At 70.9% G+C, this 57,671-nt stretch carries 47 protein-coding genes (1 of these 47 running past the window's edge); 23 read left to right on the top strand and 24 right to left on the bottom strand.

The window, feature by feature from the left end:
* The 5 genes from ACYVIP_RS37565 to ACYVIP_RS37545 all read left to right on the top strand — a co-directional run.
* On the top strand, nt 1-4,058 hold the 3' portion of the coding sequence (locus ACYVIP_RS37565) for a type I polyketide synthase (protein WP_460405302.1). It extends 1,750 nt beyond the left edge of the window; 4,058 of the gene's 5,808 nt are visible here — the last part of the coding sequence; the start codon falls outside the window, past its left edge; the stop codon is at nt 4,056-4,058.
* A gap of 4 nt (nt 4,059-4,062) precedes the next feature.
* A complete protein-coding gene (locus ACYVIP_RS37560; RefSeq protein ID WP_460405300.1) occupies nt 4,063-4,542 on the top strand; it encodes an acyl-CoA thioesterase in 480 nt (159 codons plus the stop codon).
* A 104-nt stretch (nt 4,543-4,646) separates the two neighbouring features.
* Nucleotides 4,647-5,117 (top strand): flavin reductase family protein, encoded by a 471-nt coding sequence (locus ACYVIP_RS37555; protein WP_460405506.1) that lies wholly within the window; start codon nt 4,647-4,649, stop codon nt 5,115-5,117.
* Between the two features lie 18 nt (nt 5,118-5,135).
* Entirely contained in the window at nt 5,136-6,176 is a 1,041-nt protein-coding gene (locus ACYVIP_RS37550; protein WP_460405298.1) for an NAD-dependent epimerase/dehydratase family protein, read from the top strand.
* A 2-nt stretch (nt 6,177-6,178) separates the two neighbouring features.
* On the top strand, nt 6,179-6,895 hold the full coding sequence (locus tag ACYVIP_RS37545) for a maleylpyruvate isomerase family mycothiol-dependent enzyme (protein ID WP_460405296.1): 717 nt from the start codon (nt 6,179-6,181) through the stop codon (nt 6,893-6,895).
* On the opposite strand, the gene ACYVIP_RS37540 is transcribed toward ACYVIP_RS37545, so the two are convergent.
* On the bottom strand, nt 6,858-7,601 hold the full coding sequence (locus ACYVIP_RS37540) for a TetR/AcrR family transcriptional regulator (protein WP_460405294.1): 744 nt from the start codon (nt 7,599-7,601) through the stop codon (nt 6,858-6,860). The genes ACYVIP_RS37545 and ACYVIP_RS37540 overlap by 38 nt on opposite strands.
* A 92-nt stretch (nt 7,602-7,693) precedes the next feature.
* On the opposite strand from ACYVIP_RS37540, the gene ACYVIP_RS37535 reads away from it, so the two are divergent.
* The 4 genes from ACYVIP_RS37535 (at nt 7,694) to aroF (ending at nt 10,361) form a co-directional block, all read left to right on the top strand.
* Entirely contained in the window at nt 7,694-8,023 is a 330-nt protein-coding gene (locus ACYVIP_RS37535) for a DUF6235 family protein (protein ID WP_460405292.1), read from the top strand.
* Nucleotides 8,024-8,111: 88 nt separating this feature from the next.
* The gene (locus ACYVIP_RS37530) at nt 8,112-8,903 is read left to right on the top strand and encodes a TIGR03084 family metal-binding protein (RefSeq protein ID WP_460405290.1); all 792 of its coding nucleotides are present in this window, start codon (nt 8,112-8,114) and stop codon (nt 8,901-8,903) included.
* Between the two features lie 17 nt (nt 8,904-8,920).
* Nucleotides 8,921-9,283, top strand: coding sequence for a chorismate mutase (gene aroH, locus ACYVIP_RS37525; protein ID WP_460405288.1), 363 nt, complete (start codon nt 8,921-8,923; stop codon nt 9,281-9,283).
* A 37-nt stretch (nt 9,284-9,320) separates the two neighbouring features.
* Nucleotides 9,321-10,361, top strand: a complete 1,041-nt coding sequence (gene aroF / locus ACYVIP_RS37520) for a 3-deoxy-7-phosphoheptulonate synthase (protein WP_460405286.1) — start codon at nt 9,321-9,323, stop codon at nt 10,359-10,361.
* 17 nt (nt 10,362-10,378) lie between these two features.
* Here aroF and ACYVIP_RS37515 read toward each other — a convergent pair whose 3' ends face one another.
* The 5 genes from ACYVIP_RS37515 to ACYVIP_RS37495 form a co-directional block, all read right to left on the bottom strand.
* Entirely contained in the window at nt 10,379-13,753 is a 3,375-nt protein-coding gene (locus ACYVIP_RS37515; protein ID WP_460405284.1) for a glycosyl hydrolase family 95 catalytic domain-containing protein, read from the bottom strand.
* Between the two features lie 55 nt (nt 13,754-13,808).
* The gene (locus ACYVIP_RS37510) at nt 13,809-14,780 is read right to left on the bottom strand and encodes a substrate-binding domain-containing protein (protein ID WP_460405282.1); all 972 of its coding nucleotides are present in this window, start codon (nt 14,778-14,780) and stop codon (nt 13,809-13,811) included.
* Between the two features lie 3 nt (nt 14,781-14,783).
* Nucleotides 14,784-15,806: an ABC transporter permease gene (locus ACYVIP_RS37505; protein WP_460405280.1), complete on the bottom strand. Its 1,023-nt coding sequence runs from the start codon at nt 15,804-15,806 to the stop codon at nt 14,784-14,786.
* Nucleotides 15,803-17,419, bottom strand: a complete 1,617-nt coding sequence (locus ACYVIP_RS37500) for a sugar ABC transporter ATP-binding protein (protein WP_460405278.1) — start codon at nt 17,417-17,419, stop codon at nt 15,803-15,805. The genes ACYVIP_RS37505 and ACYVIP_RS37500 overlap by 4 nt, the downstream gene beginning before the upstream one ends.
* A 242-nt stretch (nt 17,420-17,661) precedes the next feature.
* Nucleotides 17,662-19,671 (bottom strand): hypothetical protein, encoded by a 2,010-nt coding sequence (locus ACYVIP_RS37495; protein WP_460405276.1) that lies wholly within the window; start codon nt 19,669-19,671, stop codon nt 17,662-17,664.
* Nucleotides 19,672-19,836: 165 nt separating this feature from the next.
* Here ACYVIP_RS37495 and ACYVIP_RS37490 point away from each other — a divergent pair, with 165 nt between their 5' ends.
* Both ACYVIP_RS37490 and ACYVIP_RS37485 read left to right on the top strand, forming a co-directional pair.
* Nucleotides 19,837-20,445 carry a TetR family transcriptional regulator gene (locus tag ACYVIP_RS37490; protein WP_460405274.1) on the top strand — a complete coding sequence of 203 codons (609 nt, stop codon included), beginning with the start codon at nt 19,837-19,839 and terminating at the stop codon, nt 20,443-20,445.
* Between the two features lies 1 nt (nt 20,446).
* Nucleotides 20,447-21,403 (top strand): hypothetical protein, encoded by a 957-nt coding sequence (locus ACYVIP_RS37485; protein WP_460405272.1) that lies wholly within the window; start codon nt 20,447-20,449, stop codon nt 21,401-21,403.
* 54 nt (nt 21,404-21,457) lie between these two features.
* Here ACYVIP_RS37485 and ACYVIP_RS37480 read toward each other — a convergent pair whose 3' ends face one another.
* Nucleotides 21,458-21,814 (bottom strand): hypothetical protein, encoded by a 357-nt coding sequence (locus ACYVIP_RS37480; RefSeq protein WP_460405270.1) that lies wholly within the window; start codon nt 21,812-21,814, stop codon nt 21,458-21,460.
* Between the two features lie 231 nt (nt 21,815-22,045).
* On the opposite strand from ACYVIP_RS37480, the gene ACYVIP_RS37475 reads away from it, so the two are divergent.
* The gene (locus tag ACYVIP_RS37475) at nt 22,046-23,029 is read left to right on the top strand and encodes an AraC family transcriptional regulator (RefSeq protein WP_460405268.1); all 984 of its coding nucleotides are present in this window, start codon (nt 22,046-22,048) and stop codon (nt 23,027-23,029) included.
* Between the two features lie 562 nt (nt 23,030-23,591).
* Here ACYVIP_RS37475 and ACYVIP_RS37470 read toward each other — a convergent pair.
* Nucleotides 23,592-23,762, bottom strand: a complete 171-nt coding sequence (locus tag ACYVIP_RS37470; protein ID WP_460405266.1) for a DUF397 domain-containing protein — start codon at nt 23,760-23,762, stop codon at nt 23,592-23,594.
* Complete coding sequence (locus tag ACYVIP_RS37465) at nt 23,762-24,631, bottom strand: helix-turn-helix domain-containing protein (RefSeq protein ID WP_460405264.1); 870 nt, start codon at nt 24,629-24,631, stop codon at nt 23,762-23,764. Before ACYVIP_RS37465 ends, ACYVIP_RS37470 begins: the two co-directional genes overlap by 1 nt.
* Before the next feature lie 239 nt (nt 24,632-24,870).
* Between ACYVIP_RS37465 and ACYVIP_RS37460 the strand changes: the two genes are divergently transcribed.
* The 3 genes from ACYVIP_RS37460 (at nt 24,871) to ACYVIP_RS37450 (ending at nt 26,289) form a co-directional block, all read left to right on the top strand.
* Complete coding sequence (locus ACYVIP_RS37460; protein WP_460405262.1) at nt 24,871-25,158, top strand: hypothetical protein; 288 nt, start codon at nt 24,871-24,873, stop codon at nt 25,156-25,158.
* On the top strand, nt 25,155-25,421 hold the full coding sequence (locus tag ACYVIP_RS37455) for a hypothetical protein (RefSeq protein ID WP_460405260.1): 267 nt from the start codon (nt 25,155-25,157) through the stop codon (nt 25,419-25,421). The genes ACYVIP_RS37460 and ACYVIP_RS37455 overlap by 4 nt, the downstream gene beginning before the upstream one ends.
* Before the next feature lie 307 nt (nt 25,422-25,728).
* On the top strand, nt 25,729-26,289 hold the full coding sequence (locus ACYVIP_RS37450; protein ID WP_460405258.1) for an HD domain-containing protein: 561 nt from the start codon (nt 25,729-25,731) through the stop codon (nt 26,287-26,289).
* 19 nt (nt 26,290-26,308) lie between these two features.
* On the opposite strand, the gene ACYVIP_RS37445 is transcribed toward ACYVIP_RS37450, so the two are convergent.
* Entirely contained in the window at nt 26,309-28,795 is a 2,487-nt protein-coding gene (locus ACYVIP_RS37445; RefSeq protein WP_460405256.1) for a DNA gyrase/topoisomerase IV subunit A, read from the bottom strand.
* Between the two features lie 13 nt (nt 28,796-28,808).
* Nucleotides 28,809-30,860 carry a DNA gyrase/topoisomerase IV subunit B gene (locus ACYVIP_RS37440; protein WP_460405254.1) on the bottom strand — a complete coding sequence of 684 codons (2,052 nt, stop codon included), beginning with the start codon at nt 30,858-30,860 and terminating at the stop codon, nt 28,809-28,811.
* 309 nt (nt 30,861-31,169) lie between these two features.
* Between ACYVIP_RS37440 and ACYVIP_RS37435 the strand changes: the two genes are divergently transcribed.
* Complete coding sequence (locus tag ACYVIP_RS37435) at nt 31,170-31,859, top strand: haloacid dehalogenase type II (protein WP_460405252.1); 690 nt, start codon at nt 31,170-31,172, stop codon at nt 31,857-31,859.
* Here ACYVIP_RS37435 and ACYVIP_RS37430 read toward each other — a convergent pair.
* From ACYVIP_RS37430 to ACYVIP_RS37420, 3 genes are all read right to left on the bottom strand, one after another.
* Complete coding sequence (locus tag ACYVIP_RS37430) at nt 31,846-32,682, bottom strand: hypothetical protein (RefSeq protein ID WP_460405250.1); 837 nt, start codon at nt 32,680-32,682, stop codon at nt 31,846-31,848. The two genes, ACYVIP_RS37435 and ACYVIP_RS37430, sit on opposite strands and share 14 nt — an antisense overlap.
* Nucleotides 32,683-33,009: 327 nt before the next feature.
* Nucleotides 33,010-33,840 (bottom strand): alpha/beta fold hydrolase, encoded by an 831-nt coding sequence (locus tag ACYVIP_RS37425; RefSeq protein WP_460405248.1) that lies wholly within the window; start codon nt 33,838-33,840, stop codon nt 33,010-33,012.
* Entirely contained in the window at nt 33,837-35,321 is a 1,485-nt protein-coding gene (locus tag ACYVIP_RS37420; RefSeq protein WP_460405246.1) for a flavin-containing monooxygenase, read from the bottom strand. The genes ACYVIP_RS37425 and ACYVIP_RS37420 overlap by 4 nt, the downstream gene beginning before the upstream one ends.
* 107 nt (nt 35,322-35,428) lie before the next feature.
* Here ACYVIP_RS37420 and ACYVIP_RS37415 point away from each other — a divergent pair, with 107 nt between their 5' ends.
* A complete protein-coding gene (locus ACYVIP_RS37415; protein WP_460405244.1) occupies nt 35,429-36,079 on the top strand; it encodes a TetR/AcrR family transcriptional regulator in 651 nt (216 codons plus the stop codon).
* Here the strand turns inward: ACYVIP_RS37415 and ACYVIP_RS37410 are convergent.
* The 5 genes from ACYVIP_RS37410 to ACYVIP_RS37390 all read right to left on the bottom strand — a co-directional run bounded on the left by ACYVIP_RS37410 (nt 36,076) and on the right by ACYVIP_RS37390 (nt 42,906).
* Nucleotides 36,076-36,360, bottom strand: coding sequence for a hypothetical protein (locus ACYVIP_RS37410; protein ID WP_460405242.1), 285 nt, complete (start codon nt 36,358-36,360; stop codon nt 36,076-36,078). The two genes, ACYVIP_RS37415 and ACYVIP_RS37410, sit on opposite strands and share 4 nt — an antisense overlap.
* A gap of 74 nt (nt 36,361-36,434) precedes the next feature.
* The gene (locus ACYVIP_RS37405; protein WP_460405240.1) at nt 36,435-37,385 is read right to left on the bottom strand and encodes a hypothetical protein; all 951 of its coding nucleotides are present in this window, start codon (nt 37,383-37,385) and stop codon (nt 36,435-36,437) included.
* A 123-nt stretch (nt 37,386-37,508) separates the two neighbouring features.
* Nucleotides 37,509-39,944 (bottom strand): AAA family ATPase, encoded by a 2,436-nt coding sequence (locus ACYVIP_RS37400; RefSeq protein WP_460405238.1) that lies wholly within the window; start codon nt 39,942-39,944, stop codon nt 37,509-37,511.
* The gene (locus ACYVIP_RS37395) at nt 39,944-41,101 is read right to left on the bottom strand and encodes an exonuclease SbcCD subunit D (protein WP_460405236.1); all 1,158 of its coding nucleotides are present in this window, start codon (nt 41,099-41,101) and stop codon (nt 39,944-39,946) included. Before ACYVIP_RS37395 ends, ACYVIP_RS37400 begins: the two co-directional genes overlap by 1 nt.
* An 8-nt stretch (nt 41,102-41,109) precedes the next feature.
* Entirely contained in the window at nt 41,110-42,906 is a 1,797-nt protein-coding gene (locus tag ACYVIP_RS37390; protein ID WP_460405234.1) for an ATP-binding protein, read from the bottom strand.
* Between the two features lie 454 nt (nt 42,907-43,360).
* On the opposite strand from ACYVIP_RS37390, the gene ACYVIP_RS37385 reads away from it, so the two are divergent.
* On the top strand, nt 43,361-44,005 hold the full coding sequence (locus ACYVIP_RS37385) for a response regulator transcription factor (protein ID WP_460405232.1): 645 nt from the start codon (nt 43,361-43,363) through the stop codon (nt 44,003-44,005).
* Nucleotides 44,006-44,017: 12 nt separating this feature from the next.
* On the opposite strand, the gene ACYVIP_RS37380 is transcribed toward ACYVIP_RS37385, so the two are convergent.
* The 4 genes from ACYVIP_RS37380 to lanKC all read right to left on the bottom strand — a co-directional run bounded on the left by ACYVIP_RS37380 (nt 44,018) and on the right by lanKC (nt 50,380).
* A complete protein-coding gene (locus tag ACYVIP_RS37380; protein ID WP_460405230.1) occupies nt 44,018-45,643 on the bottom strand; it encodes an ATP-binding cassette domain-containing protein in 1,626 nt (541 codons plus the stop codon).
* A 191-nt stretch (nt 45,644-45,834) separates the two neighbouring features.
* Complete coding sequence (locus ACYVIP_RS37375; RefSeq protein WP_460405228.1) at nt 45,835-47,481, bottom strand: ABC transporter ATP-binding protein; 1,647 nt, start codon at nt 47,479-47,481, stop codon at nt 45,835-45,837.
* A 119-nt stretch (nt 47,482-47,600) separates the two neighbouring features.
* Nucleotides 47,601-47,747, bottom strand: a complete 147-nt coding sequence (locus tag ACYVIP_RS37370) for a SapB/AmfS family lanthipeptide (RefSeq protein WP_460405226.1) — start codon at nt 47,745-47,747, stop codon at nt 47,601-47,603.
* Nucleotides 47,748-47,776: 29 nt separating this feature from the next.
* Nucleotides 47,777-50,380, bottom strand: a complete 2,604-nt coding sequence (gene lanKC / locus ACYVIP_RS37365; protein WP_460405224.1) for a class III lanthionine synthetase LanKC — start codon at nt 50,378-50,380, stop codon at nt 47,777-47,779.
* Between the two features lie 178 nt (nt 50,381-50,558).
* Here lanKC and ACYVIP_RS37360 point away from each other — a divergent pair, with 178 nt between their 5' ends.
* Nucleotides 50,559-50,831 carry a DUF2277 family protein gene (locus tag ACYVIP_RS37360; RefSeq protein ID WP_460405222.1) on the top strand — a complete coding sequence of 91 codons (273 nt, stop codon included), beginning with the start codon at nt 50,559-50,561 and terminating at the stop codon, nt 50,829-50,831.
* 4 nt (nt 50,832-50,835) lie between these two features.
* On the opposite strand, the gene ACYVIP_RS37355 is transcribed toward ACYVIP_RS37360, so the two are convergent.
* Nucleotides 50,836-51,891: a carboxylate-amine ligase gene (locus ACYVIP_RS37355; protein ID WP_460405219.1), complete on the bottom strand. Its 1,056-nt coding sequence runs from the start codon at nt 51,889-51,891 to the stop codon at nt 50,836-50,838.
* 183 nt (nt 51,892-52,074) lie between these two features.
* On the opposite strand from ACYVIP_RS37355, the gene ACYVIP_RS37350 reads away from it, so the two are divergent.
* From ACYVIP_RS37350 to glgX, 4 genes are all read left to right on the top strand, one after another.
* Entirely contained in the window at nt 52,075-52,878 is an 804-nt protein-coding gene (locus tag ACYVIP_RS37350) for an SGNH/GDSL hydrolase family protein (RefSeq protein ID WP_460405217.1), read from the top strand.
* Between the two features lie 261 nt (nt 52,879-53,139).
* Nucleotides 53,140-53,505: a hypothetical protein gene (locus ACYVIP_RS37345; RefSeq protein ID WP_460405215.1), complete on the top strand. Its 366-nt coding sequence runs from the start codon at nt 53,140-53,142 to the stop codon at nt 53,503-53,505.
* 11 nt (nt 53,506-53,516) lie between these two features.
* Nucleotides 53,517-55,460 (top strand): 4-alpha-glucanotransferase, encoded by a 1,944-nt coding sequence (gene malQ / locus ACYVIP_RS37340; RefSeq protein ID WP_460405213.1) that lies wholly within the window; start codon nt 53,517-53,519, stop codon nt 55,458-55,460.
* A 97-nt stretch (nt 55,461-55,557) separates the two neighbouring features.
* The coding region (glgX, locus tag ACYVIP_RS37335) for a glycogen debranching protein GlgX (RefSeq protein ID WP_460405211.1) at nt 55,558-57,671 on the top strand (2,114 nt) is incomplete at its 3' end.

Raw genomic sequence — 57,671 nt, 5'->3', positions numbered from 1 at the left:
CCTACCTGTTCCCCGGTCAGGGATCCGGGCGGGACGCGGTCGGCGCGATCCGGCGCCGGTTCGTCGCCGCCGAGAACGTCTTCGGCAACGAGGCCGTGCCGACCACCGGCGATCACGTGGCCACCGAGGTCGCGCAGCCGCGCATCGTGGCCGGCTCGGTTGCCGGGCTGCGGGTGCTGCACACGCTGGGCATCGACGCGGACATCGTCGTCGGGCACAGTCTCGGTGAGCTCACCGCGCTGTCCTGGGCGGGCGCGATCGAGGGCGGCGCGCTGCTGCGTCTGGCCGCGGTGCGCGGCCAGGTGATGGCCAGGGCGAGCCAGACCGGTGGCGCGATGGCCGGCGTGGCCGCCGACCCGGTGACCGTCGAGGCGCTGACCGGCGAGCGGAACGTGGTGATCGCCGGCTACAACGGCCCGGCACAGACCGTCATCGCCGGCCCGGCCGACGAGGTGGACGAGGTGTGCGCGCTGGCCAGGTCCCGCGGCCTGACCGCCACCAGGCTCAACGTGTCGCACGCGTTCCACTCGCCACTCGTACAACCGGCGGCCGACGCCATGGCCGAGCGGCTGGCCGAGTTCGACCTCGGCACGCCGACCAGGCCCGTGGTCTCCACGGTGACCGGCGAGCCGCTCGACCCGGCGACCGACCTGCGCGCGTTGCTGGTCGAGCAGGTCGTGCGGCCGGTGCGCTTCCAGCAGGCGGCGGCGACCGCGGTCGCCGGCGCGGACCTGGTGGTCGAGGTCGGTCCCGGCCGGGTGCTCTCCGGGCTGGTCGCCCAGGCGGTGCCCGATGCCAGGGTGCTCGCGCTGGACACCGACAGCTCCTCGCTGGTCCCGCTGCTCGCGGTGGCCGGCGCGGCCTACACGGCCGGGGTGGCGCTGGACCCGACGGTGCTGTTCGCCGACCGGGTGGTGCGGCCGATCACCGAGGACACCGCGCTGAACTTCCTGGCCAGTCCCTGCGAGACCGCCCCGGAGATCGCCGCCGGGCTCGCGGTGGACGCCGCCCAGGAGGCGGCGGCACCGCAGGCGGCGACGGCGGCCGACGGTGAGTCGACCGCGACCCTGGACGTGCTGCGCAGGCTGGCGGCCGAGCGGGTGGAGCTGCCGTTGGAGACCATCACCGCGCAGACCCATCCGCTCGACGACCTGCACCTCAGCTCGATCACCGTCGGGCAGATCGTCAACGAGGCCACCCGCGAGCTCGGCCGTCCGGCGCTGGCCGCGACGGCGAACTTCGCCACCGTGACCCTCGGCGAGCTGGCCGACATGATCGACCAGTTGGACCAGACCGCGCAGGACGGCGCGACCGGGCCGAACCAGATCCCCGGCTTCGCGCCGTGGGTCCGCCCGTTCTCGGTGGACTACCTGCCGGCCACCCGCGCGTCGTTGCCGATCGGGCTCGGCTCGGGCGGCACCTGGTCGCTGCACACCCCGCCCGGCCACCCGCTGGCCGAGCGGCTGCGGGCCGCACTGGTCGACGCGGGCGTCGGCGACGGCGTGCTGCTGTGCCTGCCGGCCAGCGGTGAGTCCTTCGTGGACCTGTTCCTGCGTGCCGGCCAGCAGGCGGTGTCCACACCGGACACCCGGTTCGTCGTGGTACAGCAGGATCTCGGCGCGTCCGGGCTGGCCAGGACACTGCACCTGGAGCACCCATCGGTGCGCACCACGGTGATCACCCTGGCCGACACCACCCCCACCGGCCCGGCCGAGATCGAGGCCGCGGTCTCCAGGGTGGTCGGCGATGTCGCGGCGACCGCCGGCTTCGCCGAGGTCCGCTACACCGCCGAGGGCACCAGGACGGTGCCGGTACTGCGGTCGCTGCCCGAGATCGCGGCGTCCGGCGCGACCCCGTTGGCGGCCGGCGACGTCCTGCTGGTCACCGGTGGCGCCAAGGGCATCACCGCGGAGTGCGCGCTGGCCATGGCGCAGGACTCCGGCGCGAAGCTCGCGCTGCTCGGCCGGGCCGACCCGGCGGTCGACGAGGAGGTGGCGGCCAACCTGTCGCGGATGGTCGCGGCCGGTATCGAGGTGCGCTACGAACGCGCCGACGTCACCTCTCCTGAGCAGGTCGCCGCCGCGGTGGCCCGGTTCGAGGCCGAGCTCGGCCAGGTGACCGCGGTGCTGCACGGCGCCGGCCGCAACGAGCCGAGCGCGTTGACCGGCCTGACCGCACAACGGTTCCAGGAGACCCTGGCGCCCAAGGTGGCCGGCCTGCGGGCGGTGCTCGACGCGGTGGCCGCCGACCGGCTCAAGCTGCTGGTCACCTTCGGCAGCATCATCGGCCGGGCCGGGCTGCGGGGCGAGGCGCACTACTCGACCGCCAACGACTGGATGTCCGAACTGACCGTCCGATTCGGACAGGAGCACCCGAACGCCAGGGTGCTCGCGCTGGAGTGGTCGGTCTGGTCGGGTGCCGGCATGGGCGAGAAGCTGGGCGTGGTCGAGGCGCTCATGCGCGACGGCATCACCCCGATCTCGCTGGACAACGGGCTCGCGGTGCTGCGCAGGGTGCTCGCCGACCCGTCGGCCGGGCCGGTGCTCGTGGTGAGCGGCCGGGCCGCCGGGTTGCCCACCATCAACTTCGAGGCCGAGGAGCTGCCGCTGACCCGGTTCATCGACCGGGTGCGGGTGCACTACCCGGGCATCGAGCTGGTCACCGAGGCCGACCTGACCGCGGGCAGCGACCCGTACCTTGCCGACCATCTGCTCGAGGGCGACCTGCTGTTCCCGGCGGTGATCGGGATGGAGGCGATGACCCAGGTGGCCACCGCGCTCACCGGCCGGCCGAGCGCGCCGCTGTTGGAGGACGTGGAGTTCCTCCGGCCGATCGTGGTGCGTCCCGGTGGCTCGACCACCATCCGCATGGTCGCGCTCAGCCGGGACGCCGGCACGGTCTCGGTCGCCATCCGCAGCGAGGAGACCTCGTTCAGCACCGACCACTTCCGTGCCCAGCTGCGCTTCCCCCGCCCGGAGCTGCCCGCGCCATCGGGCGGCATCGACACCGGGCTGCCGGCGGTGCCGGTCGACCCGGTGGCCGAGCTGTACGGCGGCGTGTTGTTCCAGGGCAAGCGGTTCCAGCGGTTGCTGTCCTACCGCAAGGCGGCCGCGCGGCACGCGGTGGCCGAACTGTCCACCACCACGCCGGCACCGTGGTTCGCCACGTTCCTCTCCCAGGAGCGCGTGCTCGCCGACCCGGGAACCCGGGACGCGGTGATGCACTCGATCCAGTGCTGTGTGCCGGACGCGACGCTGCTGCCGCAGGGCATCGAGAAGCTGTACCTGGCCAACCGGGCCGACCAGGACACCGAGGTCGTGGTGATGGACGCCAGGGAACGCCTGCAGGACGGCGACACCTACGTCTACGACGTCGACGTGCTGACCACCGACGGCACCCTGGTGGAGCGGTGGGAGGGCCTGGCGCTGCGCGCGGTGCGCAAACGCGGCGGCGCCGGACCGTGGGCGCCACCGTTACTCGGCTCCTATCTCGAGCGGGCCACCGAACGGGTGCTCGGCGGCAGCCGGACCATCGTGGTGGAACCGAATCCGGCCAACGGGTTGTTCGAGTCGGCCGACCGGCGGGCGCAGACCGCGCTCGCGGCGGGCCGGGCACTCGGCCGGGTGGCCACGATCCGGTACCGGCCCGACGGCCGGCCCGAGATCGACGGCGACGAGACGCTGTCGGCCTCCCACGGCGCCGGCGTGACGGTCGTGGCCACCGGGTTCGGCACGCTGGCCTGTGACATCGAGGTGGTCGCCGAGCGCGACCGTGCCGACTGGACGGTCCTGCTCGGCGAGCAGCAGGGCGCGGTGTGCGACCTGGTCGCCGCCGAGGCGAACGAGTCGGCATCGGTTGCCGCGACCCGGATCTGGAGTGCGCTGGAGTGCCTGCGCAAGGCCGGGGTCACCTCGCAGGCGCTCACGCTCGACCGGATCGACGACGAGGGCTGGGTGCTGCTGTCGGACGGCGATGCCCGCATCGCCACCTGGGTCACCACGCTCAACGACATAGCCGACCCGGTGGTCTTCGCCGTCCTGTCGGGAGAGGAGAGCTGAGTCAATGGCCGGATACTACGAGATCCGCCACACGGTGGGGTTCGAGGAGACCAACCTCGTCGGCAACGTCTACTACGTGAACTACCTGCGCTGGCAGGGACGCTGCCGGGAGATGTTCCTCAAGGAGAAGGCCCCCCAGGTGCTGGTGGAGCTCCAGCAGGACCTCAAGCTGTTCACGCTCAAGGTGGAGTGCGAGTTCTTCGCCGAGATCACCGCCTTCGACGAGCTGTCGGTCCGCATGCAGCTCGAGGAGCTGACCCAGACCCAGATCCAGTTCAGCTTCGACTACGTCAAACTGGTGGAGGGAGTGGACTTCCTGGTCGCCAGGGGCCGGCAGCGGATCGCGTGCATGCGTGGGCCCAACAACGACACCGTGCCGGCCAGGGTGCCGGCGACGCTACGCACGGCGCTGGCGCCCTACGCCAGTGTCCCCAACGTCGCGCCGGTGGCACCCGAACCGGCTGATGTCAGGGATCCACGGTGACCCGGGGGCGGGCGGACTGGCCAGGTGCGCCCGACACGCAGCCGGTCGCGGTGCTGCGCCCCGGCAGTGAGCAGGAGACCTCGGGGCGCGCGCTGCGGGACGTGATGGGCCAGTTCGCCACCGGGATCACCGTGCTCACCGCGCGCGGTGAGAGCGCACACGGGATGACGGCCAACGCCGTCACCTCGGTGTCGCTGGACCCGCCGATGGTGCTGTGCTGTGTCGCGCGGACCGCGCGGATGCACGACGCGATCGTCGAGTCGCGGCACTTCGGCGTCTCGGTGCTGAGCACCGAGCAGGAGAGCGTCGCGCGGTACTTCGCCAGCAAGGGCAGGCCGGCGGGGATGGCGCAGTTCGAGCGGGTGGACTGGTTTCCCGGCCGGCACACGGGCGTGCCGTTGCTGGTCGGGTCGCTTGCCTGGCTGGAGTGTGACGTCGCGCAGGTCTACGAGGGCGGCGACCACTCGATCTTCCTCGGCACGGTGCGCAGCGCCAGCCGGGGCGGCGGCCGGCCGCTGTTGTTCCTCGGTGGCGGTTTCCACCATCACGGCGCGTCCGTTGCGCGCAGTGCCTGAACCGGCGGGAGGTTTCCGATGCCAGCGCGTCTGGTGTGCGTGACCGGTGGCACCGGGTTGGTCGGTGCGCACTCGGTCGCGGCGATCCTGCGCGCCGGCAACCGGGTCCGGCTGCTCGCCCGTGATCCCTCCACTGTGGACACGGCGTTGACACCGCTCGGAGTGCTGCCGGGCGAGGTCGAGGTGGTCGTCGGCGATGTGCTCGACGAGGCAGCGGTGGCCAGGGCGGTCGCCGGCACCGACGTGGTGCTGCACGCCGCCTCGGTGTACTCGTTCGACCCGAGGGCGCGCGCGGAGTTACGCCGTACCAACGAGGTGGGCACCGAGGTGGTGCTCGCCGCGGCCGGCGCGGCCGGGGTCGCCCGGACGGTGTACGTGTCCAGTGTGGCCGCGTTGTTCCCGTCGCCGCGCGTACCGCTGGACGTCGACTCGCCGGTGGGCCGGGCAAGACAGCCCTACCTGGCGAGCAAGGCGGCGGCCGAGCGGGTCGCCCGCCGCCACCAGGCGGCCGGCGCGCCGGTGGCGATCAGCTACCCGCCGGCGCTGCTCGGCCCGCACGACCCCAAGTTCGGCGACCAGACCCGCAGGCTGCGGGACGCGGCGCGCGGCCTGATGCCGATCTGGCCGACCGGCGGGTTCCCGCTCGGTGACGTCCGGGACACCGCTGCGCTGCACGCCGCGCTGGTCGCCGGGGACGGCGCCGGCCGCTACTTCGGGCCAGGCCACTATCTGTCCACTCGGGACTATCTGGCGACGCTGCGCGAGGTCACCGGCAGGCGGATTCCGGCGATCCGCCTGCCGGCCAGCGCGATGACGCCGGTCGGCCTGCTCGCCGGTCTGGCACAAAGGTTCTGGCCATGGCACATCCCGGCCGAGTACGGCGCGATCTACACCTGCGCGTGCGCGACCAGGGTGGCCGCGCACGCGCCGACAGGTGGGATCGCCGCCCGCGCGAGCACCGAGACCTTCGCCGACACGGTCGCCTGGCTGCACGCGACCGGCAGGCTGGCCGGCCAACCGGCCATCCGGATTCATTCCACAGTAGACGGCCGGGAGTGAGCATGGACACGAGCCTGTACGAAGCGGGCAGGCCAACGCTGCGCGGCACGCGCGTGCCCAACCACGAGGCGTACCGCCAGGTACGCAAGAACGTGCTCGAGGTGCTGCCGGCGGCGTGGGAGCAGGCGAACCCGGTCGTGCCGTCCTGTCCGGAGTGGACCGTCCGGGACCTGGTCGCCCACCTGGTCGGCTCGGCCGCGCTGGCCATCGGCAGGCTGTCCGGCTGGCCGTCGACCCATCCCTCGTCCTCTGCCGACATGGGCGTGCCCGAGCTGCTGAGCATGTGGGACCAGCTCGGCGGCGAGGTCGAGCTGCTGCTCGCCGAGCGGGCAGGCCGGTCGGGCAACCTGCTGGTGACCGACGCGTTCACCCACGAGCTCGACCTGCGCTACGCGGTCGGGGCTCCGCTGCCCGACGAGCACCCGGCGTTCGCGAGCGCGTTCCAGGTGCTCGCGAACGGCTTCTCCGCCGCCGTGACCGCACACAACCTGCCGGCGCTGCGGCTGTCCACGGGCAGTACACAGTGGACATTGGGCGAGGGCGAGCCGGCGGCCACGGTCACCGCGGACCGGATCGACCTCTACCGGTCGATCGCCGGACGGCGCAGCCACGCCCAGATCACCGAGCTGGACTGGGATCGCGACTCCCACCGGTGGCTGCCGGCGTTCACCTGGGGCCCGTTCAGCCCACCCGACTCCCCGGTGGAGTCGGCGGGCTGACCCGCTCGGCATCAGTCGCCTCCTGATCGTCGCCGTCGACCGTCCCGGTCGCGGCGACGATCTCGTCCGGGAACCGCCTGGCCGACTCGCGCACCGACCCACCCGCCGCCTCGGCGGTGTCCCCCTCGCCGACCATCAGCGTCACCAGCTGGGTCTCGAAGCAGCGGTCCGCGTCGCAGGGGTCGATCAGGTAGTCGCCGATCTGCAGCGTGGCCAGCCCGTGCATGCCCAGCCACATGTGGTGGGCCACCAGCACCGCGTCGGTCGAGGTGAACCGGCCGGCCTCGATGCAGCGCGCGGCGGACTCCACCACGCCGGCCAGCGTGAACCGGCCGTACTGGCGATCCTCGTCGGACAGCTCGAACCCGGCCAGGGACAGCCCGCCGAACATGACCGAGTACAGGTGTGGCTCGGTGGCCGCGGTGTGCCGGTAGGCCCGGCCGAACAGCGCGAGGTCCGCGACCGGGTCGTCGGTCGTGCCGACCCGCTGGAAGTGGCGCTGTAGCCGCCCGAAGCCCTCGTGCACCATCTCCCGCACCAGGCCGCTCATGCTGCCGAAATGGGTGTAGACGGCCATCGTCGACGTGCCGGCCTCCGTGGCGATTCGCCGGGTCGACATCGCCTCCGGTCCCTCCCGCGCCAGCAGGCGCGCCGCGATCTGGACCAACTCCGAACGTGCTGCGGGGTCTTTTCGCCGTGGACTCACCTTGACAGTGTTACATAACGCCCCTATCTTTAAAAGTACAACAGCGTTATGGAACGGGTCCTCCCCAGGCCCACGAGAGATAGGCGCTAGTCATGAACGAGTCCACCGAGCTCGGCAGCACGGTTCCCCGTTCGAAGTTCCGCATGGACACGGGCATCGAGGTGCTCGCCGAGTGGGCGGAGACCGCCCGCCAGTCCGACCTGAACGCCATCTACAAGGCGCTGTTCGCGATGCTCGACGGCTCACTGTTTCGCACCTACCGGATCGTGGACGACTTCCAGCGGCCCAACGAGCTGTACGTCATCGTCCGGGACAACCTGGTGATGAAGATCCGGATCAACTGCTTCGACTCGTTCGGCATCGTGGGCATCGGCCCGCGCGACGAGTTCACCCGCCGGCACGGCACCTGGCACGCCCCCTAGGCCAGAGACCAGCATGTGCGGATAAGACACCGTCCTCTCGCCCGGTCATCCTTACAGGGAGCCGAATTCCGGGCGAGAGGACAGACGCGTGACTGAGCGGGACGTGATCGCCGACCTGACCGCCGAGGCAGCCGCGGTCGACCAACTCGTCGCCGGCATCGACGCCGACGGCTGGACCCGACCGACACCCGCTCCCGGATGGACGGTCGCCGACCAGGTCGCCCACCTGATCTTCATCTTCCGCCTCGCGGGCACCGCGGCCGCCAAGCCGGACGTGTTCACCGCGATGACCGCGGGCGCGACGGAGAACTTCGAGGGCGCGGTGAACGGCGCGCTGCGCGAGTTCGCCGGCGACTCCCCCGAGGCGCTGCTCGGCAAGTGGCGCGGCACCAGGGACTGGGCGATCGGCGCGCTGGCCGAGGTGCCGCCCAACCAGGTCGTGCCGTGGCTGGTGCGCCCGCTGCCGCCGGCCGTGCTGGCCTGCGCGGGCATCATGGAGAGCTTCGCCCACGGGCAGGACATCGCCGACGCGCTTGGCGTGCGCCGCGAGCCGACCGACCGGCTGTGGCACCTCGCCTGGTTCGCCACCCTCACCTGGGACTTCGGTTACCAGGCACGGGGTCTCACCGCGCCCGCGGTCCAGTTCCGCTACGAGCTGACCGCGCCGGCTGGCGAGGAGTGGGCCTTCGGCCCGGCCGACGCCGAGCAGCGGATCACCGGCCCGGCCGAGGACTTCTGCCTGCTGGCCACCCGCCGCCGCCACCGCGACGACCTCGACGTCAAGGCCGTCGGCGAGGACGCGGACGCCTGGCTGGACATCGCCCAGGCCTACCGCGGACCGGCCGGCGAAGGTCGCCGCCCCGGCCAGTTCTCCGCCTGAGACCGGGACTCGAGGCGATGGCGGTCCGGGCCGTGCGCGGCGCGATCCAGGTCGACCGGGACGAACCCGGCCTGATCACCACCGGAACCCGTGAGCTGCTCACGGAGATGTTGCGCCGCAACGACATCGACACCGAGGACCTGATCAGTCTGGTGTTCACCATGACCCCGGACATGTGCGGCGGCTTCCCCGCGGAGGCCGCCCGCGACCTCGGCCTCACCGACGTACCCCTGTTGTGTGCCACCGAGATCGGCGTTCCCAACGCGATGAACCGGGTGATCCGGTTGCTCGCACACATCCAGAGCGACCGGCCGCGATCGGCGATCCGCCACGTGTACCTGCGTGGCGCCGTCGGCCTGCGACCCGACCTCGCCGCCTGAGGCGCGTGCGCCGGCAGGCTGACCGAGAGGAGGACCGATGGTCATCGTGATGACGGCGGAAGCCACCCAGTCGGACATCGATGCCGTCGTCGTCCGGGTGGAGACCGCGGGCGGCCAGGCGTTCGTGAGCCGTGGTGTCAGCCGGGTGATCGTCGGTCTGGTCGGCGACGTGGACGCGTTTGCCACGCTGAACCTGTCCACCATGAGCGGCGTCGGCCAGGTCACCCGGGTGTCCACCGGCTACAAGCTGGTGAGCCGCGAACAACACGCCGACCGGTCGGTCGTGCGGGTACGCGGGGTGCCGATCGGACCGGACAACCTCACGCTGATCGCCGGCCCGTGCGCGGTGGAGACCCCGGAGCAAACCCTTGCCGCGGCCATAATGGCGCAGCGCGCGGGCGCGACCCTGCTGCGGGGCGGCGCGTTCAAGCCACGCACCTCGCCGTACGCGTTCCAGGGGTTGGGTGAGCTGGGTCTGCGGATCCTGGCCGACGTGCGCACCGAGACCGGGCTGCCGATCGTGACCGAGGTGCTCACCGCGCACGAGGTGGACATGGTCGCCGACTACGCGGACATGCTCCAGATCGGCACCCGCAACATGCAGAACTTCGCGCTGCTGCAGGCGGTCGGCACGGCCGGCAAGCCGGTCATGCTCAAGCGCGGGATGAACGCCACCATCGAGGAATGGCTGATGGCCGCGGAGTACATCGCCCAGCGCGGCAACCTGAGCATCGTGTTGTGCGAGCGCGGAATCCGCACGTTCGAGACCGCCACCCGCAACACGCTGGACGTGTCCGCGGTGCCGATCGTGCAGCGGCTGTCCCACCTGCCGGTGATCGTCGACCCGTCGCACTCCGGCGGGCGCCGGGACCTGGTGTTGCCGTTGAGCAGGGCCGGCATCGTGGCCGGCGCCGACGGTGTGATCGTCGACGTGCACCCCCAGCCCGACGTCGCGTTGTGCGACGGGCCGCAGGCGCTGGTCGAGGAGGACCTGCAGGAGTTGGCCACCACTGTCACCGACCTGGCAGGCTACATGGGACGGCAGGGCCCAGCCCGCCACCTGCGCAGGGCGAGCTGAGCCACGGACTTTCACCGTCAACCGAAGGCGTGCGCCCGCCAGTCGGCCACCTGCGTCGCGTCCAGGGCCACCGGCAGGATCGCCACGCGGTCGACCGCGCCGGTCAGCCGCTGCCCCCCGCCCTGGTCCGCGCCGAACCGCAGTTCCCTGGTGGCGCACCCGTTGATGCCCTCGTCGGGCACCCTGGCGGTAGCGGCCGCGACGCCGTCGAGGTACACGGTCAGCGCGCCCGCGGCGGTCATCGTGACCACCACGTCGACCCAACGCCCGGCCGGCACCCGCGCCGTGGTGGTCGTGCCGGTGCCGGCGCCGATGAACCGGATCTCGTTGGTGGGCGTCAGGTCGATCAGCACGCCGTCGGTGCCCGGGTCGCCGCTCGGTTGCCAGTCGAACAGCCTGCGGTAGCCGTCGCCGGACACCAGCACCTCGGCGGCGAAGGTGGCCTGGCGTAGGAAACCGAGGGAGGTCGGCGCGGTGTGCAGGTAGCTCTGCCCGTCGAGCAGCAGGCCGCTACCCGACGGCGCGGTGTCCTCGTAGGCCGCGCTTCCCCACACGGTCGCGTCCCGGTTGTTCGCCGACACATCCTCCACTGTGGACCCGGTGGCCGGGTCCCAGGCCACCAGCGGACCGTCGCCTGCTGGCGTGCACGGTGGCAGCGGCTCGATCGACACCCCGGTGCGGCCGGTATGTCGCCAGCCTGCGCCGGTCAACTCCGCCCGCAGGCCGGCGAACTCGGCCTCGCCCGCGGTCGGGGTGACGGTGAAGGTGTACTTTCTGGACTGTCCACTTCGGAGAGACGGCACCTGGTGGACCGCGGGCCGCGCGGTCCAGCCGGCCGGCACGTGCATCGCCAGCTCACCGCCGGGCAGCCGCCCGTGCAGCGCCGAGACCGTCACCTCGGCCGGGAACGCCGTATCGGCCACCACCAACTCCGGTGCGCTGACCCCGACCGAGGCCTGCGCGCGCACCACATAGGTCTGGCCGCGTTTGGCGTCGATGGTGATCTGCTCGCCGTCGCGCTTGACCCGGACCGGTTTGCCGCGCGCGTCGAGCACCTCGTACCGGCCGGCGAACAGGTCCGAGGACACCGTGAGCGGACCCGACCGGCCGGCGGCCAGCGCGATCCTGGTCGGGGTGCCGCCCGCCCAGTCGACGTCCACGGTCACGTCGCCGCGGGCCCGCAGGCCCTCGACCGAGCCGTCGGCCCAAAGGTCGGGCAGCGCCGGCAGCACGTCCACCACGCCACTGTGGCTCTGCAGCAGCATCTCCGCCACGCCCGCGGTCGCGCCGAAGTTGCCGTCGATCTGGAACGGCGGGTGGGTGTCCCACAGGTTGTCCAATGTGGACGTCTTGAGCAGCTCGGAGAGCATCAGGTGGGAGTGGTTGCCGTCCAGCAGCCGCGCCCAGAAGTTGATCTTCCAGGCCTTGCTCCACCCGGTGCCGCCGTCGCCCCGCGCCGTCAGCGAGGTCCTGGCCGCCTCGACCAGCGCCGGGTCATCGGCCGGGGTGATCTGGCGGCCGGGGTGCAGCGCGAACAGGTGCGAGACGTGCCGGTGGTCGTTGTTCTGGTCGTCCCAGTCTGCCTTCCACTCCTGCAGCTGGCCCCACGAGCCGACCCGGATACCGGGGTCCAGCCGGTCCAACGTGGACTGTGCCTGGTCGGCGAAGGCGCCTTCCCCCAGTGTCCTGGCCGCCTCGACGGTGTTGGTCAGCAGGTCGAACACGATCTGCTGGGACATCGACGCGCCGGCGGAGAACGGGCCCTGCTCCGGCGAGTAGCTCGGGGTGACCACGAGCTTGCCGTCCCGGGGGTCGGCCACCAGCTCGTCCATCCAGAACTCCGACAGCGACCGGAGCATCGGGAACGCCCGCTCGGCGAGGAACCGCCGGTCGCCGGTGAACAGGTAGTGCTCGTAGTAGTGCTGGGCGAGCCAGGCGCCGGACTCGGGGAACCAGAACGCGGTCGCCCAGTCGTGCACGCCGGTGAAGCCGAACGGGTTGGTCTCGTTGTGCACCACCCAGCCCCGGTTGCCGAACATCTCCCGCGCGGTGACCTCGCCCGCGGGCACCATCGAGTCGACGTAGTCGAACAGCGGCGCGGTGGTCTCCGACAGGTTCGTGGTCTCCGCCGGCCAGTAGTTCATCTGCAGGTTGATGTTCACGTGGTAGTCGGCACTCCACGGCGGGGAGGTCGAGTTGTTCCACACGCCCTGCAGGTTGGCCGGCAGCGAGCCCGGCCGGGACGACCCGATCAACAGGTAGCGCCCGTACTGGAAGTACAGCGCCTCCAACGCCTTGCGGTGCGCGGCCGGGGTGGCCGGGTCGCGGTAGGCAGCCAGCAGGTCGTCGGTCGGGAGGTTCGGCATCTGCTGGCCGATGTCCAGGTTCACCCGGTCGAACAGTTCCCGGTAGTCGGCCAGGTGGGCCGCGCGCAGGTCGGCGAAACCCGTTGCCGCGGCCCGATCCACCCGCTGGGTGACCCCGGCGTGTGGGTCGGTGCCGGTGCGGTAGGCCGGGTGGGTGAGGGCGTAGTCGGTACCCGCGGCCAGCACCAGGGTCACCGCGTCGGCGCCGCGCACGGTCACCGAGCCGTCGGCGTTGTCGGTGCGGGTGCCGCCGTCGTTGAGCACCCGAAGCTGCGACTCGAACCGCAACCCGTTGTCGTGCAGGGCACCCGCGAAGGTGATCCGCCCGCCGGCCGCGGTCGCCGTCCTGGATCGGTTGTCCGGCGCGGAGATCGCGGTGGTGAAGCCGACCGCGCCCGGCCGGTCGGCCGACAGCCTGGCCACGAGCACGCCGTCGGCGGCCGAGGCGAAGTACTCCCGGGAGTGGCGCACACCGCCGGCGGTGTAGCCGACGCCCGCGGTGGCCTCGGCGATGTTCAGGTCGCGCCGGTAGTCGGTGACCGTGCCCGGGTCCTCGGTCTGGGTGAGCCGGAGGTCGCCGAAGATCTGATAGGCGCCGAAGCCGGTCTTGGGCTGGCCGAGCTGGTCGGCGACCCACTCCGGGTCGACCTGCTGCTCGGCCGCGATCCGGTCCTGCACGGTCGTGATGGCCGCCGGCCGCGGCTCGCGCCAGTTGCCGAAATCGTAGCCCGGCGAGCCGGGACCGCCGGTCCACAGGGTTTTCTCGTTGAACTGCAACAACTCCGTCGCGACGCCGCCGAAGACATTGGCCCCCATGGCGCCGTTGCCGATCGGCAGCGACTCGGACTCCCAGTCGGTGGCCGGCTCGTCGTACCACAGCGTCAGCCCGGCGTCCCGACCATTGTGACCACCACCGGCCGCCGTCGCGGTGGTGGTCACCACCGCGGTCCCGCCGAGCGCGGTGGCCGCCACCACCACGCCCGCCAACAGTCTGACCGTGCGCACCCGAAAGCGTCCGCTGCTCATCACGACTCCTTCGTCATGCATGGCAAGGCAATATGGGGTTGGGCGGTGGTTCTGGTCACTCGTAGAGGACGGCGGTGATCTCCTCGTCGTCCAGGTTCGTCTTGTCATACCAACGGAAGCCGGTGTCGATGGACTTCGGCTGCTCCTCGCCGTTGATCGCCTTCACCGCCGCGATCACCAGCTCCCGGCCCATGTTCACCGGGTCCTGGGTGACCGCGCCGGCCATCGCGCCGTCCCGGATCGCGTCCACCTGGGCCGTGCCGGAGTCGAAGCCGACCAGCCGCAGGCCAGTCTTGGCGCTCTCCTCCACACCCTTGATGACACCGATCGCGGAGCCCTCGTTGGAGGCGTAGATGCCGGCGAGGTCGGGGTTCGCGGAGATGATCGACTTGGTGATGTTGGCCGACTCCAGCTGGTCGCCCGCGCCGTACTGCGGTTCGAGCACCTCGATGTCCGGGGCGTTCTGCGCCATCCACTCCATGAAGCCGTCCCGCCGGTCGATGCCCGAGCGGCTGGTCTGGTCGTGTACGACCATCGCGACCTTGCCCTTGTTGCCGACCAGTTCGGCCATGTGTTTGGCCGCCTCGGCCGCGGCCGCCTTGTTGTCGGTGGACACCGTGGTCACCGGCACGTCACTGTCCACACCGGAGTCGAAGGCGATCACCGGGATGTCCTGGGACTTGGCCTGCTGTAACAGCGGCTCGGCCGCCTGGCTGTCCAGCGCGGCGAACCCGACCGCGTCCGGCGACTTGGCCAGGTCGTTGGTGAGCATGTTGACCTGCTCCTCGACGTCGGCCTCGGTCGGCGGGCCGACGAAGGTGACCCGCACGCCCTGCCGCTGCGCCTCCTCCTCGGCGCCCTGCTTCACCGCCTGCCAGAACTGGTGTTGGAAGCCCTTGGACACAATGGCGATGTACGGCTGGTCGCCGCCGTCCCCGCCTGCGCCGCCGCCCTCCTCACCGCACGCGGTGAGCGACAGCGCCATGGCGACGCCGGCCAGTACGGCACCGGCCTTGTGCATCTTCATTGATCAGGCCTCTCTTTTCCGGAGTATGTCGGTGTACACGGCCACGAGGATCACGCAGCCGAGGATGACGCTCTGCCATTCCTGGGGAATGGACATGATCTGCAGGCCGTTGTTCAACGTGGAGATGATCAGCGCGCCGATCAGCGTGCCGACGATCGAGCCCCGCCCACCGGACAGCGAGGTGCCGCCGATGACCACCGCGGCGATCGCCTGCAGCTCGTAGCCCATGCCGGTGGCCGGCTGGGCCGACCCGAGCCTGGCCGAGATCATGATGCCGGCCAGGCCGATGAACAGGCCGGCGAACGTGTAGACCAGGATCTTCCACTTCCGCACGTCGATGCCCGACAGCGCGGTGGCCTCCTCGTTGCTGCCGATGGAGTAGGTGTAGCGGCCGAGCACGGTCTTGCCGAGCAGTACCGCGGCGATGATCGCGACCACGATCAGCACCAGCACCGCGTTGGGGAACTCGACCCCGGGGATGAGGTTGCCGGTGGAGATCTTGGCGTAGGCCGGTTCGTCGGAGAAGTAGATCGGCGCGCTGTTCGACAGCACCAGCGCGAGTCCTTCGGCCACCAGCATCATCGCCAGCGTCGCGATGAACGGCGGGATCCGCAGTAACGCGATCGCCAGGCCGTTGACCAGGCCCATCAACCCTCCGAAGAGGACGGTCGCGACCAGGCCGATGCCCAGCGGCAGGTCGAGCTTGACGATGAACACCCCGGACATCACCGCGCACAGCGCCATCCCGGTGCCGATCGACAGGTCGATCCCGCCGGTGATGATCACGAACGTGGTGCCGATCGCCAACGTGCCGATCACCACGGTGGAGAACAGGATGACCACGAACCGGTCATAGGTGAAGAAGTACGGGCTGGCGAAGGAGAAGAACGCGAAGATCACGATCAAACTGGCGAACGCAAGCAATTGCTGAACGCTGCGCCGCCACCACGTGTTCAACCCCGGGGGTTGCGCCGACTGCACACTCACCGCCGGCTCGACGACCTCTTGGGTGCGGTTGCTTGTCATGCCTGTGGGTCCTCTTTCGCTGCTACCGCGCCCGGTTCTGTCGGGGTCAGGCCGAGTTCTTCGGCGTCCGCTGGGTTTTCGTCGGGGCGCAGGGTGGCGAAGTGCATGATGCTCTCCTGGGTCGCCTCGGCGGCGTCCAGGACGCTGGTCACCCTGCCCTCGCTCATCACCACCACCCGGTGGGACATGCGCAGGATCTCGGGGAGCTCCGAGGAGATCATGATGATGGACTTGCCCTGGTCGGCGAGTTCGTTCAGCAGTTGGTAGATCTCCTCCTTCGCGCCGACGTCGATGCCTCTCGTCGGTTCGTCGAAGATCAGCACCTCGCAGTCCCTGGCCAGCCACTTGGCGATGACGACCTTCTGCTGGTTGCCACCGGAGAGGAACTTGGTGGTCTGGTCCACCGACGGGGTCTTGATCCGCAGGGAGCCGACCAGGGAGCCGGCGGTGGTGCGCACCGCGCGGTCGTTGACGAACCCGCCGCTGGTGAACCTGGTGCGCAGCGCCCCGAGGGTCACGTTGGTCTTGACGTCCTTGTCCAGCAACAGGCCGTAGCGTTTGCGGTCCTCGGACAGGTAGCCGATGCCGTGGCTGACCGCGTCCGCCGGGTTGGTGACCCGGATCGGCTTGCCGCGCAACGTGAGCACGCCACCGGTGATCGGGTCGGCGCCGACGATGGCCCGCGCGGTCTCCGTGCGCCCGGCGCCCATCAACCCGGCGAAGCCGAGGATCTCGCCGGCACGCAGCTCGAAGCTGACGTCCTTGAGCTGGGTCGTGTTCCTGGTCGCCCTGGTGGACAGGCCGTCGACCGCCAGCAGCACCTCGCGGTCGGCCCGCACCCCCTGCGGGCCCGCGTTCTCCGCCAGGGTGCGGCCGACCATCATCGAGATGATCTCCGGCGTGGTGGTCGACGCGACGTCCACGGTGTCCACGTAGTTGCCGTCCCGGATGACCGTGACCCGGTCGGCGATCCGCCTGATCTCCTCCATCCGGTGGGAGATGTAGATCGCCCCGGTGTCCGGCCGCACGAAACGTCGGATCAGTTCGTGAAGGGTGGCGACTTCGGCGTCGTTGAGCGCCGCGGTCGGCTCGTCCATGATCAGCACTTTGGGGTCGTAGGACAGCGCCTTGGCGATCTCGACCATCTGCTGGTTGGCCACGGTCAGCCTGCCGACCGCCGCGTTCGGGTCCAGCGGCAGGTGCAACCGCTCGAGTAACTCGGTGGCGTCGCGGACCAGGCGGCGCTCGTCGAGCAGCAGGCGCCCCCGGCGGGGCTCGCGGCCGAGGTAGATGTTCTGCGCCACGGTCAGGTGCGGCACCAGGTTGAACTCCTGGTGGATGACGCTGATGCCCAGCGCGGTCGCGTGCTTGGGGCCGGTGGCCCGCAGCGGCTCGCCGGCCAACGCGAAGGTGCCGGCGTCGGGCGTGTAGATGCCGCTGAGCAGCTTCATCAGGGTGGACTTGCCGGCGCCGTTCTCGCCGACGAGCGCGAGCACCTCCCCCGATCGCAGGTCAAGGCGCATGTCCTCGAGCGCCCGCACGCCGGGGAAACTCTTGTGTACGCCGGCCACCTCGAGCAGCGGCACCCGGTGTTGTTCCTCGGTCTCGGTCACTGCCCCGCCTCTCTGCCGACGGGCGCACGGTATCGCCAGGCACCGACCACGGGCGAGGCGCGGACGGGCACGCGCGAGGCGAGCCGGAACGCAGCGATGCGAGCCACGTCGGGGAGGTTAGACATCCGATGTATTAACCGTCAAGGTTGTTCCAGGGTCCGACAGCACACTGACAACACACTGCAACGTACTGCGCCCACGCGATCACGCCAACCAGGTATTCGTCAGATGTCTTCCGCTACTCAGTACGCCTCCGCGCGCGCCCAGGTTCGCAGGTAGGTTTCCGCGCCCCTGGTCAGGTCCGCCATGATCGCGTCCGCGTCGGCGCCCGCGGCGATGCGCAGGTCGGCCAGCCAGTCCGGGAGCAGGCCGTAGTGCGCCATGCCGTCGACGTTGAGGTCGTAGGTCCGCTCACCGGTCTGCTGCCGGTCGACCGTCGACCCGCCGTCGAAGGTCGGGAACGGGTACTCCAGCGGGTGGGCGGCCGCGTTCGCCCGTGGCCCTGGCTGGTGGCCGAAGCCGCCGGTGTCGAACCCCGCGCCGGTGCCGAAGTCGGCGTCCTGCCCGGCCGCGGCGCGCACCGTGCGCCATTCCTGGACGAACTGGTCGGTGCCGTGCCCGTACGGTCCGGCGATGCCGCCGAGCGCGAGCACCCGCGGGTAGTAGCTCGGGTCCAACCACGAGTGGCTGGACACCACACCCGGATAGTCGTTGTCCTCCAACAGGTCCAGCGCCTGGTCCATCGACCTGACGCCCATGTGGTCGATGTCGATCAGCATGCCGCGATCCATCATCCCGGACATCGCGTAGCGCCCGAGATCGGTCAGCCCGTTGATGTTGCAGTGCGGCGCGCTCGGATAGACCGGCAGCGTCACCCCGGGAGGCAGCAACGCCGACAGCGGCCCGGCGAGGATGTCGCTCTCGATCGAGATCGGGTTGTCGTGCGCCGGCCCGGCGCAGGTCTCCGCCTGCCAGAACCGGCCGGTGGAGTAGAAGTTGGCCGCGTTGACCACCACGCCGGCCGTGCCGCCGTCGAACCGCACGCCACACAGGGCGTTGTCGAACTTGTGGCAGACGAACATCCGCCGCACGCCGAGGCCGTACAGCTCGTCCAGCCCGGCGTCGATGTCCGCGCGGTCGCACTGCGGCACGCCGTGGGTGACGCCGCAGCCGAACGGCTGGGACACCTCGACGCCGAGCACCACCGCGAGCTTGCCCTGCTCGATCACCGACCGGGCCTGCGCCGGGTCGCGCACGATCCGGAACCAGCCCTTGCCGGGGCCGCCGCTCTGGTCGTCGATGAACGCCTCCAGCTCCTGGATGCGTTGTGCCTGCAGGCGAATCGAGGACATGTCGTCGCACGGGTTGCGCTTGAGCGGGTAGATCTCGCACAGGGCGGCGTTGTTCACGAACAGGTTGGTGTAGATCCGCAGGCCGCCCCGCCAGGCGCGTTCCAGCCAACGGTAGTAGGAGGCCTCGTGGGTCCAGGAGTTGTGCTTCGGCCAGTCCTTGAAGGTCGGCCAGCCGGTGGTGTCGTGGGTGAGGTTCGGGTAGCCGCCGCCGGCCAGGTTCTCCCACCACGCGCCCAGCCCGTTCGGCTCGTGGTCGGGGCAGTCGACCAGGGCGTCGGTGATCCCGTACCGGCTCCACGGCTGTCCACAGTGGATCTCGCCGCCGATGAACTCGAACGCGGTCAGGTGGTTGTGCAGATCGACGATGCCGCGCACCTCACCGTCGGGCGTGGTGCCCGACAACGGGGTGCCGTCGACGTTCAGCAGCGCCTCCGGTGCCGGCGCGCAGCCCGAGGCCGGCACCAGCGCGAACCGCGTGCCCGACGAGCGCAACGCCAGCGTGCGCAGCAGCGGGTCGACGGCGAGTTCGCGCCCGTCGGCGACCGCGGTGATCGTGACCTCGGTGCCGTCGCCGGTCACCCGCCAGTCGGTGCGCGGCCCGGCCGCGCGGGCGGCGAGCACGCCCAGCGTGCCGAGCCCGGAGCCGAGGAAGTCGGCGCCGGTGCCGTAGAGCAGGTAGGTCTGCTCGCCGGTGGTCTGCAGGCGGAACGGCTGGCTCGGTTGGTCGCCGGTGGCCTGGTAGCCGCCGAGGGCGTTACGCACCACGAACTTGCCCGACGGCGCGCGCACGGCGACACACTCGCCGTCGGCCGCGGTCACCTCCGGTGCGGCCGCGGCGGCGGGACTCGTACCCGCCACCAACGCCACGACGACCAGACCCACGAACCGGCTGCGCCTCATAGCTACTCCCGGGTAAAGGTGAGTTCTCATCACCTTGGCCGGGCCGAGGCGGCGACGCAAGGGGTCGCGGTGTCCGCTCCAGTCGTCCTCACCGATGGTCTGTGGCCGAACCCAAATTTCCAGACCGAGTCTGATTTCAGACCGAGTCTGATATCGTCCCGGGTCATGGCCGGACTACGGGAACGCAAGCGGGAGCAGACGCGGTGCCGGATCGCCTCCGTGGCGATGGCGTTGTTCGCCGAACGCGGCTTCGACGCGGTGACGGTCAACGAGATCGCCGAGGCCGCCGAGGTCGCCAAGGCCACGCTCTTCACCTACTTCCCCAGCAAGGAGTCCCTCGTACTCGACGGGGTCGGCGCGGACGACCTGGCCGGCATCGTCGCCCGCCGGGCGCCCGGTCAGTCACCGCTGCACGCCCTGCGCGCCCACCAGCTGGCCATCGCCGCCGGTGAGCTGGAGTCGCTGGACCGCGACGAGCTGGTCACCCGGATGCGGGTGATCTTCGACAGCCCCACGCTCAGCGCCGGCGCGAACGCCCTGCTCTACCGCCAACGCCAGGCACTGGCGGCCGAACTGGCCACGACACACGGGGAACCGGTCGCCACGCTGATGGCCGCGCAGCTCGCCGCGACCATGCTCACCCTGCAGGAGAGCTTCTTCCAGTCGCTGGTCGACGGGATGTCACCGACGGCCGCCGCCCGCGCCATGGCCGAGCGCACCGAGCTGGCCTTCGACCTGCTGGCACACGGCTTCACCCACCTGGAAGGACGCTGACATGCGCGCCAGAGGCATCAACTACGACACCGGGTTCCTCCCCGGCGACCACATCACCCGCACGGACTTCACTCCCGAGGTCGTCCGGCGCGACCTGGCGGTGATCGCCGGCGAGCTGCACTGCGACGCCGTCCGGATCTCCGGCCGGGAACCCGACCGGCTCGAGGTCGCCGCCCGGCTGGCCGCCGAGGCGGGCCTCGAGGTGTGGTTCGCGCCGTTCCCGGTCGACCTGCCCACCGACCAGCTACTGCCCTACTTCGCCGACTGCGCCCGGCGCGCGCAGACCCTCCGGGACACCGGCGCCGAGGTGATCTTCGTGGCCGGCTGCGAGCTGACCGCGTTCTGCGGCGGCTTCATCCCCGGCAACACCTACGGCGACCGGTTGCGGACCATGGCCACCGCCGACCTGGAGTGGTGGACCTCCCTCGGCCCCGTCCAGGAACGGCTCAACGCGTTCCTGACCAGCGTCGCCACGGAGGTCCGTGTCCACTTCGGCGGCCGGATCACCTACGCCGCCGCCCCGTGGGAGTTCGTGGACTGGGGTCCGTTCGACCTGGTCGGGGTGGACGCCTACCGCGCCGCCTACAACGCCGACACCTTCCGCGACGAGATCCGGGGACACCTCGCCCACGGCAAACCCGTCGCGGTGACCGAGTACGGCACCTGCCCCTACCGCGGCGCGGCCGACCGCGGCGGCATGGCCTGGGACGTACCGCCGGACGCGATCCCCGACGAGGACGAGCAGGTGCGCCACCTCAACGATCTGCTCGACATCTTCGAGCAGGAGGGCGTGGACACCGCGCTGTGGTTCACCTTCGCCGGGTTCACCCGCCTCGACGACCGCGCCGACCTCGGCTCCTACGGGGTGGTGCGCATGCTGGACCAGACCACCTGGGAGCCGAGGAAAGCCTTCCACGCCATGGCGACCAGGCACCAGCGCACCGCCCGGCCGAACTGACCAACCAACTGGCGGGCGGCCCGGGAAGTCTCCCCGGGCCGCCGCTCCTGCCAGCTATCCGATCAGTCGGGTGCACCGCTGGGCGACGTACCCGACACCGCCTTCCCACTCGATCTGCGTCCACTGGTCGCTGCCACCACACGCGTCATACTCCTCACCCGTGATGTTCCTGATCCTGCACGGGTACTGAGCACCTTCCTTCGCGACGCCGAGGTGGCCGTCGGTCGTGTTGGGCCTGGCCCTGACATTGATATCGCCGATGGGTTCGACGAGTTTGCCAGGACAACCGGCCAGGACAGTCATTTCCTCGGCGGCCGCCGAGGGACTGGCCAAGCCGACCGACGACACCGCCATCATCGCGCCGGCCACCATCGCCACAGCTGCGACTCCTTTGATGATCGCCTTGAACATTTCGGTTCCTCTCTTTCTCCGCACTGCTCAGCGCCATTTTCAGCAACCGCGTCGCCAGACTCCTGGAATGCGGCCGGGAAGTCGTTGGCGGGGAGTCCCCGATTTCTTGACGGTAAGTCCACGCCACCGCCGGGCAACCGGATTTCACCGAACCGCGGGCGGCGGCACGGGCGGGGATTCTTCGGTAGCCTGGATCGCACGGGGAACACTGGCGGATTCACTGGGGAAGCCATGATCGATTTCGTCGTGAGCAACGAGGACGTGGCCGTCGCGGATCGAGCGGCTCACTTACGTGAGCTGATGTCCCAGACGCGGGCGCCGATGGACATCGGCACCACCGAGCCCACCGAACTCGCGCTGTACCAGCGAGATCTCCACCTGGACCAGATCCGGATGTGGTCGATGGAGTTCGACCCGGTCACCTTCTTCCGCACCCGGGAGCAGGTCAGGCAGTCCGATCCCGAGACCTACAACATCTGCCTGCTGCGCAACGGCGAGATGACCTACGCCGCCGACCGCCAGGAAGTGGCCCACAGCCCCGGCGACCTGTTGGTGCACGACCTGTCCCGGCCGTTCGGCCTCCGCGCGGACAGCACGGACGGCCAGGTGAACTGCGTCGGCCTGGAGATCCCCAAGGCGATGGTCGCCCTGCCCCGAAACCAGGCCGACCACGTGGCCGGCAGGCGAATCCCCGCGCGCGACGGGATCGGCGCGCTGCTGGCCGGCTTCCTCACCCGGCTGACCACCGACACCATCGCCTACCGGCCGGCCGACGCCCCACGCCTGGCCATCGTGGTCGCCGATCTGGTGTCCGCGCTGTTCGCCCACATCGCCGACAGCGACGCGCCCCTGCCGCCGGCCGAGTCCCACCGACAGCTCCTCACCATGCGGATCAAGGCGTACATCCGCAACCACCTCGGCGACCCGACGCTGACCCGGGAGACGATCGCCGCCGCCCACCACATCTCGACCAGCTACCTGCACCGCCTGTTCCAGGACGACGGCATCGGCGTGATGGCCTGGATCCGCCAGCAGCGCCTCGAACACGCGCGCCGCGACCTCGCCGACCCCGAATGGAACACCGCGCCCATCCACCAGATCGCCACCAGGTGGGGTTTCACCCATCACGCCGATTTCACCCGCGCCTTCCGCAACGCCCACCAGATACCACCCCGCGAGTACCGCCGAATGGCACAACTCACCGCTGAACGCTGAGTCCCGGGCCCATTCGGACGCAGCACTGCGTCGCCAATTCCGATCGTCTGTCTATTGTGGACCAGTAATATCCCCTGGCGCTCGGAACAGCAGAACCGGCCCCCTCGGCTGGCGCGACGGCCGGAGCACGGTGCCGGTGCTCGCGCCCATCAGGAACATCGAGCAGGTCTGGCACATCGAGGGCGGCGGCAACGACACCCCTCATCGTCCGGCGCGCCGACGGCACGCTGTGGGGTTGGGGCCAGCAACTGTGGTTCCGCCTCAACGAAAGCACCGATCTCAACGAGATCCACCGCACCCCGGTGCCCGTACACGGGCTGACCGACGTCGTGGCACTGGACGGCACCCACACGACCATCATCGCGGCGCGCGCGGACGGCACGGGTGGCGATGGGGTCACGTCGGCGAGGACGGTCAGCGGGACACCGTGCCGCCCCAACGCGCTGACCTGTCCAACGTCATCGCGTTGCACGGCAACATGTTCCTGACCGGTCCATAGGAGACACCCCACATTCGGTGCCGCGTAAGCCTTTCACGCGGCACCGAATGCGATCTCAGCCGGCTATCGACTCTTGAGCCAAGATAAGAGCGAGCGGACATCGGCCGCCACGATCCCGGCGTTCGGAGCCTTGCTGTCCCGCACCGCGCCGAGCGTGTTCGCCAGTTCGACACAGTCGCCGCCCTGCCCGCCGGACGCCGTCGCCTTACGCCACCGCAGATCACTGTGGATCATCAGTCGACCCCCTTCTGGATACCTGGGTGCAACTCCGTGATCAGGGTATCCAGCAACGCGGTTGAGCTGTCCTCGGAGAGGGCCAGCTCACTCAACTGGCCCCATACCCAGTCATAGCGTTCGATGTCGTCCGGATAGACGGCCCCAGCGTCGACCTCAACGAAGATAGTCGGTTCGACCGGCTCAGCGAAGCGCAAGATCACAAACGATGTCATGGCTGAATGTGCACCAGCTGAGAACGGGAGCACCTGAACCTGGATCGTCGGTGACTCGGCAAGTTCGCGAACATGCTCCAACTGGTCACGCATCACCCGGACACCGCCGACCTGCCGGCGCAGGGCACCTTCGTTGATGATCGCGCGCAGCCGGGTGTGCCCGCCGTCGAGTACCTGTTGACGGAACCGGCGAAATTCCACAGCACGAGTCAACTCGTCGTCCGAGACGTCCGGTCGATTGGCCGCGGTGACGGCTCGGCAGTAGGCGGGCGTTTGCAGCAAGCCAGGAATGTGCTCGGCCTGATAGGTCTGGATCACCTCAGCCGTCGCCTCCTCCTCAGCGAACCGGGCGAACCAACCAGGCGCAACGTCCGACAGGACCGACTCCACCCGGTCTCGGCTGTCTGTGGCCAGCTGAATCAACTCGTCCCGCTCTGGCGCCTTGATCGCATAGGCCTCGAGCAGGGCAAGCACCGTACCGATGGTCACCGTCTGCTTGCCGGCCTCGTAACGGCTGGTCGTCGCCTTGCTGACGCCAGAAGTCCGAACGACGTCCTCCAGGGACATGCCAAGCGCCGTGCGGAGATCCTTCAGTCGCCGACCCAACCTACGACGAAGAACAAAGCCTGATGACCTGGACGACGGATCGGTCACAGCCACCTCTCTCTGACGTACGCGGTCACCCGGTCGGTCGTCTAGTCATGTAACGTTTCTTCATGTAACGTTACATGAGCCGGTGGTTCACTACCGGCGACCGCCCCGCCAGAGCACTCCCGGGTGCCTGACGGGTGAGCCCCACAGAGTATCGGGCGCCGCCGAGGGCGATTTAGCAGCGCTATCCGGTCCACCGTTCCCCACCGGTTGAACCGACTGCCAACGTTCTGGAGAAGATCGTGTCCGCTATTCCATTCGCATTGGTCAGCATCGACGATCACAGCAAGATTTTCGCCTTCGGGCTCGATATTGACCTGCCCGCTGGTCGCGAGGTCATAACTTTTCGTCGGGAGTCCGACGGACGGGCCATGTTCGGAGTTCATCCGTCCGTGGAAACAGCACGTCGGCGGTTCAGCACGGTCACACCGCTGAAACTCGTGTGGGAACCAGGCTGCCGATGCTGCGTCTGCCTCACCGGCGAGGATTGCGACGAGGACGGCGCGTGCTCGAACCAGGTGACTCGATGAGCCAGGATGCGGAGACAGTGCCGACGCATCTGCGGCACGCCTGGGAAGAAGCGTACTCAAACTACATCTCGGCGGCGAGCCACGATGCCGCCACACCAACGCGGAACTACACCTCGCTGGCAGCGTGTTCCGCGCGGGTCGCGCTGACCTGGCGACGGATGGCCGAGGTGCCCGGACTGGGTTGGTGTGTGCTGGCCGCGTTCGTGGCCGCCGCGGAAGCGTTCGAGAACCAAGCCCGAGAACTGAATGATCATCGAATCTGAGCCCAAAAACCAACTGGTTCGATTGCGAAAAGGCTGCTATGTGACTGGCCACCGGTACGACTATTCGTGTCAGCCGGCACCGCCTCGCGTCGTACACCTCGTTGATCACACAGCTGATCTGGACTCGCAGGACGGCGTGACAGTGCATTATGGCCTGCATTTCGCACCGCACACGTTGGAGATCGCGGCGGGTCCGGAACTCAGGCCACACGAGCTGTGTCGGCGACGGTCTCGTTACTCGTCACGCACGTACCCTTGTCGCGACCCGCGCCACGCGGCGCCGACCGCCACAGTGAGGACCTCGACGTTGGCAGATCAGGCCGCCGAACTCGCCGCCTTCGGCTTCGAGCTGGGAGTGCTCAAACGCATCCGGCGCGCCGGCTGGTGGCACGCGGGCGTCCGCGACCCGGAATCCGTTGCCGAGCACACCATGCGGGTCGCCCAGTTGGCCGCGATCCTCGCCGCCGAAGAAGGCGCGGACCCCGCGCGGGCAGCCATGCTCGCACTGTGGCATGACACGCAGGAGACCAGGACAGGCGACCTGCCACACACGGTCAGCGGCTACCTGACCAAACCCGACCCCCGCCAGATCACCGCTGACCAGACCGCCCGCCTGCCAGCGTCCACACGCGACACAATCCGCGCGGCGGTCGCCGAGTACGAAGCCCGACGGTCACCGGAAGCGTTGTGCGCCAAGGACGCCGACCAGCTGGAGATGCTGCTGCAGGCACTGGAGTACCGCGACATCGGCATCAGCAGAGTCGATGGCTGGCTCGACTCCGCCCGCGCCGGCCTCACCACCGAGACCGCCCGCGGGATCGCCGACGCCGCGCTGACCATCTCCCCGCTCGCCTGGCGGGACCGCTGACGACGCGCTGAAGGACGCCTCAGCCGCGCTCCACCAGTCGGCCGACCATGTCCGGGCCGGGATGGGCCGTTCCGGAACCGTCCCGACGCAGGTCCGGCTCCGGCAGCTCCACCGAGGAGCCGTTCTTCGCCACCCCCGCCGGCCGGGGACCGATCCAGCCGAGCACCAACCTGGTCTCCCCCTTGAGGAAGCGGTGTGTCCGCACGCCACCGGTCGCCCGCCCCTTGGCCGGGTACTTCGCGAACGGCGTCACCTTCACGCTCTGCCCGGTCGCCGTGACCACCATCGGCTCGCCGTGCTCGTCGTCGTCGGTGCGGATCGCGGCGAAGAACACCGCCTCCGAACCCGCCGTCAGGTTGATGCCCGCCATGCCGCCGCCCTTCAACCCCTGCGACCGCACCAACGACGCCGGGAACCGCAGCAGCGACGAGTCCGAGGACAGGAACACACACGTCTCCGTGCCGTCGGTCAGCCAGGTCGCCCCGACCACCTCGTCGCCGTCGCGCAGCCCGATCACCTCGAACTCGTCGGAGCGCACCGGCCAGTCGGCCGAACACACCTTGACCACGCCGGACCGGGTGCCGAGCGCCAGACCAGGCGACCCCTCGGCGCGCTCGCCGAGCGGGGCGATGCCCATCACCCGCTCGCCCTTCTCCAACGGCACCAGCTCGCTGGCCGCCATCCCGCCGCCGACCGACACCGTGCCGGCGTGCTCTGGCAGCACCGGCAGCGGCAACACGTCGGTCTTGAAGGCCCGGCCCCGGCTGGTGACCACCAGGATCTGCCCGCGCGCGGTGGTATGGACCAATGCGGCCACCGCGTCGTGCCGGGCGCGGCCGCTGCGCCTGCGCGCCTCGGTCGCCTCCTCCGACTCGGCCGCGGTGCGCGCGACCAGGCCGGTCGCGGACAGGATGACCTGGCACGGGTCGTCGGCCACCTCGAGCGGGCCCGCCGGCTTGGACGCGGCGAGCACCTCCTTGAGATCGCCGTCGATCAGCGCGGTCCGGCGCTCGCCGGCGAGGTCCTTGGCGACCTTGGCCAGCTCAGTGGACACGACCTTGCGCAGCACCGCCTCGTCGTCGAGGATCTTGGACAGCTCGGCGATCTCGGCGCGCAGCCGCTCCTGCTCGCTCTCCAACTCCAACCGGTCGTACTTGGTCAGCCGGCGCAGCGGGGTGTCCAGGATGTAGGTCGCCTGGATCTCGGAGAGCTTGAACCGCTTCATCAGGCCCTCTTTGGCCTCGGCGGCGTTCTCGCTGGTGCGGATGAGCCGGATCACCTTGTCGATGTCCAGCAGGGCGATCAGCAGACCCTCGACCAGGTGCAGCCGCTCCTCGCGCTTGCGGCGGCGGTAGCGGGTGCGCCGGGTGACCACCTCGTAGCGGTGGCGCAGGAAGACCTCGAGTAACGCCTTGAGCCCGAGCGTGCGCGGCTGGCCGTCGACGAGCACCAGGTTGTTGATACCGAAGGACTGCTCCATCGGCGTGAGCCGGTAGAGGTCGGCCAGCAGCGCCTGCGGGTTGACCCCCACCTTGCACTCGATGACCAGCCGGGTGCCGTTCTCCCCGTCGGTGAGGTCCTTGACGTCGGCGATCCCGGTGAGGCGCTTGGACTTGGTGACCTCGTCGGTGATCTTCTCGATGATCTTCTCCGGGCCGACGGCGTAGGGCAGCTCGACGATGGTGATCGCCTGCCGGCCACGGCTGCCCTCCAACGGGCCGATCTCGACCTTGGCGCGCATGCGGACCACGCCCCGGCCGGTCTCGTACGCGCGGCGCACCTCGTCGAGGCCGAGCAACATGCCGCCGGTCGGCAGATCGGGGCCGGGGATGAACTCCATCAGCTTGTCGAGTGTCGCGTTCGGATGGTTGATCAGCCACCGCGCGGCACCGATGACCTCACCGAGATTGTGCGGGATCATGTTGGTGGCCATCCCGACCGCGATGCCGGACGTGCCGTTCACCAACAGGTTCGGGAACGCCGCCGGCAACACCGTCGGCTCCTCGAGCGAGCCGTCGTAGTTCGGCCGGTAGTCGACCGTGTCCTCGCCGAGCTCCCCCACCAACAACATGGATTCCTGCGACAACCGCGATTCGGTGTATCTGCTCGCGGCCGGTCCATCGTCTGGGGAACCAAAATTTCCATGCCCGTCGATGAGTGGGGCGTTCATCGAGAAGTCCTGGGCCAGGCGGACCATCGCGTCGTAGATGGCCATGTCGCCGTGCGGATGGTAGCGGCCCATCACGTCGCCGACCACGCGGGAGGACTTCACGTACGCGTGCGTTGGCCGGTAGCCGTTCTCGCTCATCGAGAACAGGATCCGGCGGTGCACCGGCTTGAGGCCGTCGCGCGCGTCGGGCAGGGCGCGGGAGTGGATGACCGAGTACGCGTACTCCAGGTAGGAGTCCTCGATCTCGGTCTTCAGCGGGTTGTCGAAGACCTGGGCGCCCGCGCGGTCGAAAGCGGCTGGGTCGACCCGGGTCGTGCGGGCCTTGCGGCGTGCCATGTCGTTCCTGCCCTCAGATGTCGATCGCCGACTGGTCCACCCGGACGGAGGACTCGACCAGCCACGCCCGCCTCGGTTCGACCTTCTCCCCCATCAACAACTCCAGCGCCGCCTCCGCGGCCTCGGCGTCGTCGAGGGTGATCCGGCGGACCGACCTGGTCGCCGGGTTCATCGTGGTGTCCCAGAGCTCGTCCGCGTCCATCTCGCCGAGGCCCTTGAACCGGGGCACCGGCGTGACGATCTGCCGGCCCGCCTTCTCGAACCTGGCGACCGTGGTCTCCATCTCGCGCTGGGTGAACGTGAAGACGGTCTCCTGGTTGCGGCCCCTGGTGGTGATCTTGTGCAACGGCGGCATGGCGGCGTACAGCCGGCCGTCCTCGATCACCGGGCGCATGTACCTGGCGAACAACGTGATCAGCAGGGTCCGGATGTGCGAACCGTCCACATCGGCGTCCGCCATCAGGATCACCCTGCCGTAGCGCATGGTCGACAGGTCGAACGTGCGACCGCTGCCGGCGCCGAGCACCTGCACGATGGAGGCGATCTCGGCGTTGCGCAGGGTGTCCGCGAGGCTGGCCTTCTGCACGTTCAGAATCTTGCCCCGTAAGGGAAGCAGCGCCTGGTACTCGGACACGCGCGCATGTCTGGCCGAGCCCAAGGCGCTGTCTCCCTCCACGAGAAACAGCTCACTGCGTGAGACACCGGTGGCGCGGCAGTCGACGAGTTTGGGGGGCATCGCGGCGCCCTCGAGGGCGGTCTTGCGGCGGGCGGCGTCCTTCTGTTGTTTCTGGGTCAGCCGGACCCGGGACGCGTCGACCACCTTCTGCAGGACGGTCTTGGCCTCGGTCTTGGTTCGGCGGTTTTCCGTCCACGCCTTGATGTTCTGCTCGATGATGCCCTGTAGCACCCGGGTGATGCCGGCGGTGGACAGCTCGTCCTTGGTCTGGGACGTGAACTGCGGCTCCGGCAGGCGCACGTGGATGACCGCGGTCATGCCCTCCTGCACGTCGTCCACGGTCGGCGGGTCTTCCTTGGGCTTGAGCAGGCCCCTGGTCCGGCCGATGGCCTCCTGGACCGCCTTGACCACGGCGCGGTCGAAGCCGCGCCGGTGGGTGCCGCCGTGCACGTTGCGGATGGTGTTGGTGAAGCACTCGACGGTGCGCTCGTAGCCGGTGCCCCAGCGCAGCGCGACCTCGACCTCCGCCCGGCGCTCCACTTTGGACTGCATGACGCCGTGCTCGTCGGCCGCGTTCTCCCGGTAGGTGCCCTCACCGGTGATCGTCAGGGTGCCGGAGACGGCCTTCTCGTCCCCGGGCGCGAGGAAGTCGACCATGTCGACCAGGCCGTTGGGGTAGGAGAAGGTCTCCTCCTCGATCGCGCCGTCGGTGGCGTTGCGCAGCACATAGGCCACCCCGGGCACCAGGAACGCGGTGTTGCGCAGCTTGGCCCGCACCGCCTCGAGGTCCAGCGTCGCGTTGTTCTCGAAGTACCGCGCGTCGTGCCAGTACCTGATCGACGTGCCGGTCGGCTCGCCGCGCTTCATCCTGCGCTCGATCTGCAGGCCGGACTTCTTGGCGAACTTCGCCTTCGGGCCGGGGGCGTCGAACACGCCGGGCACCCCGCGGGCGAACGACATCTGGTGGACCTGGCCCGCCTGGCGCACGGTCACGTCGAACCGGTGGGACAGCGCGTTGACCGCGGACGCGCCGACACCGTGCAGCCCGCCGGAGGTCTTGTAGCCGGAGCCGCCGAACTTGCCGCCCGCGTGCAGCCGGGTGAGCACCAGCTCGACGCCGGAGAGCTTGGACTTCGTGTGCACGCCGGTGGGGATGCCCCGGCCGTCGTCGTCGACCTGGACGCTGCCGTCGGCGTGCAGGGTGACCACGATCCTGGTGGCGTGGCCGGCGACGCCCTCGTCGGTCGCGTTGTCGACGATCTCGTTGTACAGGTGGTTGATGCCCCGGCTGTCGGTGGACCCGATGTACATCCCTGGCCGCTTGCGCACCGCCTCGAGTCCCTCGAGATGCGTAAGATCGTTGGCCCCGTACAAGGTCTCCGCAGTCACCCTCAGCTCCCGTGTCATTGCCGCGCCATGATCGACAGCCCCGTCGGCGGCGCGCACCACCGTAGTTGAGAGTATCCGCAGCCCCCGACAACCCCGGGACGCCGGCACCGCCACGCCGCGCGCCGGGGACGTACTGCCCGGCCCGCACGGCGAGTGACCTGGCCTTCCTACTCTACGCAGCCGCGCGAGCACGCTATGAACCCGCCGGTGTCACCCGTGCAGGGTCACGTTCTCCTCTTCGGCCGTGCCGGAGTCGACAACCACCGCCACCGGTAGTAGGCAGAGGAGCGGGAGAAGGGTGGGCACCACATGGACGGCATCCGGGTCATCGCCTGCGACATCTTCGGCACCACAGTGGACTGGTACACCGGCGTGGCCAGGCAGGTCGGCGAGATCCTGCGGGTCCCCGATCCCGGCGGCTTCGCCAACGAGTGGCGCGACCGGTATCTGCCGGCGCTGGCCCGCGTCCAGGACGGCGAGCGCGAGTGGGCCTACCTCGACACACTGCACCGCGAGTCCCTCGACGAACTGCTCGACCAGCGCGGGATCGACATCGGGCTGGCCGGCCGGGAGCGGCTGGTGCGGGCCTGGCATCGGCTGCCGGCCTGGCCGGACGCGGTCAGCGGGATCGCCAGGCTGAGCCTGCACCGCACCGTGGCCGCGCTGTCCAACGGCGGGTTCGCGCTGCTGACCAACCTGGTCAAGTCCGCCGGGCTGCCGTTCGACTGCATCGTCTCCGCCGAGCTGGCGCGCACCTACAAGCCCGACCCCGCCGTCTACGTGACCGCCGCCGCGCTGCTCGACGTGCATCCGCACGAGGTGTTGCTGGTCGCCGCGCACGCCTGGGACATCGACGGCGCGCGGGAGGCCGGCATGCGCACCGCGTTCCTGGTGCGGCCCGAGGAGAAGGGGCCGCACCGGGAGGCGGATCGCGATGCGAAGGCCGACCTGACGGTGGCCAGCTTCCACGAGCTGGCCGACGTGCTCAACCAGGGGTGAGCCTGCGGGGACCGATCAGCGCGGCCACGCCGCTGAGCACGTAGCCCAGTGCCGGGCCGTAGGCGCCGAGGCTCAGCGCGTCGGACTCGGCGGCGAAGTCCTGCACCGCGTAGACGTGCACCCCGGCCAACACCAGCAGCACGATGCCGGCGATGCGGCGGAACCAGACCATGGCCGTGCGCAGCATGAAGATCACCAGCACGAGCACGGCGACCGCGATGACCAGGGTGGTGAGCTCCTGGCGGGACAGGTCGATGCCGGCGTCGCCGCCGAACAGCTCGAGCAGCCCGTAGCGCAGCACCAGGTAGCCGACCCCGACGATCGCCAGGCCGGCCCAGACGAACTTCATCGCCACCGACTCGAGCACCGAGACCAGCGCGAGCAGCACGCCGAGCGCGGCGAGCGGGTAGGTGAACAGCACGACGTACCAGCCGCCGAAGCCACTGGCGCCCAGGTCGCTGACGAGGTCCCACAGCTTCGGCAGCGAGATCGACTCGCCGCCGGCGGCCGACGCGGACACCCACGGCAGCACCAGCATGCTCAGCAGCTGCACGACCAGGCCGAGCAGGGTGAGGATCAGGCCGAGTCCGGGGATCCGGAAGCCGCGGCCATCGTCGTCGTAGGAGGGCGGTGGCGCGGCGGGTCTCTGGGGCACCGGCTGCTGGTAGGGGTCGCGGTGGCCGCCCTGCTCGTGGCTCCGCGGCTGGTGGTACCCCTGCTGCTGTGGCGGGTACTGCTGCTGCGGATACTGCTGCGGGTACTGCGGCGGCCGTCCGTAGGGCTGCCGCCCTGGTTCGCCCTGGTACGGGCCGGAACGAGACATGCCGGGCACGGTACCCGCCGGACCGGCCACGAGCACCAACCAGCGCCGGATTCACGGTCCTCGACCAGCTTCGTCGCACTGGCGGACGGGCGGACGATCTTGATCGTCACCTGCCATGGCACCACCCTGACCGAGACGCTCACCTCGTGATCGGTGGAGACTCGCCACAGCACGGCGAGCACGAACAAGAAGGTGACGACCAGCGGTGCGAGCACGACAAGTGCAAACAAGAGGGGCATGGGCCTGTTCTCCTTGGCCTGCCGAGAGTTACCTCAATCGGCCCCCACCGCGCGGCAGGCTCGCGCCCTTTAACGCTACCAAGACTCGCTAGTCCGCGACAGCCTCCGCCCAGAACTTGGTGACCAGTTCGGCGAACTCGGCGGCGCGTTCGATCTGTGGCATATGTCCGGTGTCGGGGAACAGGTGGGTGCGCGCGTGTGGCAGCGCGGCCTTCGCGGCGTCCAGGTGGATCGCGGGCAGGATCAGGTCGTGGGTGCCCCACAGCACGAACGTCGGCACGGCCGCGGTGGCGGTCGCGGTCAGCACCGCGGTGCGCCATGGCTCGCTCACGCCGCGGAACGTGCCGAGGGAGCGGCTCAGCTCCAGCAGCACCCTGGCGCCGTGCGGCCGGCCGGCGTAGGTGAACCCGCGGGCCAGGCGTTCCTCGGTGACGAAGGCCCGGTCGCGGAACAGCGCGCGCTCCACGCGGTAGGCGCCCTTGCGCGACGGGCGCAGCAGCAGGCGGCCCAGCGGGCGCAGCGCGAGGATCCGCAGCGCGATCGTCACCTCCCGGCCGAAGCCCGCGCTGGCGGCGAGCACCAGGCTGCGGACCCGCTCGGGGTAGCGCAGGGCCAGCACCATCGCGACCGCGCCGCCGAGTGAGTTGCCGATCGCGTGTACCGGCCTGGTCTCGCCGATCGCGTCGAGGAAGTCCTTGACGAACTCGGCCAGTGGGGGCAGCGACGCCTTGCCGGGCAACGGGTCCGACTCGCCGAAACCGGCGAGGTCCACGCTGATCACCCGGAAGCCGTCGAGCAGCTCGTGCTGTTCGGCCCAGTCGTCGAGGCTGCGGGCGATGCCGTGCAACAGCAGCACCGGCTGCCCCTCACCGGTGCTGAGGTATCTAACCTGCCGGCCATCAACTTTGATCACGCTCATGTGTGCTGTCCAGTCAGGACTGGGGTGTGGTCGAAGAGCATGTCGTCGTCGATGGGGCCGTAGCGCATCAGCAGGACGTCGCGCGGGTAGTTCTGGTGTAGGCGCCACGGTGCGGCCCTGCCCTGTTTGGGCAGGTCGTCGATGCTGCGCAGGACGTAGCCCGACCGCAGGTCCACCAGCGGCACGTCGGCCGTCGTGCCCGGCGGCGGCGCCGGGGTGGCGCTGCGCCGGCCGGTGGCCGACAGGTGGTTGAGCAGCCGGCACACGTACCGGGCCACCAGGTCGCTCTTGAGTGTCCAGGACGCGTTGGTGTAGCCGATCGTCAGCGCGAAGTTCGGCACGCCGGAGAGCATCATCCCCTTGTAGGCCAACGTCTTGCCGAACTCGACCGGCTCGCCGTCGACGGTGAGCGTCATGCCGCCGACCGCGAGCAGGTTCAGCCCGGTGGCGGTCACGACCACGTCGGCCGGCAGCTCGTCGCCGGAGGCCAGGGTGATGCCGTCGGGGGTGAAGCCCGCGATGCGGTCGGTCACGATCGACGCCTGGCCGCGGCGGACGGCCGTGAACAGGTCGCCGTTGGGCACGAAGCACATGCGCTGGTCCCACGGGTCGTACCGGGGGGCGAAATGCGTGTCCACGTCGAAGCCGGCGGGCAGTACCCGCTGCGCGGCCTTGCGCAGCAACGACTTCATCACCTTGGGCGCGCGCCTGCTCAGTTGGAAGGCGGCCTGCGCGCTGAGCACGTTCTTCCATCGCACGATCGGATACAGCCAGCTCAGCGGGAGCTTGCCGCGCAACAGGTTCGCCAGCGGGTCGACCGCCGGCAGGGACAGCACGTAGCTCGGCGAGCGCTGCAGCATGGTCACATGGCCCGCGGTCTCGGCCATCGAGGGCACCAGGGTCACCGCGGTCGCGCCGCTGCCGATCACCACGACCCGTTTGCCGGCGTAGTCGAGGTCGGCCGGCCAGTGTTGCGGGTGCACGACCGGTCCGGCGAAGTCGTCGATGCCGGGCAGGTCCGGGGTGTAGCCCTGGTCGTAGCGGTAGTAGCCGGCGCAGACGAACAGGAACGAGCAGGTGATGGTGACCTCGCGCTCGCCGTGCTCGTCGGTGTACCGGGCGCGTACCGTCCACCGACTGTCCGATGTGGACCATTCGGCGGCGATCACCTTGTGGCCGAAGCGAATGTGGGAGTTGACGCCGTAGTCGCGGGCGGTGTCGCGCACGTACTCGCGGATGGCCGTGCCGTCGGCCATGGACTTGGACCTGGTCCACGGCCGGAACGAGTAGCCGAGGGTGAACATGTCCGAGTCCGACCGCACCCCGGGGTAGCGGAACAGGTCCCAGGTGCCGCCGATCGCGTCCCGCGCCTCCAGCACCGCGAAGGTGCGGTCGGGACATTCGCGCAGCAGGTGACAGGCGGCGCCGATACCGGAGAGTCCGGCACCGACGATCAGTACGTCGACGTGGTCCACAGACATGACAGTCCCCATCCGCGAGCCGGGCCTTCCCGCCACGGTATCGACAGGGTGTCGACTCGGTCAACACAGTGTTGAGAGTGCGCTGTCCAGGCCTGTAGCGTGAGCCCATGGCTACCGTTCCGGCCCGGTCCGGGCGCGGCCGCCGCACCGTTCGGCCATCCGGCGACGACCGTGAGGTGGCGATTCTGGCCACCGCGGAACGGTTGCTCGGCGAACGCTCCCTGCGCGAGATCTCCATCGACGACCTGGCGCGGGGCGCCGGCATCTCCCGGCCAACGTTCTACTTCTACTTCCCCTCCAAGGACGCGGTGCTGCTCGCGCTGCTCGACCGGGTGGTGCAGGAGGCCGACGCCGCGCTGGCCGCGGTGCCGGACACGCTGACCGAGGACCCGTCGCGGTTCTGGCGCGAGTGCATCGCCGCCTTCCACCGGACCTTCAGCGCGCACGCGCCGGTCGCGCTGGCCTGCGCGGAGGTGCGGCTGACCAACGCCGAGGTGCTCCAGCTGTGGTCGCGGGTGATGGAGTCGTGGACCAGGGCGGTCACCACCGCGGTCGACGGCGAACGCGCCCGCCGCGCCGCGCCGCCCGGCCTACCCGCGCGTGACCTGGCGATCGCGCTGGTCTCGATGAACGAGCGCGTGCTGTACTCGTCGTTCGCCAGGGACGTGCCGACGGTCGACGAGCGGGACGTGGTGGACGTGCTGCACACGGTCTGGCTCAACGCGATCTACCAGACCACGTCCCCACCCGCCGGTTAGTCGGTCGCCCCCTGGCCGAGCTGGAACCGCACCGTGCCCTCGACCGTGTCGTCCACGTCCAGGGTCTTGTCCTCGACGTACTCGGCGGTCCGCGAGTCCAGCAGCACCGTCGCCCCGGTGGTCTCCTCGGTCACCAGCACGTCGGTCTCGTTCGTGGCCGGCGCGATCGACATGGCGAACCCGTCGTCACCCGCCTTGGCCTCGACCCGCAGGCCGCTGCCGCCCTGCCCGTCGACGAGCCGGTTGATGGCCAGGCCGGCCGCCGGCGTGATCCGCAGCATGGGCTACCTCGCTTTCGCGTCGTGCTCCTCGGCCTACCCGGTCGCGGGTCCGGTCAACCACGAAACGACCGGCGTCACCCTCCGCTCAGCGCGCCGCGCAGGGAGCGGTAGAGCAGGGCGGCGTCGCCGAGGCGGTGGCGCAGCTGCCGTTCGAGGCCACCGATGGGCACCAGGTTCTGCGGTGCGCGCGGGTCCTTGTGCGGCGAGCTGGCCAGCGCGGGCAGTACCAGGGCGGTGACGTCGGCCAGCGCGACCGCGTCGGCCACCGGCAGGTCCGACGAGCACTCCAGGCGCACCACGGCCGACCACGGGGCGCGAGAGGAGCCGGGCAGGCGCAGGTACCAGGAGCTGCGCTGCCAGGACGTGCCCATGCCGAACACCGGGCTGCGCTGGCCGGTCTCCAGCGCGGCCACGACCGCGGCCTGCTCGGCTTGCAGGTAGGACTTCTGGTGGGTCTTGACGTAGCCGACGGTCCTGGCCAGGTGGGTCCGGCCGCGCAGCGGACCGTCCAGCACCAGCAGGTCGTCCTCGACGTCGCTGTTGGCCCGCCAGGAGTTCGCCACCTCGACCTCCAGCGCGGCCAGCCTGCCCTGCACGCCGAGCGTCAGCTTGTCCAGCCCACCGGGGGTGTGGTGGAAGTGGTAGGTGGTGTGCCGGGTCTTGATGTCCTCGCCGGTCGCCGCGTACAGGCCGCGCTCGACCACGGCGTCGACCAGCCTGGCGGCGCCGTCGCAGCAGACCAGACCCACACCGAGCGAGGCGACCAGGCCGGGCTGGGGTTCGGGGTCCTGGCCGTGCACCCAGATCCGGGCATCGGTGCGCATGACACCGTCGAGGAACAGCACCGAGCCGGGCAGCGGGCCGGGGCGCGGGGAGATCGGGCGCCACTCGGCGGCCGGCACCTCGAGGTCCAGGTCAAGGGTCGCGGAGGACTCCCGCCCGTCCAACTCGTCCCCCCGCGCCACCCCATACCCGGGATCCCACGGATCCACGGTGTACGAGGTAGGCGTCAACAGCCCCGTCATACAGTTCCTCCCCTCGCAACCGCACCCAAGGGGAACGGGACGCTACCCAGCCATCGGTACGCGCCAACCCAGCGCGACCAACACCGTGAACTCCGGGGAGGCGGCTCAGTCATGCACGCACTCTCACACCTCGACGCGGCGGAGTCGGGAGGACGCGCCGTCGCGGGTGACCGCGAACTGCACCGGGACGCGTTCGGCCAGTGCCGGTACGTGGGTCACGATGCCGACCATCCGGTCGGTCTCCTGGGCGAGGCGTTCCAGGGTGGTGGCCACGGTGTCCAGGGTGGCCTCGTCCAGGGTGCCGAAGCCCTCGTCGAGGAACATCGAGTTGAGGTCGCGTTTGCCGCCGGACAGGCCGGCGACCTGGTGGGACAGTGCGAGGGCGAGGCCGAGCGAGGCCTGGAAGGTCTCCCCGCCGGACAGGGTGTTCACCGGGCGCTGGGTGCCGGCGTCGTTGTGGTCGAGTACCACCAGCTCGTTGCGCTCGGCGCGCACCAGTTCGTACTGGCCGCCGGAGAGCTGCATCAGGATCTCCGAGGCCTCGGTGACCAGCGAGTCCAGCGCCTCGGCGCACAGCCACGCCTCGAAACCGTTGGACTTCAACAGGTTCCCGAGCATCCTGGCGACCTGTTCCTCCTCCCGGTAGCGCTCGACCTCCTCGGCGAACGCGGCGCTCCTGGCCCGGCGTGCGACCAGGTCGTCGAGGTCGCGTTTGGCCTCGGCGCGGTGTGCGGCCAGCAGGACGTCCGGTTTGCCGTCGCGGGGCAGCACGATGCCGTGCGTGTCGAGCAGTTCGGTCAGCGTGGCGCGGGCGGCGCCGCCCGCGGTGCGCAGGTCGTTCTCGTCCTGTTCCAGCTCGGCGACCCGGCCGGACAGCTCCTGGCGATGGGTGCGCGCCCAGTCGAGCAGGCCTTTCCACGCCGCGGCCAGGTCGGTGCCCTCCACCGGCGGCACGCCGAGCGCGACGAACTGGTCGCGGCTGGCCCGCAGCGCCGACCAGGCCTGGCGTTCCTCCTCGGCGAGCGTGGCGCGCTCGCGGGTGGCGTCGTCGGCCGCCCGGCGGGCGGCGCGGGCCTTGGTCCGGGCGCGGTCCAGTGCCGCGTCGGCGGCCTCGCGGCGGGTGAGGGCCTGGTCGACCTCGGCCGGCGGCGGGGCGTCGCGCAGTTCGGCGGCGAGGTCGGTTTCCTGGCGGTGGGCGGCGGTGAGCTCCGCGCGGGCGGTGGCGGCCGCCTTGCTCGCGTCGGCCTGGGTGCGGCGCAGGGCGGTGACCCTGGACTTCGCCGAGGTGACCGCGTCGCGGGCGGTGTCCAGGTCGGCGGGGATGTCGTGGTGGGGCAGGTCGTGGACCTGCTGGCGGCAGACCGGGCAGGGCTCGCCCTCGGCCAGGTCGGCGGCCAGCGCGACCGCGCGGTGGGCCCGGTCGGCCTCGGCGCGCGCGGCCTCGGCGTCGGCCATGGCGCGTTCGGCGGCGGTGAACTCGGCGGTCGCGGCCTCCTCGGCGGTGTCCGCGTCAGTGGCCGCCGTAGTGAGCCTGGCGACGCGCTCGGCCAGTGTGGCGGCGCGGGTGTGCGCCGCGCGCCAGCGTTGCAGCTCGGCGAGCTCTGGCAGGTCGCCCCTGGCGGCCTCCGCCTCGGCCTCGGCCTTCTCGGCGGCGGTCCGCTCGTCGGCGCGGCGGGCGATCTCCTCGTCGGCCAGCGACAGGCGGGTGGCCAGGTCGACCACGTCGCCGGGCTGGCGCAGGGTGCCCAGCGCCTGGTCCTGTTCGCGGGCCTGTGCCGCGGCGGCGTTGGCCGCGGTCCACCTGGTCCGCAGCTCGGCCATCTGCTCGACCGCTTCGTCCACTGTGGACTCGAGGTCGGCGAATCCGCGGATCCTGCCGGACGCGGCGGCGACCACGTCGTCGGTGACCGTGCCGAGCTCACCGAGCCGCTTCTGGGCCATCTCCAGCTTGCCGACGGCGATCTTCGCGCGCTCCCGCGCCCGCTGGCCGACGTCCTCGTAGACCGCGTAGGCGAGCAGCTGGATCAGCAGGTCCTGGCGGTCGCTCGGCTTGGCGTGCAGGAACTCGGCGAACCGGCCCTGCGGGAGCACGACGCACTGGGTGAACTGCTCGTAGCCGATGCCGAGCAGCGCGGCGACCGCGGCGGTGACCTTGTCGCCCTCGGCCACCGACTCGGCGACCGCCTCCAGGATCTTGGTCAGGTCGGCGTCCGGCGGGACGCTCGCGTCCAGCCGGTCCAGCCGGGCCTCCTTGGTCTGCACGGTGCCCTGCGCGGACCGCCGCAGCAGCCGCACCGCGGCGTAGCGCCCGCCCGCCGCCTCGAACACCAGGCACACCCGGCCCTCGTTCACCGACGGCGCGAGCGCGTTGCGGATCGCGTCCTTCTTGCCCCAGCGGGGAACCGTGCCGTAGAGCGCGAAGCACAGCGCGTCGATGACCGTGGACTTGCCCGACCCGGTCGGCCCGGTGAGCACGAAGAAGTCCACATCGGACAGCTGGACGTCGGTCTCCTCCCGGTAGCTGCCGAAGCCGTCGAACATCAGGCGGAGCGGGCGCATCAACGGCCTCCGGTGCTGTCGTCGAGCAGTTCGGCAAACATCGTGCCGAGGCGGGGGTCGTCGATCTCCCGTTCGGCGAGGAAGTCGGCGAACAGGTCGGTCGGCGACCGGCCGACCCGGGAGCGGGTCACCCGGGAGTCCGCGCGGGCACGGAACTTCTCGTCGATCTGCACGTCCAGGGTGGTCGGCAGCTTCTCCCGGACCTGGTCGGCGAGGCCCGCGCTGGCCTTCTGGGTGAGGATCACCCGCAGGAACGCCTCCCCCGCCTCCTCACCGGCGGCGACCACCTCGTCGAGCGTGCCGCGCAGCGTGCGCAGCGGCCGGCCGCCGGTCAGCGGCACCGGGCGGATGTGCGCGCGGCTGTCGGGGGTGGCGTGCACGATCAGCGCCACCGGGTCGTTGGCCTCCTCGCCGAAGTCCAGCGCGATCGGCGAGCCGGAGTAGGCGATCGGGCAGGGGCCGTCGATCTGCTGGTAGCGGTGCAGGTGGCCGAGCGCGGCGTAGTGGGTGGTGGTGGGGAAGGTGTCCGGCGGCACCTCGTAGCCCAGCAGGGACTGCACCGCGCGCTCACCGCCGCCCCAGCGGCCGCCGAGCAGGGTGGCGTGCGTGGTCACGATGTTGACGCTGTCGGTGGTGAAACCCTGGCACAGCACGGAGATGATCGCGCGCATGCGGTTGGCGTAGTCCTGGTTGTGCTGCCCCGGCTCGTGCAGCAGCACCTCGGCGGCGCGCACGGCGTAGCGGTGGGACAGGAACGGCAGCGCGGCGACCACCGCCTGCTCGCCGGACCGGGTGTCGATGGTGGTGGTGCCGCCGCGGTCGGGGCGCTGCGGGGTGCCGATCACGTGCAGGCCGAGCTCGCCGAGCACCGGCCGGTAGACCTCGTGCACCAGCCGGGAGCTGTCGTGGTTGCCGGCGAGCACGACGACGTGGCGGCCCTCGGCGCGCAGCGCCATCAGCGTGTGCATGACCAGCCCCTGGGCCTGCGGGCTCGGCGCGGCGGTCTCGAACAGGTCGCCGGCCACGACCACCAGATCGACGTCCTCCTCGTCGGCGACGCGCACCAGGTCACGCAGCACGACCTTCTGCTCGTCGATGCGCGGCTGGTTCTTCAGCACCTTGCCGACGTGCCAGTCGGCGGTGTGCAGGATCTTCATGTGCCTCCTCAGAACGGGGGCGGGTCGTCGTCGAGGTCGTCAGTTCCGATGCCGGCGAACGGGTCGGCGGGCGCGGCCGGGCCGGTGTCCACGCCGTTCCAGGTGCCCTTCTCCGAGGACCGCGTCGCCCACGCGGGGAAGGGGAACTCGATGGCCAGCGGCACCGGGATGTCGGGCTGGGAGACGAACATGGTGCCCGGCTTGGCGATGGTGGCGCGCTGGCGTTGCGCCGGGGGCAGGTAGCCGTACTCGGGGCGGGAGGCCTCCGCCGGGTCCAGGCGCCCGGCCACCCGGATCGAGCAGTTGGCCACGATCCGGCGCTCCACCTCGCTCGCGGTCTGCTGCGCGCCGATGAGGATCACGCCCAGCGAGCGGCCGCGCTCGGCGACGTCGAGCAGGATCTGCTTGATCGGGCTGTCGCCGTCGCGCGGGGCGTACTTGTTCAGCTCGTCGAGCACGATGAACATCAGTGGCCGCGCGGTGCCCTGCTCCTCCTTGCGGCGGAACTCCTGGCGCAGCGAGACACCGACCACGAACCGCTGCGCCCGGTCGGGCAGGTTGTGCAGGTCGACCACGGTGACCTGGGCCTTGGACGTGGACAGCGACCGGTCGCCCCGGTCCTTGAGGTCCGAGCGGATGATCGTGGACAGCGGGCGGACCGCCGAGCGCAGCCGGCGCAGGAAGGCGTTCACGCTGCCGGTGGAGGTGGAGCCGGCGACCCAGTCGCGGCGGGTGTCCTCGTCGAGCAGCTCGTCCTCGATCAGCCCGACGAGCTGTTCGAAGCTGCGCAGCTGCCCGCCCCGGCCGGGGTCGACGCCGGTGATGCTCACCGCGCCGTCGGTGCCGACCTTCAGGTGGTCGCGCCGCAGCCGCGCGGCGATCTGGCCGATCAGCATCGTGTACTGGCTGCGTTCGTCCTCGCCGTCGGCGAACACGAACGGCATCAGCTCCTGCTCGCAGAACTCGGCGAGGGTCCAGTAGAAGGCGCTGACCGCCTTGTCGCGGGCACGCACGTCCGGGGTGCCGCTCGGGTCGCCCGGCCGGGGCGGGGCGAAGACCTGGACGTTGCGAAACGAGCCTGCCGGCAGGCCGAGGAGGGCGTAGCGGGCGCGGAAGGCGTCGGTGAGCTTGGCGTTGGCGTAGTCGAGGAACAGCAGGTCCTCGCCCTTGACGCTGAAGATCAGCGCCTTGGTGTTGTGCGCCTCGCCGTGCAGCACGCCGGAGTTGAAGATCGAGTGCAGCAGGAAGGTGGCGAAGGAGGTCTTGGTGGCGATGCCGGAGACCCCGGAGATCGACACGTGCCCGCCGCGGGTGCCGTCGACGAACTCGAAGTTGAGGTAGACGGGCTGGCCGTCGCGGCCGAGGCCGACCGGCAGCTTGGCGTCGGCCATGGTGTCGAAGTACAGCGCGGAGTCGCGCTCGGCGCCGGTGGCCCGGCGCACCTCGGCACCCGGCCGGGGCGGCACGTAGACCTCCGGCTCGACCCGGGTGACGGTGATCTCGGCGACCTCGCTGACCTCGGCGGGCAGCGCGCCGTCCTTGATCAGGAAGACGTCGGAGGCGAACCGGGCGCCCTCGTGGCCGGCCTCGACGTTGGTGACCACGCCGGCGATCCGCACCTCGGAGCCGTCCGGGAGGTTGCGGCTGGTGGCGACCACGTCGTCGAGCTGGAGGAACTGGTCGGGCGCGACGCCGACGGAGAACTCGAGCGGGCTGGCCGCGACCGTGCCGACCACCAGACCCACCGGGACCTGTGCCTGGTCCGGCGCCGGCGGCGCGGCGCCGTTGGGATTCGGCTTGGTCACGCTGGGTCGCTCCTCTGGTCGGGGAGCCGCCAGTGTATGTCCGCACCCCGACGGCCAAGGGGACCGTCGGCTGGCCTGTCGCCGCCCGCCGGCCGGCCGGCGGGGCGCATCATCATCAGAAACTCCCGAAATTCCGCCGGCGGCCACGTTCCCCGGAATTAAGTAGGACCTATTGTGTTACGAGATGCGTACGCCAATCGACAATTCACGATTCATCCACTCGGGTGAACGCCGGTCACCTGTCTCACGCGCGGAGTAGATACCGTCGCCCGAGCACCGGCAATCGACAACGATGTCATTCGGCCGACCTGGTATTTCGCCAGGACACCGGTTTGCGGCACGTTCGAAAATAACGCAGAGCGAACACTACTCCAACCGAGTACTTCGTGTAACAGGAATATGACCAGTTCGGACACGTTAATTGGAAGGCGATCCCTTGCGACTGGAGGCACGAATGGCATTACCGCACACCGCGGCGTGGCCGCACTCGAACACGATCAGGGTGTTGCTCGCCGAGGACATGCGTTTGCTGCGGTCCGCGTTGGTCAGTGTGCTCGGCGACGAGGAGGACATCGAGGTCATCGCGGACCTGAAATGCGACCTCAAGGTCGTGTCGGTCGCGCAACGGCTCCGTCCAGACGTCGCGGTGGTGTCGGTGGACACCGCGGGATCGGGCGACCCGACGACCGTGCGCGAACTGCGACGCCGGTTACCGGACTGCCGGATCGTCGCGCTGACCTCCCCCAGACCGCCGGGCCTGCTCAAGCGGCTGCTCGCGGAGAACATCCCCGGGCTGATCGACAAGAACGCGCCGGCCGCCCGCCTGCTGTCGGCCATCCGCGGGGTGGCCCGCGGCGCCACGGTGATCGACACGAACCTGTTGGTGGCCGCGCTGGCCGCCGGCCAGAACCCGTTCACCCCACGGGAGTTACACGTGCTGCGGCTCGCGGCCGCCGGCGCGAGCGGGCCGGAGATCGCCAAGGAACTGTCGCTGTCGCAGGGAACCGTGCGCAACTACCTGTCCAGTGCGATGAGCAAGACCAGCGCGCGCACCAGGATCGACGCCATCCGGATCGCCACGGAGTCCGGTTGGCTGTGACGAGCCTGCCGGTCAGACGCCGACCCCGGCCGGGCGCCAGTGGCCGACCAGCTCCCGGTAGAGCGCCGAGGTGGTGGCCAGCGTCGCGTGGTCGCCATACTCGGCGCCGGTGCCGTCGAGCACCAGCACCCGGTCGGCGCGCAGGGCCGAGCTGATCCGGTGGGCGATGACGATCAGCGTCCGGTCCCTGGCGGCGAACGCCTCCTCGGCGCGCCGCTCGGCCGCCGGATCGAGATGGCAGGTCGCCTCGTCCAGCACGGCCACCGGCGCGGGCGACAGGTAGGCGCGCACCAACGCGATCAGCTGCCGCTCGCCGGCGGACAGCTCCGCCGGGACCACCGTGGCGTCGTACCCGCCGAGCCGGTCGACCAGCGCCCGCGCGCCGACCTCGGCCACCGCCGCGTCCAGCGCACCGGGACCCGGGTCGGGGTGGAGGTAGGTGAGGTTCTCCCGCAGGGTCGCGGTGAACACGTAGGCCTCCTGCGGGATGAGCACCCGCAGCGCGGCCAGCTGCTCGGCGGGCAGTGCCGAGGCTGGCTCGCCGCCGATGGTCACCGTGCCGGTGTCGGGTACCAGCAACCCGCACACCAGGCTCACCATGGTCGACTTGCCGATCCCGCTCGGCCCAACGACCGCGAGGTGCTCGCCTGCGCGGACGGTCAGGTCCAGGTCACGCAACACCGGCTCGGCATGCGGCCCGTAGGCGAACCCGACGCCGCGCAACCCGAGGTCGTGCCCCCCGACCGGGCGGCGCGCCGGCACGGCGGGCTCGGGCACGGTGCTCGCGTCCAGCAGCCGCCCGAGGGTGATCACGAACCGCAGGCCGCTGCCGCCGACCCCGCCGATCAGGTTCTGCAGCGCGGGCTGGATGCCGAACAGCACGTAGGTCAGCCCGCCAAGCAGCGCGCCCGCGGTCAGCCCGCGGTCGACCAGCCAGGACCCGGCCACCAGCAGCACCAGCAGCGGCACCCAGCCGCCGATCGCGAAGCACAGCATGCGCAACGCCGCCACCCCGGCCAGCCGCCGCTCGGCGCGGGCCTGCGCGGCGATCGGCCCGGCGACCATGGCCGCGGCGTGCTCCTCGGTGCCGGTGGCGGTCACGTCCCGCGCCGCCGCCAGCACGGTCGAGGTCATCGCCGCGACCCGCTCGTCGGCCAGCACCGCCTCCCGGTGCCGCCCCGCGGCCACCCCCAGGATCGCGACGAACACCACCAGCCCGGCCAGGAACGGCGGCACGATCAGCAACGCGATCACCGGCGCCACCGACAGCGAGCCAACCACCACGCCGACCGTGGTCACCACGAAGCCGCGCACCGCCATCAGCAGCCCGCCCAGGGTGTCCCGCACGATCTCCACCTGCCGGGTCAACCGCGCCAGCGCCCCGTCGTCGCCGCGCCCGTCGACCGCGTCGCCCAGCGCCCCGCGCACCACCCCGCGCACCAGCTCGTCCCGGAACGGCTCGGTGACATCCCCCAGCCGACGGAACACCATCCCCGTGCCCACCGCCCCGACCAGCGCCACCACCACCAGCCCGGCAAGCCACAGCAGCCCGCGCACCGGCTCGCCGGCCAGGAACCCGTCATCCACCGCCCGCGCCACCACCAGCCCGGAAACCGCCGCCGGCAACACCTCCGGCACCGACCACAACGCAAGCCGTCCCAGCCCTCGCCCAGAAACCTGCGCAGCCGCGAACCGCAACTCCCGCCGCATTTCCGCCTCCCGGGATTAAATGTGTTGGTCGCGTTGGGTTTGGTGTGTTCCGGTGCTGTGCGTTTCAGTGGCTGGGTCGCGTCCCGTTCCCCTTGAGTGCGGTGAGGAAGTTGCCGGCTTCATCCGAAGATCTCTCGGTAGGCCGGGTCGGTCCACAGGTCGGTGTGGGGGGCGATCGCGCGGACTCGGCCGGCGTCCAGCCAGACCACCAGGTCCGCGCGGGCGGCGGTGGAGCGGCGGTGGGTCACCACCAGCCGGGTGCGGTCGCCGCCCTCGGTGAGGGTCCGGCTGATCCGCATCTCGGTGACCATGTCCAGACTGGACGTCGCGTCGTCCAGCACCAGCAGCCTGCTCGCCGGCCACGCGCGGGCCAGGCCGAGCCGCTGCCGCTCGCCGCCCGACATCGGCGCGGCGGCCAACGGTGTCCGGTAGCCGTGCGGCAGCCGGCTGACGAACTCGTGCGCGTGCACCGCCCTGGCCGCCGCCTCGACGTCCGCGACCGCCGCGCCCGGCGTGATCGCGTCCGCCACGCTCGCCCCCACCAGCACCGGGCGCTCGAACGCGCAGCCGACCGCCGCGCGCAGCGCCTCGTGGCTCAGCGACCGCAGCGGCACGCCGTCCAGCAGCACCTCGCCCTCGTCCGGGTCCCGCAGCCGGGCCGCCAACGCCGCCAGCACCGACTTGCCCGACCCGGACCGGCCGACCACCGCCACCGCCGCGCCCCCCGGCACCTCCAGGTCCACCTCGGACAGCAACGTCACGTCCCCCACCCGCACGCTCGCCCCCCGCAGCTCCAGCCGCCCGGTCCCCGGCGCCAACTCGCCGCCACCGTGCGCGGTGGCCGCCACGGCGAGCACCTCACCGGCCCGCGCCGCGCCCGCCCTCGACCGCGCCAGCCGGGCGAACACGCTGGTCAGCCCGCCGAGCCCGGCCCCGAGCAGCGCGTACTGGCCGGCCGCGAACAACTCCCCCGGCGTGATCCGGCCATGGTGCAGCGCGAGCCCGCCGGTCGCGAGCACCGCCACCAGCACCAGCGGCCCGGCCACCGCGCTCTGCGCCGCCGAGCTGGACAGCACCCGCCACATCCGCCTGCCCTGCTCGTGCAGCTCGGGCAGCGGCTCGAGCACCCGCGCGCGCTCGCGGTCGATGGTGCCCGCGGCGGCGATCGTGCGCGCCCCGGTGAGCGACTCGGTCAGCCGGGTGGCGAGCCGGCCCTGGGTGGTCAGATAGGCGCCGATCACCTCGGTGCTGCGCCGGGTGAACACCCGCAGCACGACGCCGACCAGCGCGGCCCCGCAGAGGAACGCCACGGCGAGCCACAGGTCCAGATAGGTCAGCAGCACCAGGCTGCCGACCGGGGGCAGCAGCGCGCTGCCGACGGTGACCACGCTCGGCCCGGCCTGCGCCGCCTCCGCCGCGTTGCCCGAGACCCGCCCGACGAGGTCGCCGGTGTCGAACCCCCGCCTGCCGGCGTCGCCGGCGGCGAGCACCCGGCGCACCAGCCGGTCGCGCAGCCACGCGGTGGTGCCGGCGACGCAGGCGGTGCCGGCGAACGCGTCGACCAGGTCGCTGAGCACGCCGAGCAGGATCAGCCCGGCGGCCAGCAGGATCCACAGTCCACTGTCCACACCGGACACGATGGTGTCCACGGCGCGGCCGAGCACCATCGGCAACGCGAGCATGCCAAGGGTGCCCACCAGCGACGATGCGCCGATCACCGGCAGCCACGGGCCGGCGTGGCGGACGATCGAGGTGAACGCGGTCAACGCGACTCCCGGATGCCTAATATCCTGGAGGCAGGGCCGCGGTCCCGGACGAACGCCAGTCGTCCGGGACCGCGGTCCGCCTTACGATGTGGCCACTGTGGTCAGTGACGCACGCGGGCTCAGTGGCAGAGCAGCAGGCTCAGGCCGCTGGTGCCGCCGCAGAGGGCCGCGCTCAGGTTGCTCGGGCAGCTGTGGCCCGACGAGGAGCTGCCACCGCTGTTGGTCTGCGGGGCGTTGTCCATGCCTTGCAGGTCGAGAAGCGCCATGATGGTCTCCTTGGTGTTCGGGGATCTACCTACAGACCCGCGCCGGTCGGCGCGGGGGTCCTGGGGGCGGGGGCCGCGAGGCCGAGGCCGGGCAGCCGCACCGGCTGGTCGTGCAGCGCCGCGCCGAGCGCGAGCAACGTGCCCGCGGTGCCGGTCGCGAGGTCCATCGACAGCCGCAACAGGCCGTCGCCGGGGAAGGCCAGGCCGTCGCCGTAGGGCAGCGCGTGCCAGGCGAGGTTGCGGATCTGCCGGTTCAGTGGCTCACCGATGGCCGACCGGCCGGCGAGATAGAGCAGGATCCCGGCCCGGCCGGTGAACAGGCTGGGCAGGATGTACATCGTGGACTGCGCCGCCCGCCACGCGCCGGCGCTGGCCTCGGTGAACTGGTCGGTGAACGGGCCGGTGGCGCCGCGGGCGAGGTACTCGTCGAGCACCATGCCGATGCCGACGCTGCCACCGTCCAGATAGGGCATCGTGCGCCAGCCCTCGTTGACCTCCAGGGTGCCGTTGTCCCGCACGATGCACCGGCGCAGGTCGTGGCGCAGTGCCAGCGCCGCGCGGTCGAGCAGCTCCGGCTCACCGGTCACGTCGTAGGCGCGCAGCATCAGCATCGCCTGGCCGGCATGGCCGCGCAGCAGCCCGGCCCGGGGCTGCCCACCGCCGGAGACCGGCGGCGGGTCGTCCGGCGACGACTCCGGCAGCGGCGTCATCCCGTTCGCCACCAGCTCGACCGCGCGCAGCCCGGCGGTCAGCAGCGCGGGCTCGCCGGTGGCCTCGGCCAGGTCAAGCAGGTTGAGCCCGATGCCGGACAGGCCGCTGGCCAGGTCGGGGCCGAGCTGCTCCCAGTCCTCCCGCAGGCAGACCTCGACCAGGTCGAGTGCCTGCTGGCGGTACCCGAGGTGGTGCAGCGCGAAGGCGACGCCGTGCAGCCCGTCGTAGAGCCCGAGGCGGCTGCCGGTCGGCGGGGCGGTCGCGCCGCGCAGCAGCCACTGCTCGTGTTCGGGGTAACGGCCGGCGCCGGTGACGTCGAGGGCGTAGAGCACGCCGGCGGCGCCGTAGGCCAGCCCGAGGCCGCCGACCGAGAACTGCCGGGGGTCGCCGGGGAACAGCCGGTCCGCGCGCGCGGGCGTGGCGCTGGCCAGGATCGCGCGGGTCAGCTGGGCCCGCAGGTCCGGCCAGGCGGCCGGCTCCGGGTCGAGCCTCGGGGTGGGCATCGCGGGAGTGTCCGGCGGCACGATCACCTCGACGCCGCGGTCCAGGAAGGCCCGGTCGACGGGGAACTGCTCGGCGATGATCTCCGCGAAGTGCCTTGCCTTGATCCGGTGCAGGCCGAGCAGGGTGGTCATCGGCAGGAACAGCGCCAGGCGAAGGCAGGCCAGCGAGTACCGGTCGATGTCGAAGCCGGTGGTGGCGCTCGGCGCGGCGAAGCCGGGGTTGCCAAGGCCCGGCCGGACGGCCTCGGCGACATCGGCGGTGACCTCGAAGTCGAGTAACGCGATCGTGTCGTCCGGTCGCACGATGATGTTGAACAGGTGCAGGTCGCCGTAGACGATGCCCCGTTCGTGGACGAGCTCGATCGTTCGCGCCACCTGGTCGTGGATGTGCACCGCCCAGTCGGTGAACTCGGCGTAGCGCTCGGGGGTGGCGGTCGGGTCGATCAGCGGATACCGGGTCACCACTGCCTTGCCGAGCACGTCCCCGTCGACGTACTCCATCGCGAGGAACCGGTGCTCGCCGAGCCAGAACAGGTCGTGCACCTTCGGGATCCCGGGGATGCCGGCGAGCCGTCGGAGGGTCTCGTGCTCCCGGCCGAGTCGCCGGACCGCGTCGTGTCCCCAGGCGTCGAGCCCGGCGTGCGGGCGGCCCTCCTTGAGCACGACCCGCTCGTCGGTGCGGGTGTCGCGGGCCAGGTAGATGCCGCCGCCGTTGGAGAAGTGCAACACCCGCTCGATCTGGTAGGGCAGGTCGGTGGTGGTCACCGCGTTGCGCGCGGCCAGGTGCGGGGCGAGGAAGTCGGGCAGGGTCACCCAGGCCGGCGGGCGGAACACCGGGTCGCGGCGGTCGGGCACGAGGTTGCCGTCCTGGTCCTCGATCGCCTCGACGACCTCGCCGGCCTCGACGGTGTAGCGGTTGGCGAAGGCGCCGTAGCGGACGTAGAGCGGGCCGGCGCCCCAGCGCAGGTCGCTGAGGATGTAGGGGCTCGGCTCCCCGTCGAGCAGCTCGCCGAGCTCGTGCAGGATCGTCTCGCAGGCGGTGTCGGTCTCCGGATAGATGGTGACCAGCTTGCCGCTGTAGCCGCGCGGGGCGTACTTGGACACGCGCGCGGTGAGCGCGGCGCGGGAGCGCAGGAACTTGAAGGAGATGCCGCGCGGCAGGCAGTAGTCCCAGACCGCGTCCAACACCATGGCCGCGTTGTCCACTGTGGCCGAAGCGTGGATCTTCCACCCCTGCATGGGAATGTCCTGGCGCCGCGCGGGATCGACGACGAGCCAGTCGTCCTGGTCGCTGATCGTCCAGCCGGCCGGCAGCGGCCGAGCCGCGGTCGCGAAGGACTCGCCCGCGGTCTGTTCGGAGTGCATGGCGTCGTAGAACGACGGGTCCGCCATACAGAAGAGTTGGTAGTCCTGCTCCATCGCACACCGCCCGCTCGTCGACCACAGTGGACGGGAGCAATCGTGCGCCATGGTCGGTCCCGACCATCAGTGCATAACGTCACCGCCGAGCCACGCATCTGTCACGACCGGCGCCGTGCGAACCGCACATCACCCGCTTGGCACCGGAGGCAGGCTTACCGGACGTACGCTCGTCGGCATGTGCCGAAACATCACCGCCCTGCGCGGCCTGGAACCCGCCGCCACCGCCGAGGAGATCGAGGCGGCCGCCCGGCAGTACATCCGCAAGGTCAGCGGCGTGCAGTCGCTGTCGGACAGCACCCGCGACCCGTTCGAGGCGGCCGTGGCCGCGGTGACCGCGGCCACCACCCGGCTGCTCACCGAACTGCCGCCGCGACGCCAGCCGCCGACCACCGTGCCGCCGCTGCGCCGCCCGGAGGTCCAGGCCAGGCTGGCCGCGAAGAAGGCCTGAGCGCTCAGTCAAGGGCCAGGTCGTCGACCACGTCGGTCAGGTCGTGGCGGCGGGCGTAGGTCCTGCGCTGGCGGTCCGCGCCGCTGCCCTGTTCGCGCAGCTTGGCCAGGCCGGCGCGGGCGAACTCCACGTCGTCGCCAAGCGCGGTGGTGGTCATGGTCAGCAGGTCGGCCAACTGGTCGTGGATCGACACCGGATCGCCGGTGACCGGATGGGAGCAGACCGCCGCCAGCCCGTCGCGGGAGGCGCGCCACAGGTTCGCGCGGAGCACCGCGTAGGGCATCGTCGGGCTCTGCCCGCCGTGGTCGATCACGTGCGCGACCAGGCCGCGCACGACGGTCGCCAGCAGCGCCGCGTCGCCGGCGGTGGCCGCGACGTCGGACACCCGGAACTCGAGCGTCGGCTGGTGGTTGGAGAGCCGGACGTCCCAGTAGACCATCCCCCTGTCCAGGATCGCGCCGCAGCCGAGCATGGCGTCCACAGTGGAGTCGTACTCGTCGAGCGAGGCGAACCGGGGCGGCGGGCCGGCCGACGGCCAGCGTGACCAGTTCTGGTACCGCCAGCTGGCGTAGCCGGTGTCCTGGCCGTCGAACGGGGAGTTGGCGGTCAGCGCGAGCAGCGCGGGCAGCCACGGCCGCACCCGGTTGATCACCCACACGCCGAGCTCCCGGTCGGGCATGTCGATGTGCACGTGGCACCCGCAGGTCGCGCCGGTGCGCGTGGTGGCGCCGAAGTGCTCGGCGATCAGCAGGTACCTCGGCTTGGGCGTGATCTCCGGCAGGGCCTCCGGCAGCACCGGCACGCCGCTGGGCAACAGGCGCAGTCCGCGCCGCCGGGCGACGCCGGCCAGTTCGCCACGCAACGTGCTCAGCTGGCTGAGCACTCCCTCTGGCGTGTGACACACACAGGTGACCGCCTCCACCTGACTGCGGGTCAGCTCCGTGGCCAGCTCACCCTGCGGATCGTGGGCGGCGCCGACCACCTCCATCCCCAGGCCCGCGAGGTGTCCGGTGGCGTCGACCAGGAGGAACTCCTCCTCCACCCCCACCGTCAGCGCCACCCGAGCGCGGTACCCCGGTACCCGATCGAGCAAACGCCATCGACAGAAAGTCGCTAAATAGGTCAACACTGGGAAAATCCTCACCTAGACGGCTGATTGCTCCGTCCACATGCGACGACGCACGCTTGGTACAGCCCGACTCCTCCCCCCTGCGGTCGGGCCAAACCCGTGTGGAGGAATCCCATGCGAAGAATCCGAGCGATCCTGCTCACCGTCCTCACCGCCGCCCTCACCCTCACCGGCGCACAACTCGCCCAGGCCGCCGCCGCCCCGTACACCGCCCTCGGCGACTCCTACTCCTCCGGCGTCGGCACCCGCAACTACTACGCCGACAGCGGGTCCTGCTACCGCTCGCCCAACGCCTACCCGGTGCTGGTCGCCCAGCAGCTCGGCGCCCCGCTGACCTTCGCCGCCTGCTCCGGGGCGCGCGTGCCGGACGTGCTCAACCAGCTCGGCAGCCTCACCGCGAGCACCGGCTTCGTCTCGGTCTCGGTCGGCGGCAACGACGCCGGGTTCGCCGACGTGATCACCCGGTGTGCGCTGCCGTGGCCGTGGACCTGCACCAACGAGATCAACACCGCCAACACCTTCATCCGCAACACGTTGCCCGGCCTGCTGAACAACCTCTACACCCAGATCCGCACCAGGGCGCCGAACGCCACCGTCACCGTGGCCGGCTACCCACGCCTGTTCAACGGCGAGGAGTGCAACTTCGGCGCCCGCATCAGCAGCGCCGAGCAGGCCTCGCTCAACGCCACCGCCGACCTGCTCGCCACCACGATCAGCGCGCGGGCGGCCGCGCACGGCTTCGCCTTCGCCGACGTCCGGTCGGCCTTCACCGGACACGCGGTCTGCGACGACGTGGAGTGGCTCAACGGCCTGTCCAACCCGATCCTCGAGTCCTATCACCCGAAGGTCGCCGGCCAGGCCTCCGGCTACGCCCCGGTGGTGCTCAGCCGCCTGGCCGCCGTCCCCGCCACCATCTGACCTGCGCAAACGGCCGGGCGGCCGCTGATGTGACCGCCCGGCCGACCACTACCCGCTGTGTCCATTGTGGACACTGGTTCAGGTTCACCCGATCAAGCGAAATCTCGTGGATTCTTGACTGCGCAACGAAGTCGCAACCGCCGGCCGAGTGACGTGACCACCCCAGGGCTGGGCTAACGGGTTTACCCGTGCGAGGATCAGGGAACGCGCCGGCTGCGGGACCGGCCGGCCCTGCCAAGCGATCCAGTGCGGGGAGCCACAGTGGCCAAACAACGACTTTCCGAGGACGTGCAGCAGCACCCGAGATCGGATGCGCCCGCGTCGGCGGCACGCAGGCGCCGAGTCCCGCCCCAGCCGGGCAACCACCTGCGCCGCGCGGTCGACACGGTCCTCGTCGAGTTGGCCGCGGACGGCGACCCGGACCAGCCGACCCGACACCGGCTGGACGACCTGCTGGTCGGCGGCCTGGCCTGGGCAGCGGCCACCGGCGACACCTGCCGCATCGAACACGCGGTACACGCCGTGCGCGACGCCAGGGTCCGGCTCGACGCGGCCGACCCGGACGGCGCCCGGACCGCCCTGCTGACCGCGCGGGCGGACCTCACGCCCCCGACCACCCAGAACTGACCCGGTCGCGGATGGACGTGGAACTGCGCGCACTGGCCGCCGCGCACGGCGTCGCCACCCGGTACGAGGACACCGAACACCGCCGCGTCGAGGTCGACCGGGACGTGGTGGTCGCGGTACTGGCACAGCTCGGCGTCGACGCGAGCACCCCGTCGGCCATCCGCGCGGAGCTGTCCGACGCGCTGCGCCGCCACGGCCGGGTCACCGTGCCCGACCCGCTGGTGGTCCGCGCGGGCGAGACGCCCGCGCTCGGCGAGCCGGGCGAGCTGACGCTGGAGGACGGCACGGTGCGCGCCGTGTCCGGCGCGCTGCCGGCCGACCTGCCGCTCGGCTGGCACACACTCACCGTCGGCGAGCGGCAGATCCCGGTCGTGGTGACCCCGCCATCGCTGCCGCCGGTGCCGCCGGCCTGGGGCTGGCTGGTGCAGCTGTACGCACTGCGCTCGGCCGGCTCGTGGGGCATCGGCGACTTCGCCGACCTGCGCGCGCTGATCACCGGCTCGGCCGCGCACGAGGCCGGGATCGTGCTGGTCAACCCGGTGCAGGCGGTCACCCCGGTGTCGCCGGTGCAGCGCTCCCCGTACTCGCCGTCCAGCCGCCGGTTCGCCAACCCGCTCTACCTGCGGATCACCGAGACCGACGCGTTCGCCACCGCGCCGGCCTCGGTGCGCGCCGAGGTCGCCGCGCTGGCCCCGCCCCCTGGCGCCGAGCTGATCGACTACGACGCCGTGCTGGCCGCCAAGCTCGCCGCGCTCGAGGTGTTGTGGCCGCACACGAGACCGGTCGGCGAGCCGGAACCGGACCTGGCCGAGTTCGCCGCGTTCTGCGCGCTCGCCGAGCGCCACGGGCCGGACTGGCGCACCTGGCCCGCGCCGCTGCGCCACCCGCGCGGCGCCGACCTGACCGACCCCCGGATCGCCTTCCACGCCTGGGTGCAGCGGCTGTGCCGGGACCAGCTGGCCGAGGTCCGCGCGGCCGCGCGGACCGCCGAGATGGCCGTCGGGGTCGTGCACGACCTGCCGGTCGGCGTCGACCCGGCGGGCGCGGACGCGTGGGCCCTGCAGGACGTGCTGGCCTCGTCGGTGACCGTCGGCGCGCCCCCGGACGCGTTCAGCCAGCAGGGCCAGGACTGGAACCTGCCGCCGTGGCGCCCGGACCTGTTGGCCGCCAGCGGGTACACGCCGTTCCGGGATGTCATCCGGGCCGTGCTCGCCCAGGCCGACGGCATCCGGATCGACCACGTGATGGGTCTGTGGCGGCTGTGGTGGATCCCGCCGGGCCACCCGGCCAGCGCCGGCACCTACGTGCACTACGACGCCAACGCGCTGCTCGGCGTGCTGGCGCTGGAGGCCCATCGGGCGTCGGCGATCGTGGTCGGCGAGGACCTCGGCACGGTGTCCGACGAGGTGCGTACGACGTTGCGCGAGCGCGGCGTGCTGCGCTCGGCGGTGCTGTGGTTCCAGCGCGACCAGGACGCCGACGGCGAGCCGCTGCTGGCCCCGGCCAGCTGGCCGGACGACGCGCTGGCCTCGGTGTCCACCCACGACCTGCCGACCGCGGCCGGCTTCCTGCGCGGCGAGCACGTGCGGGTGCGCGCCGAACTCGGCCTGCTCGACGACCAGGAGGCCGACCGCGAACGGGCCGCCGCCGACCGCGCGGAGCTGCTGGCCGAACTGGCCGAGCTCGGCCTGCTGCCCGGCGAGCCGGCCGACGAGTCGGACCTCGTGGTCGCGCTGCACGAGCTGCTGGCGACCTCGGCCAGCACGCTGCTGGTGACCTCCCCGCAGGACGCGCTGGGCGAGCCCCGGCAGCCCAACCTCCCGGGAACCATCGACCAGTACCCCAACTGGCGGATCCCGCTTCCGGTGACAGTGGACGAGTTTTTCCAGCACCCGGTAGTCGTTCGGGTGATCGCCGCCCTCCGAAAGGCGCGCCCCAAAAACACGATCGGATGATCAAAAGTCCAGAACTTTCCATTCGCGGTTTGGCGCCCTTTTCGCCATCTACCGTGGAAAGAGAAGATCGCCTCCATCCCCACCGAGGAGCAACCCCGTGCAGCCCTGGCCCGGTTCCCCCTACCCGCTCGGCGCCACCTACGACGGCGCCGGCACCAACTTCGCGCTCTACTCGGAGGTGGCCGAACGGGTCGAGCTGTGCCTGTTCGACGCCGCCGGCGCCGAGACCGTCCTGCGGCTGCCCGAGGTCGACGGCTTCGTCTGGCACGGCTATCTGCCCAACGTCGGCCCCGGCCAGGAGTACGGCTACCGGGTACACGGCCGGTACGACCCGCGCGCCGGCCTGCGCGCCAACCCAGCCAAGCTGCTGCTCGACCCGTACGCCAAGGCGGTCACCGGCAACCTCGTCTGGGACGAGTCGGTGTTCGGCTACCCGTTCGGCAGACCGGACGAGCGCAACGACGCCGACTCCGCCGCGTCCACCATCCGCGGCGTGGTGATCAACCCGTTCTTCGACTGGGCGACCGACCGGGCACCCAGGATCCCGTACAACGAGACGGTCATCTACGAGGCGCACGTGCGCGGGCTGACCAAGCTGCACCCGCGCGTCCCGGAGGAGCTGCGCGGCACCTACGCCGGCCTGGCCCACCCGGTGATGATCGAGTACCTGCTCGACCTCGGCATCACGGCCGTCGAGCTGATGCCGGTCCACCAGTTCCTGCACGACCACGGGCTGACCGAACGCGGGCTGTCGAACTACTGGGGCTACAACACGATCGCCTACCTCGCCCCGCACGACGGCTACGCGATCGGCCACGGCGAGGGCACGCACCTGCCGGGCAACCAGGTGCCCGAGTTCAAGGCGATGGTGCGCGCGCTGCACGAGGCCGGCATCGAGGTGATCCTCGACGTGGTCTACAACCACACCGCGGAGGGCAACCACCTCGGGCCGACGCTGTCCATGCGCGGCATCGACAACGAGGCCTACTACCGCCTGCTCGAGGACGACCACCGCTACTACCTCGACTACACCGGCACCGGCAACTCGCTGAACGTGCGCAGCCCACACACCCTGCAACTGATCATGGACTCGTTGCGGTACTGGGTGACCGAGATGCACGTCGACGGGTTCCGCTTCGACCTCGCGGCCACCCTGGCCCGCGAGTTCTACGACGTCGACCGGCTGGCCACGTTCTTCGACCTGGTGCAGCAGGACCCGGTGATCAGCCAGGTCAAGCTGATCGCCGAGCCGTGGGACGTCGGCCCCGGCGGCTACCAGGTCGGCAACTTCCCTCCACTGTGGACGGAATGGAACGGCAAGTACCGGGACACCGTGCGCGACTTCTGGCGCGGCGAGCCGGCCACGCTCGGCGAGTTCGCCTCCCGCATCACCGGCTCGTCGGACCTCTACCAGGACGACGGCCGCCGGCCGTACGCGTCGATCAACTTCGTCACCGCGCACGACGGCTTCACGCTGACCGACCTGGTGTCCTACAACGAGAAGCACAACGAGGCCAACGGCGAGGCCAACCGCGACGGCGCCGACGACAACCGCTCGTGGAACTGCGGCGCCGAGGGCCCGACCGACGACGAGAAGATCCTCGACCTGCGGGCCCGCCAGCGGCGCAACCTGTTGGCCACCGTGCTGCTGTCCCAGGGCGTGCCGATGCTCCTGCACGGCGACGAGTTCGGCCGCACCCAACACGGCAACAACAACGGCTACTGCCAGGACAACCCGCTGTCCTGGGTGGACTGGTCGCTGCTGGACGACCACGGCGACCTGGTCGACTTCACCGGCGCGGTGATCGCCATGCGGCACAACCATCCGGTCTTCCGCCGCCGCCGGTTCTTCGCCGGCCGCCCGATCCGCCAGGGCGACGAGCTGCGCGACCTCGCCTGGTTCGCCCCCTCCGGCGAGGAGATGACCGAGCGCGACTGGGAGTCCGGGTTCGGCCGCTGCATCACCGTCTTCCTCAACGGCGACGGCATCCCCGACCTCGACCGCCGGGGCTCCCGGGTCACCGACGACTCGTTCCTGTTGTGCTTCAACGCCCACGACGACGAGGTCGACATGACCGTGCCGGCCGCCGGCTACGGCACGGAGTGGAGCGTCGTCGTGGACACCGCGACCGGTGAGGTCTTCGCCGACTCCGGCGGGGGCGCGGTGGTCGGCGTGGTGGCCGGCGCGCTCGCCGGCGACCCGCCGGCCGG

The sequence above is a fragment of the Actinophytocola sediminis genome (genome assembly GCF_054779715.1).
The sequence above is the reverse complement of the archived record's forward strand: the minus strand, read 5'-3'. Positions and strand labels throughout refer to the sequence as shown.

Excerpts from the sequence above, each read along its gene's own strand:
- ACYVIP_RS37560 (WP_460405300.1), top strand. The coding sequence starts at position 4,063 with ATGGCCGGATACTACGAGATCCGCCACACGGTGGGGTTCGAGGAGACC.
- ACYVIP_RS37555 (WP_460405506.1), top strand. The coding sequence starts at position 4,647 with ATGGGCCAGTTCGCCACCGGGATCACCGTGCTCACCGCGCGCGGTGAG.
- ACYVIP_RS37550 (WP_460405298.1), top strand. The coding sequence starts at position 5,136 with ATGCCAGCGCGTCTGGTGTGCGTGACCGGTGGCACCGGGTTGGTCGGT.
- ACYVIP_RS37545 (WP_460405296.1), top strand. The coding sequence starts at position 6,179 with ATGGACACGAGCCTGTACGAAGCGGGCAGGCCAACGCTGCGCGGCACG.
- ACYVIP_RS37535 (WP_460405292.1), top strand. The coding sequence starts at position 7,694 with ATGAACGAGTCCACCGAGCTCGGCAGCACGGTTCCCCGTTCGAAGTTC.
- aroH (WP_460405288.1), top strand. The coding sequence starts at position 8,921 with ATGGCGGTCCGGGCCGTGCGCGGCGCGATCCAGGTCGACCGGGACGAA.
- aroF (WP_460405286.1), top strand. The coding sequence starts at position 9,321 with ATGGTCATCGTGATGACGGCGGAAGCCACCCAGTCGGACATCGATGCC.
- ACYVIP_RS37515 (WP_460405284.1), bottom strand. The coding sequence starts at position 13,753 with ATGAGCAGCGGACGCTTTCGGGTGCGCACGGTCAGACTGTTGGCGGGC.
- ACYVIP_RS37510 (WP_460405282.1), bottom strand. The coding sequence starts at position 14,780 with ATGAAGATGCACAAGGCCGGTGCCGTACTGGCCGGCGTCGCCATGGCG.
- ACYVIP_RS37505 (WP_460405280.1), bottom strand. The coding sequence starts at position 15,806 with ATGACAAGCAACCGCACCCAAGAGGTCGTCGAGCCGGCGGTGAGTGTG.
- ACYVIP_RS37495 (WP_460405276.1), bottom strand. The coding sequence starts at position 19,671 with ATGAGGCGCAGCCGGTTCGTGGGTCTGGTCGTCGTGGCGTTGGTGGCG.
- ACYVIP_RS37490 (WP_460405274.1), top strand. The coding sequence starts at position 19,837 with ATGGCCGGACTACGGGAACGCAAGCGGGAGCAGACGCGGTGCCGGATC.
- ACYVIP_RS37485 (WP_460405272.1), top strand. The coding sequence starts at position 20,447 with ATGCGCGCCAGAGGCATCAACTACGACACCGGGTTCCTCCCCGGCGAC.
- ACYVIP_RS37480 (WP_460405270.1), bottom strand. The coding sequence starts at position 21,814 with ATGTTCAAGGCGATCATCAAAGGAGTCGCAGCTGTGGCGATGGTGGCC.
- ACYVIP_RS37475 (WP_460405268.1), top strand. The coding sequence starts at position 22,046 with ATGATCGATTTCGTCGTGAGCAACGAGGACGTGGCCGTCGCGGATCGA.
- ACYVIP_RS37470 (WP_460405266.1), bottom strand. The coding sequence starts at position 23,762 with ATGATCCACAGTGATCTGCGGTGGCGTAAGGCGACGGCGTCCGGCGGG.
- ACYVIP_RS37455 (WP_460405260.1), top strand. The coding sequence starts at position 25,155 with ATGAGCCAGGATGCGGAGACAGTGCCGACGCATCTGCGGCACGCCTGG.
- ACYVIP_RS37445 (WP_460405256.1), bottom strand. The coding sequence starts at position 28,795 with ATGGCACGCCGCAAGGCCCGCACGACCCGGGTCGACCCAGCCGCTTTC.
- ACYVIP_RS37435 (WP_460405252.1), top strand. The coding sequence starts at position 31,170 with ATGGACGGCATCCGGGTCATCGCCTGCGACATCTTCGGCACCACAGTG.
- ACYVIP_RS37430 (WP_460405250.1), bottom strand. The coding sequence starts at position 32,682 with ATGTCTCGTTCCGGCCCGTACCAGGGCGAACCAGGGCGGCAGCCCTAC.
- ACYVIP_RS37425 (WP_460405248.1), bottom strand. The coding sequence starts at position 33,840 with ATGAGCGTGATCAAAGTTGATGGCCGGCAGGTTAGATACCTCAGCACC.
- ACYVIP_RS37420 (WP_460405246.1), bottom strand. The coding sequence starts at position 35,321 with ATGTCTGTGGACCACGTCGACGTACTGATCGTCGGTGCCGGACTCTCC.
- ACYVIP_RS37415 (WP_460405244.1), top strand. The coding sequence starts at position 35,429 with ATGGCTACCGTTCCGGCCCGGTCCGGGCGCGGCCGCCGCACCGTTCGG.
- ACYVIP_RS37410 (WP_460405242.1), bottom strand. The coding sequence starts at position 36,360 with ATGCTGCGGATCACGCCGGCGGCCGGCCTGGCCATCAACCGGCTCGTC.
- ACYVIP_RS37405 (WP_460405240.1), bottom strand. The coding sequence starts at position 37,385 with ATGACGGGGCTGTTGACGCCTACCTCGTACACCGTGGATCCGTGGGAT.
- ACYVIP_RS37400 (WP_460405238.1), bottom strand. The coding sequence starts at position 39,944 with ATGCGCCCGCTCCGCCTGATGTTCGACGGCTTCGGCAGCTACCGGGAG.
- ACYVIP_RS37395 (WP_460405236.1), bottom strand. The coding sequence starts at position 41,101 with ATGAAGATCCTGCACACCGCCGACTGGCACGTCGGCAAGGTGCTGAAG.
- ACYVIP_RS37385 (WP_460405232.1), top strand. The coding sequence starts at position 43,361 with ATGGCATTACCGCACACCGCGGCGTGGCCGCACTCGAACACGATCAGG.
- ACYVIP_RS37370 (WP_460405226.1), bottom strand. The coding sequence starts at position 47,747 with ATGGCGCTTCTCGACCTGCAAGGCATGGACAACGCCCCGCAGACCAAC.
- lanKC (WP_460405224.1), bottom strand. The coding sequence starts at position 50,380 with ATGGAGCAGGACTACCAACTCTTCTGTATGGCGGACCCGTCGTTCTAC.
- ACYVIP_RS37360 (WP_460405222.1), top strand. The coding sequence starts at position 50,559 with ATGTGCCGAAACATCACCGCCCTGCGCGGCCTGGAACCCGCCGCCACC.
- ACYVIP_RS37350 (WP_460405217.1), top strand. The coding sequence starts at position 52,075 with ATGCGAAGAATCCGAGCGATCCTGCTCACCGTCCTCACCGCCGCCCTC.
- malQ (WP_460405213.1), top strand. The coding sequence starts at position 53,517 with ATGGACGTGGAACTGCGCGCACTGGCCGCCGCGCACGGCGTCGCCACC.